Below are 57,671 nucleotides of genomic sequence, written 5' to 3'. Positions count from 1 at the left end.
TAATATCATAATAATAGATGAAGCTCAGGAAGTGCCGGGCTGGGAAAAATTTGTTAGAACATACTCTGAAAAGGCAAAATTTATAATTACCGGTTCATCATCTAAATTATTGAGTTCTGAATTCTCAACACTTCTATCCGGCAGGAATATAAATATAAATGTAACTCCATTATCTTTTATTGAATATCTGCGATTTAATAACATAATAATCAAAGATAGAAAGGATTTAGCTATCAATTTAGAAAATATATTAAAATATTTAGAATTATATATAAAATTTGGCGGGATGCCTGCCCCAACATTGCATAAAGATATACACCAGGAATTGATCAAAAGCTATTTTGATACAATCATATTAAAAGATATAATGGATAGATATAAAATAAGGGAAGGTGATAAGTTAAAGTTTTTAATTAAATATTATTTAACCAATATTTCGTCACTAATAACGTTTAATAATATATATAAATCAGTGAAAGACATATTACTATTGCCTGTGAAATCTATTCAGAGATACAGTGAATATATAGAAACATCCGGTCTGATATTTTTTACGAAGAAATTTTCGTACTCTCTAAAGGAACAGGAGAATAGTCCAAAGAAAGTTTATTCCATTGATAACTCGTTTTCATATTATTTTGGATATAATTTTATGGAAAATAAAGGCAGATTTATAGAGAACACTGTTGCACAGGAATTTATGAGATTGAAAAATATTATTCCCTTATTAGAAATATATTATTACAGAGAAAAAGGCTATGAAATAGACTTTATAATAAAAATAAAAAATACCATAACTCCTGTACAGGTCAGTTATCTGATAAATGAAAATAATATGAAAAGAGAAGTTAAGGGTCTAATAGATTTTTCAAAGAAATTCAATGCCAGATCCGGAATTATTGTAAATTCAAATATTGTTGAGGAAAAATCTTACGATGGAATTAAAGTCAAGTTTGTTAAATTACATGACTGGCTTATAAATTCAAAGGAATACTTAGAATATTATGAAGAAAATTAAAATATTCTCTCTTCTGTTCTTTTATCCATGTTAACTTTTCCTGGTTATAAAGTAATCCAGCCGGTTTCTGAATGAAAATATATGAAAAATAACAACAAGTTCTATAACTGCAATACCGAATATTTCATCCTCTGCAACTGATTGCCAAGGAATTATGGCATATAAAATCCAGGAAATCATTATGGATAATGTAATGGGAATTCCATATTTCATTTTATTAATTATAAGCGATATTCCTACAGTAATATAAGAAATACTTGCTAGAATAAAAAACCATATTGATACAAAATCATGGGGATATGTGCCTTCATGATATATCCCTATAAGGGCAAGAAATAATGCCGATATTATAAAAAATGAAATACCAGCATTCTCCACTTTCTGTTTGCTTTTTGAAAGAAACAGTGATGCAAGTACTGCTATAAAAATAGCCTCTATCATTAACCCAACATTATAGATGTACGGATATAGTGGTGCCGGATGCCCATTCAGAAGCATATTGCCTCCACCCAGATCACTCAAAGCATTTCCAGTAACGCTAAACCAGGGATTGAAAGCAGCCGAAATAATAATAACTATCCAGATGAAGACAAGTGTTATTCCACCGGTAATGTATATATATTTCATATCTGGCATAAATGAATCTAATCATAATGCATATTTATGTTTACCGATAGGAAAAAATCTTTATAAAAATTATTTATTGGGATGGCCTGGGTTTTATATTTCTATCCATCCTGTGGACGAATATATAAGTATTCAGCAGTGCGTAGAGCCACAGCAAAATCAGGACAATCCATATAAACAGGAATATATCGCCCAAAAAAGCAATCCTCGTAACCGCCTCGAGCTTTATGGTTGATGTGGCGAATAGGCCCAGGGGAAAACCGTAAGCCCATACTGATAAATAACCGAATGTTTCCTTCCTGAACATTATAATAAACATTACCAGGAAATTCCAGACTTCGAATCCCCAGAGCAGGATAGAAATGAACTCTACTGTACCTATGTTCAGGGTCATATGCCCTATAACTGGCCCGAATGATGTGATTGAAAGGAGATTGATTATTATCAGGCTGGACACACCCACAGGCAGCATTGCTGTGGGAAGTGTTGAACCGGATTTATTGGACACATGCCCGGATAGAGCAACAGAACCTATGAATATGTACAGGAAGAAGAATATGCCGAGACCCATTAAAACAAGAAAGTATATTGTTTGTGCAGTATTTCCATGGTAATATCCTATTAAAGGTGTTGCAAGAAATATGCTTGTGCCTATTGATAGCGGCGGTATTATTATTGCATAGTTGATTTCATCCTTAGTGATTTCCTTGGTATAAAGCCTGTAACCCAGAAGGATTCCCAGTATCAGTGCAAGGAAATAGCTAAAGAAATAGTTGTATAAAGATAGTGTAGCCATCAGGCTGCTGATTCCGTAAAGATCTATAAGTATATGATTGATAACAAAGGAAATTATCGGTATTAATGCAATAAAGCTTAATCTGGTAAGGCTGTTCCAGTGGCTCCATTTTCCGTCATGTATGGTAAGTCCACGGATAGACCATAAAATAAATATGACCACAAATATTATTATCCCGAGACCAAAGAATACCTCCCCTGTATATTTCAATGTGAGATTATCGAGATACCTGGATACCAGGAAAAATACCTGTGCCACTGCAAGCGTGGCTATGGCCATGCCAAACCATTCTGAACCGAAAGCGTATAGTAACTTATTTTTCATTTACCATCATCCTATATTGACCGTATAGTCAATTATTATATAAAGATTCTGACCAGATAGTCAAATAATTAATATATCAATTTACAATAATACATTATGAAAATAGATAAAAAGGAAAAAATCCTGAATGCCGCAATAAAGGTCTTTTCCCTAAAGGGCTATGACCTTGCTACTATGGATGAAATTGCACTGGAAGCAAACGTCAGCAAAGGGCTTATTTTCTTTTATTATGAAAACAAGGAGAATCTTATAATAGCATCAGCACTCAAATCAGTACCTATTGAGGTAATGAATTATATAGATGATACACCGTATCTTGATGGTAATGGCATCCTTCATGACCTTGGCATAAAATTTCTTGATTATTACAAATGCCCTGATGTACGGAATTTGTTTCTTTATACAATCAGCAACAAGAATAAGTATCCTGCCCTGAAGGATAAATTGAAGGATCTCTGTTTCACGAGCTTTGACAACATATTTAATCGTGTGGAAAATATGGCAGATATGAAACTTTCATTAGCCAAAAAAAGATCGTTCTTCGGTTCATTATTGTGCTATCTTATCTGGTGGGATGAGAATGACCAATCCATAGAAGAATACACAACGGATCTGGTTCGAGATTTTCTTTCCTATTAACGGAAACATTTACGTTCACATAAAAAAGTTTATGGATAGTTTAAGTATATTTTTTTATGTTTCCTCCAGATCCTAAAATGAAAGAAGGTTTCTATGATGAAGACATATACAAGCAGGCTTTAAAGTTATATCCATCTATTGTAGATTTGATAAAAAGCAAAGCAGCTGAAAATCAGGATCGTACATGGATCATATTCAATAACAAAGAGTATTCTTATAAAGAATCAGATAATATCAGTTCGAGAATTGCATCAGGACTTATTGGTATGGGTGCAAAACATGGAGATAGAATAGCAATATATGCATTAAATTCTCCTGAATGGATGTTTTCATATTTCGGCATACTTAAGGCAGGTTGCATTCCTGTTACTGTAAATACCGGGTTTATAAAAGATCCACTGGTATATAACATTAGTATGCCTGAATCGAGATTTCTGTTTATCGATAGGAGGTTAATAGACAATTATTCGACAGTTAAGGAAAGTTTGGAATCAGTAGAAAAAGTTATTTTAATTGGTGATAACAAAGATCTGAAAGTCGATTTTAAGGATATAGAAACTTTCGATAATTTAATTAGAAATCCCGGGAACTACCACGTTGTTGAATTGAAAGGCTATGATCCTGCAGCAATGATACTTACATCGGGAACAACGGGGCAATCAAAGGTTGTGGTTGAAAGCAATGCCCAGTTTATTGTGACTGCACTTGATATGATTGATGCCGGTGGAGTTTCATCAGATAGTGTTATTTATGTCTATTTGCCCTTATTCCATATTATGGCACTGGATCTTGCTGCCATATCATCTATGATGGCAAATGCAACTATGGTAATGGTTGAAAAATTTGATCCTACAAACTTCTGGAAGGACATTAAAAAGTACAATGTCACCCATTTTCATGCCGTGGGTCCCATATTTGAAATGCTGATTAAGCAAAAGGAATCAATGGAAGAGAAAGAACATGAAAATATCATTGCTATAGCATATTCTTCCAGAGAAATATGGGAGATGGCAGAGAAGAGATTTAATATTCATATTACCGGGGGTTACGGTGGAACAGAGGCCGGTATACCGGTAACATCTCCCTATAGCGATGTGGTCAAGGGAATTAATCCTCCTGGAAGCTGTGGGCTACCGACTCCACCATTTCAAGTTGAAATTCAGGATTCGTCAGGATTTCCTGTTAAAGCTGGAGACATAGGAGAAATAGTAATAAGGCCGCGCCTGCCATATGTAACATTCCTTGAATATTATAAAATGCCTATGGCTACAGTAAATTCATTCAAAGGTCTATGGTTTCATACCGGGGACTTGGGGAAATATGATAAAAAAGGAAATATATATTTTGTTGACAGAGCAAAAGATTCAATAAGAAGGATGGGAGAAAATATTTCATCTTTTGAAGTAGAACAGATATTATTGAGGATGGCTGAAATTAAGGATGTAGCGGTATATCCTGCAGTTCATGGTCACGATGAAGAAGTTATGGTTGCTGTAGTACCGAAGATTCCGGATTTAAATCCTGAAATAATTATAGATTTTTGTCTGGACAATATGCCCTCATTTTGGACTCCTAATTATATATTATTTATGGATGCGCTTCCCAAAACTCCAACTGGGAGGACTCAAAAATATTTGCTTAAAGAGAATGGAATTACCGAGAATACAGTTAATATGAAAAACTATATTTCTAAAAAATTGAAAGAAAATAAGCATAAAATATAGCTTCACAAGTGTATATGGCTCTACTATAATCCCATATTGATTAAATTTGTCTCCGTATAACTCAAACTCGGAAATACTGCTTCTCTGGCAAAGATATAAATAATATTCTGTGATATTTTTAAAAAATTAGTATGGAGATAATATTGTATGATAGATATGGATAATAAAGAAAATATAAAAAAATTCTATGAATTTGAAATGGAAAATAATCCTGTTTTTAGGCGTGTAATGGAAAGGCTAGCTAAATTATAATTTGATATTTTATGAATTTCCACAGTAAAGATATTATTTTAGCACATGAAATAATTGCCGAATCCAAAGGTATAAAAATACATTATAACAGCAACACATTGAATGGTATAGTCGAATCAATGAATCAAAGTTTCAATGGAAAATATTTGCATCCTGACATATATGAAAAAGCGGCAATCCTGTTCGAACACATAATTAGGTTTCATCCTTTTTTAGATGGGAATAAAAGAACTGCTATGTTCTCATTGAAATTATATTTAAGGTTACAAAACATTATTTTTATCTCTTTTCCGAGCGACGTAAGATTTCTGATATCCGTTGCACAGAATTGTAATTCTGCACCGGAAGATACTACACATTTAATTAGAAACATACAGAGATGGATAAGTTATCATTGTGCTTACATAAATAATGCTGAGGAAATTAACGGATTAATTGACAGAAACATCAAAATATTAGAAAATGTTAGGTATATCTCGATTCAAAGGAATAATCCAGATATCCTTTCACGTTCCATAAACTACTGGCTTGTGGAAGGGGTGTATCCAGATGACAACATTGATTACCATGACTTAATTAAAGAATCATATACATTAAGAAAATCGGTAAATAAAATTTAAAATGTTATTATAAATTTCCTAATAAATTTCAATGGAGCTGCTTTCTGTTGTAAATAAACAGACCCAGAACAAATAATAGAACAATATATATTATCATTGAAATAATGGCGTAATTTGCGTTTAAAAGATTATAATTTTGTGGAACAATTTGAATAAATGAAATATAGGAAAAATACGGGGTATGGCCGATAGTTTTCGTAACCATATTTGCATCTACATATAAGAGGCTGTTTACATTTATTGAATTGAGCTGGAAAATTCCATCAATAACAGGCATGACCAGGAAAAATAGAAACATAGAACCCATAAGAACAAATCTATCCGTTTTTATGAGGCTGCTCAGGAGAAACACAATGGACATGGCACTTAGAACTACTAATACGGATACGAAATAGGCCTTTAATAATGTAACAGGGATAGTTCCGAAGTAATAGTAGGATAACCCTGCTATGAATCCAAACAATGAAGCGGTTGCTATGGATGCCAGTGTTGTTGCAGCCAGATACCTTCCTGTAAATATACTACTTCTTTTAACTGGAAGCGAAAGAATGTATTTTGCGGTATTTGTTGTGAAGTCTTTTGAAATTGCGAAACTTCCCATAAAGGTAACAGTCCAGCAGATAATAAAATATGAAAAACCTCCTAATGTTGCAGAAAACGCTGTGCCCCTGGTCCAGATCGTCTTTACGTGGCCTATCTGCGATATTTTATAGGCTATGAAAGCGAGTATTGCAGCATCTACAACAATCATTTCAAGCATAATTCTTGATCTGGAGGCAAAGTGCATATAGTCCTTATAGAATATTTTTATATGTTGGAATTCCTCTTCCATTAAACATCACCACCCATATACTTGAAAAACGCATTTTCCAGTTCATTGGGACCTATCCTGTCTCCCCCCATCATTTTAATAATTTGAGAGGTCGTATCGTTGGCAATTACCTTACCATGGTTTAATAGAATAACCCTGTCACAGGTTTCACTGACCTCATACATAAGATGTGAACTCATTAAAATGAGTTTGGTTTTTTTAGTTTGTTAAGTATATTCCTGAAGATTTTCGACTCAATAGGGTCAAGTCCATCCGATGGCTCATCAAGGAGAATAATATCACTGTTTCCCATCAAGACTGCAGAAATCATAACCTTTCTTTTATTCCCCTTGGAAAGGTTTCTGATACGCATGTTTAGATTCTCAAGATGAAATATTTCCGTAAATTTACTAATTTGTTCTGCTATCTCTGACTTATTCAGTCCTTTTATTATTCCAACAAAATTAAGAAATTCCTTTATTGAATAATAATTATATGGTTCAGGGTCTTCTATGAGGGATGAAACATTTTTCATAGCTCTTACAGGATCAGTGTGAACATTTATTTTGTCAATAAATATCTCCCCACCTGAGGGAAAAATTAAATTAGTAAACAGCTTTAGTGTTGTAGTTTTCCCGGCACCATTAGGGCTTTAACTATTAGTAGGAATATTTATATATAGTTATGCATCATTATGCAATATATATGGGTAAGATATACACAATCAGGGAAGCATGCGATATATTGCAGATAGATGCAACAACATTAAGAAGATGGGATAGAGAGGGAAAAATACACTGCATAAGGCTTTCAAACAACTTCAGAAGGGTACCGGAGGAGGAAATAAACAGGATATTAGGAATAAAGAGCAACAGAACAGATGCAATATATGCAAGGGTATCATCCAATGGCCAGAAGAATGATTTATACAATCAGATAAATAGATTAAAATCATTGCATCCTGATGCATTGGTATACTCGGATGTACGGTCAGGACTTAAATTTAACAGGAAAGGATTCCTTGAACTATTGTATAAAATAGAGGACAATAAGATAAACAATATTTACATTACACACAGGGACAGGCTGGCAAGGTTTGGGTTTGATTTAATAGAGGATATATGCAGGATACATAATACAAGAATAATAGAGGTAGAGGGAGAAGAGATACAATCAGCCAATGAGGAATTAACCAATGATTTAATATCCATAATAACATCATTCTCAGCAAGATTATATGGTATCAGGTCACAGAAAATGAAGAATATTTTAGAGGCTGTGAAGGAATGAGCCATTTATGGAAGTCTGATGGTGATAAAAGAACAATAGCATTCGGCTATACACCTGATTCTGTTATGCTGAAATATCTATTCGATATGAGAGATCTAACAAATAAGGCCATAATAAATGCATATTCAATAGCCAAATCCAATAATAATGAACTGCCATCCCCTATTACCCTTAGAAAATCATTAAAGAAATATTATGATAACAATATTGATTATGCCAAACACCATATTAATCCAGTGTGCAGGACTGCCATAGCAATATTAAGGTCCTATAAAAAGAACAATAATGGAGAGTTGAAGATTATCAAGGCAGGGAAGCTTGCCATGAGGATAGACTCCGAGCTTGTAAAGATAGAGAATAATAAACTGAGACTAACAGTAAAGCCCCATGAGTATGAATACATTCACATTGTTGATAAGAATAAAAAATACAATGGATACTCTGAATATAAATTATCAGAGGTATTGCTTACAGAAAATAAGGTATGCATTACATTCATGGCAGGAAGCCTAAACAAGCCTGTAATAGAAGACAATATAATAGGATTTGACCTTAACTTCAAGTCGGTTGACTATACCATTATAAAGAACAATGAAATCGTGAAGGTTGATACAATAGATACATCTGGCATAGCAAGGGCACAGAGGGACTATGCAAGAAAGAGAAAAAAGATTCAGAAGCATGTCAAGAATCCTGCCAAAAGGAACAGGAAATTGAAGGATGCAAAACACAGGCAGCATAACACTGTAACCGATAAATTGCAGAAGCTTACCACTAAAATTGTAAAGAATAACAGTGAAAAGACCTTTGTGTTCGAGGATTTAACAGATATAAAAAAGGAGGGGAAGAAGAAACATAATAATAAGGATAGTAAAAGTGGCAATAAAGCCATCAATGGAGGGAATAAATCTCCAAAATCAAAAAGGTTCAGGACAGATATCAACAGATGGCCTTACAGATTATTCCAGAGGCTTATAGATTATAAATCAAATAATAGAACATTATACATAAATCCAGAGGGGACTTCTTCTGAATGTCCTGTATGTGGTGGTAAATTAAAGCACCCAATCTGGAAGATATCTCAATGCAATAACTGTGGTATAGCCTTTAACAGGGATAGATTGTCATCATTATCTATTTCAGTCAGGGGATTGTACCTTTGCGGCACCCCGTTTGCCGTGAGTGGCAGTGCCTCCTGGCATTCAATGAAGAATGATTACCTGTACCATCCAGATCAAGTAATTATTGAGAATGTACAGCGACTGCAAGAAAGAAATGCATAATAATGCATAGTATTTCAAGAACGGATAAGCTGGAGAAATATAACACTGTTTTTAATCTTTCTACTCATAGCAGCAGAATTTCTATCCTCATATATCCCGTATGACTATGGCTCGATTATTGAAATGATTGTCCAGTCTGCTATTTATCTAATTCTGGATTTTATCATTATAAGATCAATAAAATACTCACTGACAGAAATTCCCGGAATTGTTTATGCTGCTGTAATTTCTTTCCTGCTCATAATTATATTACCATTGATTGTTGACTTCACGAATATCTTATCACCGTTTAACAGTGCCTTATTTTATTACGGATCTCTTACATTAATTGTGTTTATCTGGTTGGTAGCTGGTATCAGTATCCTGTACAGTGCGCCCGACTATCTGGTGATCGGCAATGGAGAATAAAAATCAGCAGGGACTACGGGATCTTCTCAAGCAGATATCTGTGGAACTGAGCAATACACCACTAACATCATCTTCCAGGCTTATCATAGTTATGTCACTAGCAATAGGCAGGAGAATGAAACTTTCGGATTTGATGAAGGTAACCGGTTGTGGAAAAGGAAGCATTGAAAACCATATTTTAAAACTTGAGGAAGGCGGTTTTATTAAAACTGAAAAAGTATCATTCTTTAAATCTCCAAGGGTATACGCAGAATTGACAGATAAGGGCAGGAATTTCTACGAAAATTATCTTGAGTTGATAGGCAAATTCCTAAGGGATGCAGAAGGTGGCAAGGATAAAGAGAGGTAGTTTGAAATAGAATCTAAATGGTCAGTACATTAATATTTGAATCATTAATTTTACTAAAATCAGAATCCAGCGTGATAAACTTATTATTGTTCTGTAGCGCTATTCCGGCAATTAAAATATCATTTTCATTAATTAAGTTTCCAGAACTCCGTAACATTTTAAATATTTCCGCAGATCTTAATGCAGAATTCCGGTCAGGGTATAGTATAGTGATATTTTCAATAAATTCTTCCAGTAACCTGTTTTTTTATCTGAATACTTTAACAGTTCATATTCCGAAATATAAGTGATACCGATACCATAGTTGTTTGAATATTCATTCACTGTTTGTATAATATTTTCATTTACTTTCAAGTATTCTATTGCAACGCTCGTATCTATAATAATCACAGAAATCTGCCTTGGTTGTTTTTTCTATCTTCTGATACGCATTCTTCCATCCAGTCCAGTTCTTTTTTTTCATTCTTTAGTATTCCTGCAAATCGTTTTATGTCCTTATTATTGTTTTCAAGTAATCTCAATATTACATCAGAAAATGATTCATCTTTATTCTTAATATTCTTTAATTCAGAATACGCTCTGTTTGACAGAGAGACCATTTTTACCATAATATAGTATACATATACTATATATATGATTTTTGATATTTTATGGTATCATGGAGTTGAAAGAAGGTTGTGTCTGATACTATGTGTAAATAATTCCGGTATATATTGTAGTCATATAATTATAAAAGTCTTCAATGGAAAAATGTAAATTATACAGGTGTATATTACGTAAAACAACTTTCATATTGTATATATTCGTTTAAATAAAAAACCTTATATTCAAACTGAAGTTATAATTTTATGAATTCTTCAGAAAGTATTGAAAATAGGGATGACCTGCTCAAAATTTATTCCACAATGGTCAAGAGCAGGAAATATGAAGAAAAACTTCGTGAGGTATATCTTGCGGATAAGAAGCCACTTTTCAGCATTGCAGCTGGTAAAATTCCCGGGGAGATGCATCTTTCAGCAGGGCAGGAGCCATCTGCGGCCTGGATGTCGGCCCTACTCAGGGAGGATGATTTTGTTTACAGTACCCACAGGCCGCATCATACTGCAATAGCAAAGGGTGTTGACCTGAACAGAATGACCGCCGAGATTATGGGAAAAAAGGGAGGATTGAGCAAGGGGAAGGGAGGACACATGCATATTTTTGATAACAAGGTGCATTTTGCCTGTGCAGGAATTGTGGGTTCTTCATTTCCTCCTGCACTGGGTGCAGCCCTGGCCTTCAAACTGGAGGGTAAGGATAGTGTGGCTGTTGCCTTCGGTGGCGATGGATCACTTAACCAGGGTATGTTCATGGAATCACTTAACCTCGCATCTCTGTGGAAACTTCCCGTTATATTCATAATAGAGAATAATGACTGGGCGATATCAGTAGAAACTAAAGATTCTACACCGCTGGAAAACGATGCTATCCGTGCAAATGGTTTCGGGCTTCCCGGAGTTCACATTGAGAACAATGATCCTGTTAAAATGTATGAAGCTGCCGCAGAGGCTGTAGAACGTGCCAGAACAGGCAACGGCCCAACCTTGATAAGCATTGATACCTACAGATATTACGGACATTTTGAGGGTGACCCTGAAGTTTACAGGCCGAAGGATCAGGTTAAGGAACTTCTGGAGAAAGACCCCATAAAACTCATGGAGGCAGACCTTATAAAAAAAGGAATTTTATCAAAAGATGAGGATGAGAGAATTCAGAGTTCAGCAATGGAGGAAATATCACAGGCATTTGCATATGCAGATAATAGTGCCAAACCCGATGATAAGGATGCCTCAGAGGATGTGTATGCTCCTGTAAATTATTCTATTGAACCTGTAAGTAAGGGAAGAAAATTGCCAATGTACGTTGCCATATCCGAGGCTATATCCCAGGAAATGGAAAAGGACCAGGATGTTTTATACATGGGTGAGGATGTTGGAAAATATGGTGGAATATTCGGAGCCACAACCGGGCTTCTATCCAGATTCGGGCCTGAGAGAATCAGGGATACGCCTATAAGTGAATCTGCCTTTATCGGTTCAGCGGCAGGACTTGCAGCAGCAGGTAAGCGTCCCATAGTTGAACTCATGTTTTCGGATTTTGTTGGGGTTACACTGGACTCAATAATGAACCAAATAGCCAAGAACCACTATATGTCCGGAGGCACTGTGAATATGCCTGTTGTAATAACAATGGCAGTGGGTGGAGGATACGGAGATGCGGCACAGCACTCACAGACCCTCTACGCACTCTTCGGGCATCTTCCCGGATTAAAGGTTGTGGCCCCATCCAACAGCTATGATGCGAAGGGCCTCATGATCTCGGCAATTAAGGATAATAATCCGGTCATCTATATGTTTCACAAGGGCCTGCTGGGGCTTCCATGGATGCCCTATCCCCAGTCTACAGTGGTAGAGGTGCCTGAGGAGGAATACACCATTCCGATCGGCAAGGCTAAGGTTGTGCTGGAAGGAAAGGATATAACCATAGTATCAGTGGGTTCCACTGTCCATATGTCTGTGGAGGCAGCAGAGGCCCTGAAGGCAGAGGGAATCAGCGCTGAGGTAATAGATTTGAGAACTGTAAAGCCAATGGATACAGAAACTATTATGCAATCTGTCCTAAAAACAGGTGCCCTGCTCGCAGTTGATGAGGATTACGGATCATTCGGCACGGCCTCTGAGGTTATTTCAAAGGTAACCCAGGGAATTTTCAGCAAGTTGAAAACAGCACCTGTAAGCCTTACCTCACCGGATACGCCGGTTCCATACAGCCAGGTCATGGAAAGATACTCGCTTCCGGACAAGGAAAAGATTGTAAACACAGTAAGGGAGATGCTTAAAGGATGATGGTAAAGGTGCCAGAACTCTGGAAGGAGGAAGATCTTGGAAAAGCAATAGTAACGCAATGGTATGTAGCTCCAGGAGATAAAATCAAGGAGGATACACCGATATGCCAGATAATGGCTGCAAAGGTTACTATAGAGGTTAATTCCCGGGTAAAGGGAACAGTTGTTAAATTGCTTCAGGAGGTAAACAACGAAATATCTCCAGGAGATGATCTGCTGGAGGTTAGTGAGGACAAATAAATTTAATATTATATCTTTTTAAATATAAATGGAATATATTAGTGGACAAAATTATTAACCTTTAGCATTATATAACCCCATAATGCTGGAAAAAGGAATCTATGAAGAGCTGGTAAATTTATGGCTGAAGGCAGAAATTGAAAACAACAAAAAGGAAGAAATTTCAACTGATGAGATTGATTCTGAGGGTTCTTCCCACCTCCTTTCTATTTATGTGGCAGAGAAACTTCAAAATGCACTGGAAAACATGAAGGATAATAATATAAATCTATCGTCAAGGATAAAATTTGTCAATGAATTAATTGGGAAAATTAATCCATATTATGAATCGAATAAGGGTAATGAAATTATAGACCCTCCGGAAATGCTTTTATCGGTAGGGGATAACTCTAATCCTGGTAAAAATCTCAAAAATCCAGTTATCCGGCCCGCCACATCCATAGCCTATAGCTCATTATTTACCGGATCAATATCAGAACCCAGGCTATATTCCGAACTTAAGCTGGAGATATTAACATCAGATTCCATCGACATGCTCGTTTCATTTATAAAGTGGAGCGGGCTCAGGTTAATATTGAATGAGCTGAGATTATTTACAGATAATGGAGGAAAACTCAGGGTTATTACAACAACGTACATGGGGGCAACCGATATAAAATCAATCCAGGAATTAGGCAAATTGAAGAACACAGAAGTAAAAATCTCCTATGATACAAAAAATACGAGACTCCATGCAAAAACATATATCTTTCAAAGGAAAACAGGTTTTTCAACTGCCTATGTGGGTTCATCCAATCTCTCTAACGCCGCAATATCCGGAGGCCTGGAATGGAATGTCAAGGTTGCCGGAAAGGATATGCGAGATATGCTTGAAAAAATTCAGGAAACCTTCGAAACCTACTGGCATTCTGACAGCTTTACCGAATATACTGGACAACAATTAGACGATCTCAAAAAGGCTTTAGAAAGAGAAATAAACAAAAAGCAGGATCCAGAGTATATCTTTGATATCAAACCCTACGATTACCAGTCTAAAATACTGGATGAACTGGATGCGGACAGAAAACTGAGGGGAAATTATAGAAATCTGGTTGTATCTGCAACCGGTACCGGAAAAACGGTAATATCTGCATTTGATTATGCCAGATTCGCAAAATCGAATCCGGGTAAGAATAGATTATTATTTATTGCACACAGGGAAGAAATACTGAAGCAGAGCCTCCAGTGCTTCAGAAGTGTACTCAGGGACTACAATTTCGGTGAGCTTTATACAGGGAATTATAGGCCTTCATCTATGGATCATCTTTTTATGTCCATACAGACTTTTAACTCGATAAGGCCTGACCTGACACTGGACAAAAATTATTATAATTACATAGTCATAGATGAATTTCATCATGCACCTGCCAAATCATATAAACCACTTTTAGATCATTTTAAGCCAGAAATACTGCTCGGTTTAACTGCAACACCCGAAAGGATGGATGGCAGGGATGTACTGAAGTATTTCAATAATCACATTACCTCAGAGATCAGGTTGCCGGAGGCTATTGACAGAGGTATTTTGAGCCCGTTCCAGTATTTCGGGATAACTGACTCAGTTGACCTGGATACTATTACATGGAAAAATGGTTCATATGATCCGGTCGAACTTGAGAAATTATATGCAGGCAGTGGAAGGGTCTCAGAGGAGCGTGCAGTCCTGATCATGGATGCAATGCAGAGATATATATCCAGTTTGGATGATTTAAAAGGACTCGGTTTTTGTGTTTCTGTTGCACATGCCGAATACATGGCGGATTATTTTAATCGAAATGGAATAAATGCCATGGCCTTAACCGGTAAATCAGATAATGAGAAAAGAAATACAGCCCATAGAAAACTACGTTCAGGAGAAGTGAAAATAATCTTTGCTGTGGATATTTATAATGAAGGTGTTGATATTCCTGAAATAAATACCATACTGTTCCTCAGGCCAACAGAAAGCCTCACGGTATTTATCCAGCAGCTCGGGCGGGGGCTCAGACTGTCTGAGGGGAAGGAATGCCTGACAGTCCTGGATTTTGTTGGAAGATCAAATGCAAGGTATAATTTTACAGGAAAGTTTCTCGCACTCCTACGTAATCCGAAACGTTCAATAAAGGAAGAAATCACATCTGGATTTTTAGACCTTCCAAGGGGATGTTACATTGAGCTGGAAAGAAAGGCTCAGGATTACATTCTAGAAAATATTAAAAAATCATATTCATCCAGAAATGGACTGGTTAGCAGGATAGAAGAATTAAGTCATAACACAGATACAGAGCCCACCCTTCAAAATTTCCTTGAGTTCTACCATCTTAATCCAGGTGATGTCTATATCAGGGATAACTTTTCCAGACTGTGCGTATTGGCCGGAATAAGGGAAGATTTCCATGAATATATAGAAGAGATTCTAACGCATGCATTCAAAAGAATCTGCCAGATCAATTCATACTCATTTATTAAAACAGTACTGGATAAAATTCTTCTGATACAAAATGTCCCCAGAACCGGACTTACTGAGGAAGATCTCAGAATTGCGGATATGTTTTATTTTACCATTTGGAATAAACCCATAAGTGAGTCGGGATTTAGCGACTCTATTGATGCCCTGAATTCCCTGAGAAAATATCCAGTTCTATATGGAGAATTAACTGAACTCCTTGACTATCTATTATCAAAAATTGATTTTGTCGAGGTTACACCATCAATGGAATCCATACTTCCTCTGAGACTTTACAGTTCATATTCAAAAAATCAGGTGCTTGCAGCAATGGGGGTTGAGAACCCAGCATCTGTCCGGGAAGGTGTAAAATACATTTCGGAAAAACATATTGACATTCTCTTTGTAACTCTCAACAAATCCGAGAAATATTACACCTCTACAACAATGTATAATGATTACGCAATTGATCAGAACACATTCCACTGGGAAACACAGAGCACAGTTTCCCCGTCATCTCCAACTGCAAGACGATACTTCGAATCTCCTGATAATGGCAATACTGTTATATTGTTCGTGAGAGAATATAAAGAAAATCTTCTGGGCGCATCACCCTACATATTTCTGGGAAGTTTACGGCATAAAAGCCATAATGGCAGTAATCCTGTAAGCATAATATGGGAAATGGAAGAGCCAATACCAAGAAAGTATCTTGAAACTGTGAACAATATGCTTCCTGCTTGATTATATATAATATTATAATCTTAAATTGTATATGCTGTCCTATCAGGATAAAACTGAAATTTTATTATGAATCATCAACAGCATGACATATCGACCTTTTATATAATTCTAAAATAAAAATATAATTATTTGTTAATCTACTATTTTTGATTCCCTGTTTTTCGTAATAAGTGCGATAATTATTCCTGAAATTATTACAGGTATAATTAAGTATATGCCAATATCAAAGGGATATCCCGGAAAGGGGATGATGCTACCATATATGGCAAATATGTAAATCACACTGGCCACAAGTGGTATGAATATCATTAATAAAAGATCTGTGATTTTAGTTTTTAATTTTAATTTTCCCCACACGGGAAGTGAAATGTTTGAAATTATGTGCACTATATATAAAGAGATCCCGTTCATAGTAGTTAATATTGTGGCTGCTGTAAATGGACCAAATAAAATTCCTGCTATTATTGCAACTGCTAATGAAACTGGCATTTCAAAGGCAATAATTTTTTTTGGGGAACCATATTTTGTATGGGTTTCTGACCAGGAGTATGGAAATATCATCCTGTCCCTGGCCATGGCATAACCTACTCTGCTGAAGGCATTTCCCTGGGCTATTGATTCAGAAATAAAGCTGTTTAATGTAATCAAAATAAATAGTACCATCCCGATCAATCCCAGATATTTTTCGACTACTATAAATCCCGGATTGCTGGTCGTTGCAAAAGATGACATATTATTGATTCCCCATCCCACAACAAGAGCATAGGAACTAAAGGCGTAAACAACAAAGGATAAAACCACAGCTATTAATATTGCTTTCGGAATATTTTTCTTAGGCTCATGGGTTTCCTCCGATATTGTTATCATTGAACCGAGACCTACATATCCCAGAATTGCAAAGACTGTTGCCAGACCAATAGCACTGAATGAATGTCCGGTGGTTGTGAATGGAAGAATGGAGTTTCCCGGTCCAATTTTGATTATGATTATTAAGGACATTAGTATTAGGAACGTTATTTCAATGATTGAACCTATTGTAGTATAGTATAGGGATGGTTTTAATCCTCTGTACAGAAATACAAACATTACTGTGAATGGGATAAATATCAGGGGTAGCCACCCATATGTATACCCGGAAAGTACTGGAATCAGGGGCCATAATATTCCTGCGAAGAATAGCATCACGAAACCACTGACTGCCCCGAGAAGGTTAAAAAGGTATAACCATCCGGAGAAAACCCCCATGCGTTTACCCAGACCCGCCTCCACAAATGCATAATATCCTCCAGCATGGCTGATACGCTGTGAAAATCTATAATTCATATACATTGCACATGCAACACCCAGTACAGCAATCATATAAGTTAATGGAACAGAGGGGCCAACCACTGCTGCTTCCACAACAAAGAACGATGCTGCAGTGGCTGCGGGCCCGACAAATGCCATGCCCTGAAATACTGCAGACCATAAACCGCCACTCCTGGGCTTGAGCTCATTGTTAAATGTTTTATCTTCCATCAATATCCCCCCTTGAATAGTTCTCCTTAAACCTTAATTCCGCAGCCCGGGCCTTGGCACCGAACCCTTCATAGTCGCTCTGGATCTTTACCCTATGAGCCAACATGTCCCTTATATTGTTGTCTGTAACCTTTGAATATGTTAAAATTTTCAAGAAGTTTCCAACGCTAAGCCCCCCTGAATATTTTGCTGCTCCCAATGTGGGAAGTGTGTGGTTAGGTCCCAAAAGCTTATCACTGAACACTGCGGGTACACCATGATCTAAAAATACCGACCCATAATTAGTCAGATTCGCAAACGCAAATTCTGTGTTTGTTGCATTTAAATGTAATTCCAGGTGTTCAGCGGCATAATTGTTTGTATATTCCACAGCCTCTTTCAATGTGTTGCATAGGGCAATTACCCCGTGATTCAGCCATGATTTTTTCAAAATTTCTTTTGTTGATAGTTTATTTATGTATGAATCCATTTTTTTGTAAATACTGTGGGCCAGCTCTGTTGAAGTGGTGACCAGGCAGCAACGGGCTGAAGGGTCATGTTCAGCCTGAGACAATAGATCTGCCATAACTTCTTCCTCCTTAGCGGTTTCATCTGCCAGTACCAGTATTTCACTGGGGCCAGCCAAAAGATCTATCCCTACTTTCCCGAAAACTTCTTTCTTTGCCTCGTTGACATATGCATTCCCCGGACCCGCAATCTTGTTAACCGGTTTAATTGATTCAGTTCCATAAGCCATGGCAGCTATTGCCTGGGCACCACCAATAGTATAAACCTCAGTTGCCCCTGATTTTATTATACCATAAAGAGTCGCGGGATTTGGCCTGTTTTCACCTGGCGGTGTACAGGCAATTATCCGCTTGCAACCGGCAACCCTAGCTGGAATTATTGTCATGGGAGGGGTTGAAAGGAGAGGATATCTACCACCAGGGATATAAACTCCAACGTTTTCTATGGGTACTATCTTTTGACCGAGAATAGTTTTACCATTATCTGTTACAAATTCCATATTTTTATACATTGAAAACTGAAATTTAGCAAAATCCTCGATTCTCTTAATGTTTGTATCTATAATTTCCTTAATATTGCCCGGAACTTTTGATAGTATTTGTTCTATTGTAATATCATCCATTCTGAATTCGGAAATATCAACATTATCAAATTTCTTTTCAAACTGTTTTACGGCAATATCACCGCCTGATTTTACATTCTCAATTATATTATTAACTGTTTTAACTATATCTCCAGCCTGATACTCCTCCTCGATTTCAGATTTTAGTTCCTCTATCATTGGTTCACCTAAATAAATATATTAATAATATTATATAAACCTATAATTCTATTGCCCAGAGTACAGTAATTTAAGAAATTTATTTCTAATAGTTAACATATTTAAGAAATATATTTCAGATATCTTTATATTCAGCTATATATTATTAAAATATGAATAAAAACGAGCCCTTAGATGTATACGACCTGAGAATTTTAAGTCGTATAATCCAGAATCCGGAAATGAGCCTGAAAAATATAGGCAAATATGCATTAATGGCCTCTGCGCCTTCCATTAGTAAAAGAAAGAAAAGGTTATACGAATCAGGTATTATAAAGAATTTAGTACCTATTTTAGATTACGAATTATTGGGATTTAAATATCCCGTCATTATATTAGTCAAGGCAAAATTTGGCACAAATTATATAACTGAACTCGGAGAAAAATTATCAACACTACCGGGAGCAATATGGGTATATAATATCAGCGGAGACATTGATTTTATTGTATATGCTGTTTACAGGGATAGAACAGAATATCTAAAGGTGCTTGATATAATGACAGGGTACGATAAAATCGAGAGAACAGATACAAGGCAACTTCATAGAATTATAAAGGATACAAATTTTCAAACATTGGTTGATGCCATGGTTAAACATCAAATTGAGTACATGTAATTTATACACAGAATAAAGTTATTTTAAATATTCCCATATTCCGGTTTATTTTTGTTTACTGGTCTGATAAATATCTATACATATCTTAATATAATCATTAAGCTTCTTTTCAATATGGGTCCATTCATTAATATACACAGACATCCAGAAAGATCGGTTAAAGACATGGAAACAGCTTATTCGATAGTTGACCAATCCCTGTTAGCTTATGTAGCATTTACCCATGAGGGTACAGTGTTCAATATACCTATGGCATTTGTGAGAATTGAAAACTATTTATACTTTCACTCATCAAAGCAGGGAAGATTTTATAATGTTCTGAAATCAGGATGCAATGTGTGTGCAGAGATAACTATTATAGATGGAATAGTTCTTGCAAAGAGCGCTTTTAACACGTCCATGCGCTATAGATCTGTTGCTGTATTCAACTCGATGGAGGAAGTCAGCGTTCACAGTGAAAAATTGAGAATTTCAGAAGCGCTTGCTGAGAAAATGGTTCCGGGGAGATGGAAAGATTGCCGGCATCCTTCACCGGAGGAGATCAGTGCCACGGGATTTCTCAAACTCTCAATGGATGTAATATCAGTAAAAGTAAACACCAGTGGACCGAATGAGAAGGTTGGAGATAAAGATTTACCGTACTGGTCCGGTATAATAAAACTTCATACTGTAATGGATGCAGAGCCTGTGAGTTCCGGTACAGAGCTTCCAGATTATATTGTGAATCATATTAAAAGCAATCAATAATCTGAAAATGTAACTTCAGTAGTGTTATAACCAAAAATTTAATAGTTGACTAACAATATTATATTAATGCTTAAAGAGGGCTCGCTGCAACGTGAAAATATAAAACCACTGTTAAAATGGGCAGGTGGAAAAAGGCAGTTAAATGAGGCATTATATAAGAGAATTCCAGAGCATTTCGGAAAATATTTTGAACCATTTTTGGGCGGTGCGTCCTTCCTTGTTAATCTGTATAACCATGGACGTATAAATAATGCTATAGTTTCTGATTTAAATACAGAATTAATAAATTTTTACAGGGTAATAAAGGATTGTCCGGACGTATTTATTAATGCTATGAATAAGATTCAACTGAATAATGATGCTGGTACCTATTACTCAAATAGGGCACAATTCAATGAAATTTTAGGGAATATAGAATTTTCCCTGCAGAGGTCAATTTTATTTTTATATTTAAACAAGCACTGCTATAATGGACTCTGGAGAGTAAATTCTTCAGGGAAATTTAATGTGCCATATGGAAGATATAAAACTGTAAATATGCTTGACAAAGAAAACTTATATGGCTTCAGTTCAATGCTTCAAAATATAGAAATTGAAAATTTAGATTTTGAAAGCTGTGTTAAAGGTGCACATAAAAATGATTTTGTTTATTTCGACCCGCCTTATCAACCCTTAAACAAAACATCGTCGTTTACTGGCTATACTTACCAGGGTTTTAATTTTAACGAACAGTTACGCTTATTTAAGGTATTCCAGAGTCTTACGGCTTCCAGCGTAAAGGTTATGTTAAGTAATTCATATTCAGAGGAAATAAAAGAACTTTATAATGATTTCAATATAGAAGTAGTTGATGCGAAAAGATATATAAATTCTGTGGGAACTGGCAGAACTGGTGCAAAAGAATTAATAATTACCAATTATTAGGCTTTCATGCTGTATTTGTAAATGCCGGTTGCTTTGCCCTCTGGCTTTCTGAATATGAATAAATGTTCATAGGCAAGAAGCAGGAAATTCTTTTCTACAGATGCTTTTTTCCAGTACTGCCTGGTTTTTGTATTATGCTGGAACTTTATAACATCTTCTTTCAGAATGAAACCCTGTTCTAAAAAAATGTCCATAAGTCTGAAAGACAGGGGAATCTGGTGTTTATATTTCCTGGAATCCCCGAAAAGTATGGCACAGTATTTCCCGCCCTTTACAACCCGGAATATTTCAGCAGCTACAGTCCTCATCTGTTTGTAATATTCATTTATATCAGTAATTCTGGATAGGTCTCCCTCTATCTTATCATTTTTTGAATATGCTATAATATTTGCATATGGGGGATGTGTAACTACAAGGTCTATAGAGTCATCAGGAATTTTGTTAAGGTTTCTGGCATCGCCGGTATAAACTTCCTGTTCTGGAAAGGAATCCTCCCCAGAGTTAAAATTGAGCCGGTCCATTGTTATCATAGTCGAACCTTTATTTATATCAATTCCGATTCCATGTCTTTTGAGGAGTTTTGATTCTATCAGAGTTGTGCCAGAACCTATAAAAGGATCAAGAATTGTATCATTTTCCATAGAATATCTAAGTATTATATTTCGTGGAACCTGCGGTGCATAATTTCCACGGTATTTTGCATTCAAATAATGTGTAGCCCATTTTCCCCGTTCTGGAAAACTCCAGATATTTTCAATCTCCAGTTCAAAATTGTCGGGCTGGAGTTGTGTGATAATGTATTTTCCACCTATTGTAATATGTTGGTCCTCTATTATAATTTCTTTATTTAATTCCAAAAAATTATAATAATCACTCTGTGTGATTTTATGCATGGCCTGCAATTCCATCAGTATCCTCTCCTGCTAAGCCAGTTCCTGATCAGGGAGTTTATCTTGGTAGAGACCTTGATATCCTCCTTTTTGCAAATTTCTTTGAATTGTTTCAGCGTATCTATATCCAGTGTTATAGTTATTTTCTGAGTCCTTCGCATGATTTGTAAATAATAGTACATATAAATACCTATTTATCCATATTATATAACAAGTTTCAAAATCCCTTTTGAATGACAGAATATGGATTACAACGCAGCCTTCTCGCTTGTGAAAAAACTTGAATTCGATAAAGAATATACGGTGTATTCTACAAAAGATATAGATATAATAATATACAGGCCTTCCAAGTTATCCCGAAAATTTAGTAGTTATGACCTATCAAAAAATTTTCAGATATGGCTTAAGACTCAAACAGAGAAATTCAGACCAAATCATCTCAGAGTTTTAATTGATCTCAATTTGCGGGCAAGGAGCAGGCCGGATCTGAAAGAAGATATGCTGATGGCATTTGACTCCATATATTATGGCTCAGATCCATCTAATGCACTAAAGGAACTACAGAATGAAAATTTTAAATTCTATCTTAATGATATTATAACAATTGGAGTATTACATCAATTTTTGCTGGTTGAACAGGAGTATGCATACTATAAAGAGAGTAAATTTGATCCTTCAAATTTATTTTTACAGGGTTGGGTAAGGGAATTTATAGACTCTCCAAAAGAACTTGATAATATGTGTATGAGTGTTGCCCATGGACAACCCCCTGCTGCCCCATATGTTTCACTAGAAAACCGGAAAGACAAGCATTATGTAAGCAATTTGCATGATTTGTGGTATTTACATTAAATCTATTTATGAAGTGAATATCAATCATATTATAAATCCTGAAGATGGCTGAACAATATAGTATGTATAATATAGGTAGCAACTGTTTTATTTCCACCATTACAATAAGTTATATATTATCGCTACCGATACGGTATCGGTACCGATGAAATTCATATTTGGTAGAGAACTTGATACAGATGAAATTTACGATCGTAAAGATGAAATAAATTCAATAATCAAATCCTGCAATATAAGGCAGCCCCTTGCTATTATAGGTTATAGAAGGATGGGAAAATCATCTATACTGAATGCTGCCAAAACGATTCTGGAAAAACAGGACATGATTGTAATAAAATTCAATGTGGAGGGAATATCCAGTATAAAAGAATATTCTGACAGGTTGTTAATGTCTATGATGGATTCACTTTCAAAAAAATATAAAATCAAATACTATAAAGAGGAAATTAAAAGAAGAATAAACCTATTTTTAGGAAGTATAGAGCAGATCGGTCTCAAAGTTGATAATTTTGAAATATTATTTAAAAGGTATAGTGATTATCTTGATCATAGACTAAAAACATCTGAAATCATTGAAACTGTATTAGATATGCCTGAAAAATTAGCTGAGGATCTCAGGCTTAGAATAATAGTAATGATCGATGAATTTCAGTACATAAGGGTCTTGAAAGAACCATTTCCAGATATACTGAGAGTAATGAGATCCAAATTTAATCAGCATAAACTCGTGAATTATATAATTTCAGGATCGGAAATCGGTATTCTTGATGAAATGCTAAATGATAAAAATGAACCTTTTTACGCATTTTTTAGGACGATAGAAATCGGTGCTTTCAGTTATGTACAGTCAATAGATTTTCTGACAACAGGATTAAAATCAGAGGGTATAAATTGCGACAGAGAAATACTGGAAAATGTGTATCAAATAACCTCAGGTATACCGGCATGGCTCAACCTCGCCGGAATAGACCTTACCGATAAATGCAGTATTGACTCATTTTTGAAAGACCCCACCTATAGAAATATTATAAATAGAGAACTAGCTGGCCTGACAAAGAATGAAACTGCAATGATGAAAGAACTATCACAAAATACACGCCTATCTGAAATTTCGATTTCAAATAAATACCGGGTTGTGCAATCGCTGATAAACAAAGGTTTGATTAAAAAATATGAAAATAACTATGTTGTTGTTGATAGCCTGGTAAAGTATTACATAGAAAATAATTTATTATAAATTATAAATCATTCTTCTCACGCCTTTTTGCACGCTTAGTATTTTCTTCCTCTATTGTATCCATTTTTACATTATTATGCCTCATATAATACGTTATTACAATTGCAAGAATAACCAGTCCTGGCAGGAATATGTATGCAACAGAGAGCGGCCATGCAAGATCTATCAGGGAATAATATATTGCAATGCCGATAATAGCTGAAGCAGTGGTGGGTGCCAGAATGTGTGTTATGGGATTGAGCTGCTTGAGATAATGCATGAATACCTGAAGTGTTTCGTTTACAATTATATGGTAGGTTAGTGTGAACACTGAACCTATAATTGAATTTATTACGAGTAAATACAATAGTCCATGATTTTCTCCATAGTAATATACCAGTGGAATCAACCCAAATGTTATTCCAACAAGTGCAACAATGAATACTGCAATAACAGCCACATGGGGGCTTTTATACTTTTTGTGGATTCTGGTAAATACCTTAGGAAGTATGCCATCCCTGGCCAAAGAATATAGTTCCCTTGCGGCACTGTTTCCGAAAATAACCTAGGATATCAGTGCGGAAACCAGGAATATGCTGAAGGCTGCCATTGTAACGTAAATACCATAATAACTGTCCGTTACATACAATGCGTGTAAGATAATCCCCGATAAAGAAAATGAAGTATCCTATGATTTAGGAGAAAAAAACAAACGTTGATCCGGGTTTCTGGATGATTGTCAAAAATTATATGAATGTAAGTGAATGAAAGTATTCAGGTACTTATAATTTTTCAATTCCTTCGGGAGGGAAATTATTCTATTCTCTCTATAATTGCACCGTTGGCCATTCCACCGCCCTCGCATATGGCTATCAATCCATATTTATACTTTCTATTTTCCATTATATTGAGTATTGTTGATATTATTCTCGTCCCGGTTGCACCCAGGGGGTGGCCGAGGGCTACTGCACCTCCATTTATATTTACCCTATCATGATCTACCTTCAATTCCTTTTCCCATGCAAGAACAACGGATGCAAAGGCTTCATTGACCTCGAAAACATCAATATCCTCCATTGTCAAGCCTGTTCTCTTCAGCACTTTCTGTGTGACAGGGATTGGGCCGGTGAGCATTGTTACAGGATCAACACCAACTGCTGCAACATTCTTTATCACTGCCCTTGGCTTCAAATTATATCTTTCCACAGCGCTTTCTGATGCAAAAATTCCCGCACTTGCACCATCAGATATCTGGCTGGCATTTCCTGCCGTAACCATTTTCAAATTAGTAAATGCCGGAGGGAGTTCATTCATCTTCTCAAGATCAGGCTTTTCCCTAACACCCTGATCGTAATCAAGAACGGTATTACCGTTATATTTTACAGGTATCATTTCTTTCCTGAATAGATCTTTTGCCCGGGATGCCCTGAGATGGCTCTCATAACTCATTAAATCCATATCCTTCCTTGATATGCTGAATTTTTTTGCTATGAGTTCTGCCCCGTATGCCTGGCTGAACCACTCATCCCCTAAATTATACCTCCTCCTCAGGTTTTCTGTAATTGGGTTCTCTTTCTCTATGGTACTGAGCATTGGAACCCTGGTCATAGATTCAACACCACTGGCTATGGCAAGATCGTAATCTCCAGAGATTATTCCATTTCTTACAAATTCCACTGCCTGCAGGCTTGAACCACACTGCCTGTCAATAGAAACGCCTGGCACCGATTCTGGCAATCCGGCAGATAACCACGCATTTCTTGCTATATTTCCGCCCTGATTTCCTGTCTGGCTAACACATCCTGTAATAAATTCATCTACATTTTCAGGATTTATTGAATTGGAATCAAGAACTTCACTGACCAGGTTTCCAAGCAGATCAACAGGATGGATATCCTTCAGTGCACCGTTTCTTTTGCCTATTGGGGTTCTTTTTGCATCTATAATATAGACATTTGAATTATTGCCATTCATACTGGATTATATACCTGATTAGCTTTTATATTTTTCTTACAGGCATAAAATCATTGTACTAACGGCACTGAAAATAATTCAATAATAAGGTGGTGTGATTTATAAGGTTATTTTTGCCCTAAATTATGTTTTATGTACCGGTGGAAAAATATATTAGACTGGAAATGTTGAATTAATAATATTATGGATAATAAGATTGGAATTATTTTGCATGAGGAGACAAGAAACAACGAATTTTTGCGAAAATTGATTAAATCTCAAAGTAAGGTGCTCGTTTATTATTACAAAGATACTGAAGATCCAGTACCTGGTGGAATGGAACATGACACCACATTAAACCAGATAAACTACACAGAAAATATAAAAGATATAATTTCAATGAGAATAATTTTCCTGTTCATAAATTCAGGAAGTAATTTGCCCAAGAATATATCCATTGAATTGAATCATTCATTTAACGGCATTCTCTGTATTATCCCTGAAAATTTTAATAACTTCTATGCAGACTTAAGGGATATCAATTTATCCAGGTGTAATATTATGCATTCCCCGGAACTCACACTAGAACCATTTGTTGAACTTTTGCCGGGAAAAGATATTGATCATAATGGGATAAACGAAATTACTGATTTCCTCAGAGATTCAGGGCATAATCCAGTTTTACTTAAAAAAGGATCACAATTAGGTGTACTGGATAGATTCCAGATTCTATTCATAAATTCTGCCCTACAGTGTTTTAAAAATGGAATTGATAAAGCAAACATTGATGGTGTGCTAAAATTCAGGTTCGGTTTCAATCATGGAATCTTCCAGACTATGGATAAATATGGGCTTGACAGGATATATGATATGTATAAATCCTCTGAGTCAAAAATCCCTGATGTATTTGAAGATATGTACAGGGAAAATAGGTCTGGTAAATCAGCGCCTGCCAGGTCCAGAATCTCTAGGAATGAAGCAACTCTCATTCCACAGGATGATATATATAAGGTAAATCCCTATGATTTAATTTCCCCTGTTATTAATGGTGCATCTGATCTGCTTGAGTACATAGAACCTGAAGACCTGGACGGATTCTTTACCCTAGAATATGGCTCTGCAAAGGGCATATTCTCCATTGCAGATAGCATCGGAATAGATAATATAGTTGAAAACCTCCATAAAAACCACGAAAGATACTCACTCCCATTATACATAATCAATAGAAAGATCATGGAGATGGTTGACAAGAATCTTCTGGGCACTTCAACTGGTGAGGGGTTTTATAGGTACAGTAATGAGAAGATTGATTTCGGGCCTGTAAAATATTATTCGGTGGACCGGTATGCGTATATTCTCATGAACCGGCCAGAAGCACTCAACGCATTCAATGAAGAGATGTGGGAAGGATTAAGGCTTGCACTGGAGAAAGGAAATAGTGATGATAATATAATATCTATAGTAATTACAGGATCTGGCAGGGCCTTTTCAGCAGGTGATGATATAGCAATGATGAGCAGGTGGAACAACCCGGTAGATGCCTCATTATGGCTGGACCGTTATGCAAATCCCCTGATCGATGCCATAACCGGATCAGTTAAGCCGGTGATTTCCATAGTAGACGGTATTGCTTTTGGAGGCGGGTGCGAGCTAAATATGTTATTTGATATTGTAATTGCCAGTGACAGATCGATATTTTCAGTCCCTGAAGGGTTAATCGGGGCACTTCCGCCGGTAGCATCCTCCTATGGCATTTCCATTACCGGCAGAAAATTATTCAGGTATCTCTTAACCTCTGAATGGGTCAGTGCAGATAAGGCATGTGATCTGGGCATAGTGGATCAGGTGGTTCCTGGTGAACAGCTACCATTTATGATATACGAATTTACAGAGAAGATCAGAAAGAATGCACCCATGTCTATACGAAATACAAAGAAATTGATAAACGAATATAAGGCTAATTTCAGAACTTTAGAGAGGCTTGCGGGCAGTTATCTGGTCATAAATGCCGGAAGTGATGATTTTAAAAACGGGCAGAAGGCTTTTCTGAACAAGGAAAAAGTAAAATGGAGAGGGAAATAAAATGGATCTTACTGGAAAACTCAATGATGAAGAACAGCTTATAAAGAATAGCTTTGATGAGTACTGTGAAAAGAACTATGTTCCATACTATCAGCAGTATTTAGAGAAAAGAATTTTCCCCCGGAAGATTATGAAAGATCTGTCTGAGATGCTTCTACCCTCAACTATTTCACTGAATGAAAATGAAAAGGTTGATGATGTTATGCTCGGAATTCTTTCAGAGGAAATGGGAAAATACGAATTCCCCCTGCCTGCATTCCTGTCAATACACTTTTCCAAGTTGCTGCCATATATTAATAATGAAATTGTAAGGGAAGAATATATTAAAAGATATCTTGCAGGAGATTCTATTATATGCGGGGCGTATACAGAGCCAGGCCATGGTTCGGACGTATATCATATAACAACAGAGGCACATAGATCCGGAAATAGTTATATCCTGTCTGGAGAAAAAGCTTTTGTAAGCAATCCCGGGATTTCTGATGTTTTCATGGTTTCAGCCAAAACGGATGGTGGTATAAGCATTATTATGGTGGACCGTACCATGAAAGGCATAGAACCCTATGAGATTGAAAATATGGCATATATGTTCAAGGGAGAATTTGGTGGCATCAGGATGACCAATATTGAAGTTCCTGATGATTACCTTGTAGGAGAGGAAAATAAAGGATTTAAACTGTTAATGGATATTCTGAGCATACAGAGGGTCCATGTAGGTTTATATGCCATAGGAATAGCAGAAAGCGCTCTGGATGAGGCTATTGAATATGCAAAGATGAGGCGAGCATTCAATGAGCCAATCTCTAAATTTGAGGCTGTATCATTCAGGCTGGCAGAAGATAAGGCAAAGATAGAATCTATCAGAGCCATCGCTTATAAAGCACTTGCCATGGAAAATTATGGGATGGATAACAGTATAGAAAGTGCAGCCGTTAAAGGCTATGGCTGTGAGGTTGCGTTCAATGCAGTCAGTGATGCTCTTCAAACCCTAGGTGCAGCAGGATACTCAAAAACATCATCACTTGAAAGAAAATTCAGGATTTCCAGAGGATTCCTACTTGGGGATGGTACACCGGATATTCAGAAATTAATCATATCAAGGAAACTCTTTGGAAAGGAGTTCAGCCCCTAGATTTTAAAAACATTGTAAAAATTATTATTTTGAATAATTATACTGTTATAATCATGGAATGCATTCTTTATTATTTTGCCATCATTGAAATTATTGATTTCATTGTTCCAGATATAATCTGTCTTTATTGAATTATGGAATGATTCAATATCTCCATTCTCCTCAGGTGTTTCCCTTTCTATGTATTCATGGTTAATTCCCATTGTTTTCAAATAATTATTGAATTCCCTAGAGATATACTGTAGACCATTATCTGTTCTTAATGTAATATTATCTGGTATTATACCATTGAACTTCCGTATAATAGAATCATCCATGGCATTGATAGCATCCCTAGAAGTGCATGATGTATTATAATTATAGCCATACCATTCCCTGGAGAATACATCCTTTATGCACATTAAATATGCCATTCCATTGTTTGTAGGTATATATGTTATATCTGTTTCTATGAGCATTTCAGGCTTATCAGATCTTAACAGTTTACTTTCCTTTCTATTCTTATGGTTATGCACTGGCAAGGTTAGATCATTATTTTTCATTATCTTATACACAGTCTTCTTAGCTATATTTATGCCAGAATTCCTTAATAATGTATATCCTGTTATAGCCATAGGTTACTCTTTCCTTGCATAGATCTATTATTTTACTAATAATGCTGCTGTCAATCCTTGCTGAATGTCTATTATCTTCAATGCTTTCAAGCTTCTTCCTGTAATAGTATGTGATCCTGTTGATTACTCAATAATAACATGCTTTTTTTACTTCAATCCCTTTATTATCCATTCCAGGAACTGTTCCTTCCATTTATAGAACATTGATACAGCTATTCCATGGTTCCTGCATATCTCTGCTATGGTAATATCAGGATTCTGAAATGACTACATTATAATACTGTACTTCTCCTCACCGGTCTATATTCTTCCAGGCATTTAGATTGCCTCCCTTATATATTTATATAAATTATTCGTTATATATATCTCTTTAGATGTGTATAAATTTAAACGAGCCATAACCATAAAGTACAATTTTATTTTTCCCTAATAATATCAGAAGTGTTTCAGATTTTTTCTGTAACCAAAAAATCTTTAGAACATGGAATTATCAACCAGCATGGAAAGTTCATCAGGCAGCGGCCTCAAAAAAAATTCTGTAAGCTTTTATGGTCTCCTTGGTTTTACACTGGCAGGTGTTTTAGCCATAATAGGACCAATAGAAATAGCATCCTTTATTGGAGATACTGGCCCAGCGGCTATATGGCCGATTATACTTGGATATGTATTGTTTGTACTTGTATCATTTCCCATACTGGAGTATACAAGAATAGCACCCTTTGCCGGTGGCTATTATGGTCTCGCGGAGCTGGGTTTTGGGAAAACAGCTGGGAAGTTTACATCACTGGCTAATTATTCATTCTACAATTTCTGGCAAACAGCCAACGCATTTTTTATTTCCTGGCTGGCCATAGATACAATTTACATACTTTATGGAATATTGCTCCCCGAATGGACGTGGTTTTTATTATCTTTCCTTACAATAGCTGTTACATATGTTATGTCCGTACAGAGGGCAAAATACCTCAGCAGAATTGTTCTATATTCTATACTAATTACCCTGGTAGCCGTTATCGGGTTTATAGCATATGTAATTATAAAAACGCCATATAATTCAACCTATTATCTCAATCCTGTACATAGCTATGGAGGATTTGGTGGAATTGCCCTGGCAACAGCTGTACTTGGATTTTATCTGTTCACCGGTTATGGAGGAGCCCTATTCTATGCAGAGGAAAGCGAAAATTCAAGAAAGAATATGTGGAAGGCTGTTTATATAGGACTTACAATATCTGCATTTATAATTGCCCTGGGAGCATATTCTGAGGTAGCAGCTGTAAACAGGATCGACCTCCCGGTAGTGGGCACAGCATCAATTCCAGAGCTTGTAACATGGATACATTATATCCCGAGAATAGCACTTCTTGCCATTAATATGGTCATACTTGTTGTCGCCCTTATAGCTTTTGGCGGTGGTGCAGGATCACAGTCCCGTTTGATGTGGGCTATGACACGGGATGGATTCATTAAAAGCAAGCGCTTGAACAGGCTGAATAGCAGTAGATCCACCCCAACAAATGCAGCAGCCTTTGATTCATTGCTGGCGGGTATAACAGTCATGCTTGTAGGGCTGGTAATGGTATATTTCTATGGATACACGCCATCAACTGTAGCAGACTGCTTTTATGTTGGTGGCACTGCTTCCACAATACTGTGGTACTTCCATCATTTTATTCCTGAATTCGGATTGTTCACATTTCTTGGTAAGCATAAGGAGCTTAAATTTTCAAAGGCAAGGAGGTACGTATCAGGCCTGATAATTCCTGTAGCAGGCGGAGTGCTGTTTGTATACACATTTTACCTGGGCATAATAAGCGATCTGGTTGAGCCCTACCTGGCATTCGTAGTACTTGCTGTGTTAATTCTAATAGCTATAATTGTGTATACTATTTATAAAAAAATCAAAGGTGAACTGGGAAACAGTACTGTAGAATATATGATGGCTGAAACAGGAGATGTTGATGATAGTAAATAGGTGGTGAAGATATGGACAACTGGAATTATAAAGAAACAGAGATGTATAAAGAAATTATGGAGGAGCCTGAGTCTATAATAAAAACTGTGGACTCTATCCAGAAATCCCTGAACGTAGCAGGCGAGGCATTGAAGAAGGCAGATTTTGTCTTTCTGGTTGGCAATGGCACAAGCTATCATGCAGGGCGAATAATGGCCCAGCATCTTGTATTATGTGGAGAACCGGCCATGGCCGTCAGGGCATCTGAATTTTATTGTTATGCCTCCAAATGGGATAGAAATGTGCTGGCAATTATGATAAGCCAGTCTGGAGATAATGTTGATATAATAAGGGCTACTGATCTTGCTATTTCCAGCGGATTTAATACACTGGCTGTCACAAACACTATGGGGAGCTATATTGACAGGAAATGTGGGATTTCGCTTATAACGGCAGCAGGAGAGGAGAAATCCCTTGCAGCCACCAAGAGCCATATAGCGCAGATAGCCGCACTCTATGCTCTTTCTGAACGTGTCTTTAAAAATGAAAGTATTGATACAATAAAAAATAAGCTAACTTTAATTTCGAGCCATATAGAAAATATATTGTCTATCGGGGAGAATTTAAACAACCTCTATTCAAGGCTTTTATCAAAGGTTATATTTCTTGGGGACGGGTACCTGTATTCAGTGGCAAAGGAAGGTGCATTAAAATTTGAAGAAACGGCTGGAATTCCCACAGAGGCATATCCACTTGCTGAATATCTCCATGGTCCAATACATATACTTTCCAGTACCCATACAGTTATAATAATGGGGCAGCAGGATACAGGTACATATAAGAGGGTATATGATGAAATTTCTAAAATTACTAAAAATATCATATCCATAGGGCCCAATGAAAAATCTGATATAAAAATACCCGGTGAAAGTGGTCCATTAAGTTCGCTTCTTTACCTGCCTGTTATACAGCTTATGGCAAACTGGAAGACTGTTAGTTCCGGGATGGACCCTGACCATCCTGAGAGATTGAAAAAGATCGTAAAATGATGGTGCTATAATGGCAGATAAAAGATATATTCTGGCTGTTGATGGCGGCGCAACAAAAACTGCCTCCATAGCTTATGACCTGGTTTCTGAAAAAGTTGTGGGCAGTGGTATCTCAGGTCCTTCAAACCTTACCAGCGCAGGGGTGAAAATTGCATCAGATAATATAAAGAAGGCATGCATGGGATCACTGGAAATGGCGGAAGTCGGGTTTGAGGACATTTATGGTGGCATATTTGGCATTGCAGGAGTTGGTGATTCCATATCCTTAACTGAAACTGGTAGGAATATAGTAAGGAATATTACCGGCAGGGATGATTTCACTGTTCTAAACGACGGCGTAGGTGCATATTACCTCGCCAATCTTGGTGAAGATGGCATAGTATTCGCAGGGGGAACAGGCAGCGTTTTATTTTACCAGAAGAATAATGAGTTAAAAAGGAAGGGCGGATGGAACTGGTTCATTGGTGATGATGGTTCGGCATCATGGATGGCAAAGTCTGGGCTGAACATAGGGACAATGGAATACGATAAAATATATCCCGATGGAGTTCTCATGAGGTCTGCAGAGGAATATTTCAATATGGAATTTCACGAGTTAATACCGCATCTGGAACAGAACCAGAATAAAGCACTTATTGCAGGATTCTCAAGAAGAGTTTCAAGTATAGCCGAATCAGGGTACGCAAATGCCATTAATATATTGCATACCTCGGCAACATATGTATCAAATGCCATAAAATCAGCACAGATGGAAATAGGTTCTAAAAATATATCACTGGTAGGCGGAACCTACATGGCAGGTGATGTATATATATCAATGATTGAGAAGCAACTACTAACTAAACCGAAGGTTTTTTTTGGCTACCAGGTTGCTGTGGGGTCACTGCTTTATCTCATGAACCAAAATGGTATTAAGATCTCCTCTAATATTAGGGATAGGATCTTAAGGCAGTTTGAGGATACTGGGGTACGTGAAAAATATATTAAAATACTCGATTCATTCTAATTTATATATTACATTCAGGGTTTCCCGGAGTGCCTAAGTTCCTCCCCTGCAATGCCATGGGATTCCTAAGCATTATATGGCTTCACAATGCATATTCCATAAGAATAAAAAAAATTTTTATATATTTTTAATAATCCATTTAAAATTAATTTCCATGGATTTATCCAGTAAGATAACAAAACATAGAATACTTGTAATTGCTGTGTGGGCCATTGTCATAATTGCCTTATTTCCTGCATTTACAGGATATTCACACTTTATAAGCTATTCCACATCATCAAATGCGCCGTCCCATTCAGAGTCAGAAATAGCACAGGGGATTCTTGATAAAAAAATTCCTGACAATTCAAGCCTGATTATAGTGTTACAGGGAAACAATCCTGCTGCCCTGAATAGCTCAACATTTGCTACCACTGTCCTTTCATTCCAGGGCAATCTTTCAGGACTCCATTTAAGGAATTATTCTGCCTCAGATTCTGTCTACAGTGCATACGCTTCATTTATAGATAAAAGCATTAATTCCAGTAATAGACTGTATATTAACCAGACCCTGGATCATTATAATGGGAATGCCACAGAGGCATCAGAATACCTTAATTCTACCGGCTATAATATAACACCTGCCATGATATTATCTGTTCATTCTGGCTATAATCCGGGATTATATTATGTTACCCATTACGGCACATCAGGCGTGCCATCATTCATTTACTCTGAATATTCTGCCAAAAATATAACGCTGGTATACCTTTCATTCAGTGTAAGGGCTGGCAAGGATGTTAGCAGTGGAAAGACTGCGTCAGAAATTGCATTTCCAGCCGTGAACTCTCTGGCGAAGAAGGATTTTGGCAATGCCATTACAACAGGAAACGGTGCTATTGCATATGAAACCTCCCAGGAGACAGCAAAGGCAGGTTTTGCATTCGGGCTTATTTTCATATTCCTTGCAATAGCGGTATTATTTGCAGCCCTTTCATGGAAGTCGTCAATACTGGTTTTTATATTCTCGGGTATAGCACTTCTATTGGGTTATGTTTCAGAATATATTACCGGATTAATATTCCACCATGTAAGCTATATAGTTAATTATACCCTAACTGCCGTGATTCTGGGTATTTCAGCCGATTACCTTCTATTTATAATATCAAGATACCGTGACGAGCTCAGGCAGGGGCATGGCAGTGAGGAATCACTTCAAACTGCCATAAGAAAATCAGGCAAATCCATAGTTATAAGCGGCCTGACTGTAGCCTTCAGCCTTTTCACCTTTTACTTTATACCGGGATTCCACTCATGGGGTACAACCCTATTCTTTGCAGTGATATTTACGATTTTATTAGAAACAGTACTTCTACCTGCGGTTATATCCCTATTCGGCAAAAAATTATTCATGAAACTCGGAATGAAGCCCATAAATCCTGAGACACGTGCCAGATCGAGGTTTTACAGGATAGCAGATGTTTCCGTAAAAAGAAAATTTATGGTTATAGCCGTAGTTCTGATTCTGGGGTCCCTGGGCATATACTCATTCTTTGCTGTTCCAACAACATATAACTTCAACACCGGGCTGCCACAAAATCTTGAAGCCGTAAAGGGATTAAATGCAATAGATAACAGCTTTGGCGACAGCGAACTTTATCCAGTATATGTTATAACAGATATTCAGGGCATGAATAACGTGAACAGTACACTTCATAGGGATGCTGAATATTTAACATCACTGAATGGAGTTGGGGATGTCATAGGTCCTGACGCAAATGGAAAAACTGTAACGAACAGTACAGATATCAGCCAGTATTCCATTGGAAGCAAATATGCATACTATACTGTCTATACAGATTATTCACCGTACACCGATCATGCAATTAACCTCGTCAAAAAGATAAGAAGCAATTCAGAATTTATAGTCGGGGGAATAACATCCACAGTTATAGATGAGAAAAAACAGAATAATGCCATTTATGGAGAACTGGAATTATTAATAGCAACGGTAATAGCTGTCATAATAGGGATATCATTCAGGTCATGGAAGTATCCATTAATATCACTGACAGGTGTTTTCTTCAGTGTATCCTGGACAACAGCGCTGCTCTATTTCCTCTCGAAATATGTACTGCATGAGGCATTAATCTACCTGATTCCCATAATACTGTTTATAATATTATTCTCCCTGGGCAGCGATTATACAGTGTTTATCATATCCAGGATAAGGGAGGAATCAGCCACCAATGAACGGGATGCAGCAATAAAGAACGGAATTGCCTCCTCAGGAAAGGTTGTGTCAGCCCTGGGCATTATACTTGCAGTATCCCTTGGATCGCTTAGCCTTATACCTGTGGCCTTTCTGGAGCAGCTGGGAATAGCGTTCATAATCTCCCTGCTAATAGACACATTTATAATAAGAACTGTCTATTTTCCGGCGATGATTTCGGCTCTATTCCCTCATTCGAAGAAATCGTAATCGTATATAACCATAGTCTCAATATTTTTATCTATTTTCTTTATTTTTTGAATAATTGAATTTGCAGAATAGATGTCCTTTTCTATGCTTAGGGATATGCCTGAAACACGGTCATTTACAACAAAAAATGATTCGTCCAGCTCCTTCTCTATTGTTTCCGGCCTTGTGGTGAATATTCCTAAAATAACAATGTTGATTTTTGAAAGGTCCAGCTTGGGTATTATGGATATGAGTTTGTTCTCCCTGAGCCTGTCTATCCTTTTCTCCACAGTAGATGACTTAACATCAAGGATTCTTGATATGTCCGGGGATTTTTTCATGGGATCATTTCTCAATACGTTTATGATCTGCAGGTCAAGGGGGCTTACTAAAGAATTCCCGGTAAAGGCTTTCGGTCTGTATTCCATCACAGGGGTTCCCAGTGAATCCTCCATGTCCTTTTTTCTCTGATGCAGTTCATCCTCTGTTCCTGAGAAGCCATAAACTACAATTTTTTCAAGGCATTTTATAATTGATGATACCGATCCAGGGTAGGTTTTGTCATTCTGAAAGGCCAGGTACAGGGAATTTTTTCCATAAACGGCAGGATTAACATGGAGCATGTACCTTTTAATAATGCCATCCTCTTTAATTTTTTTTACCCGGTAATTCATATCCTGAGCGCTTATGTCCAGATCCGATGCTATGCTACTCAGGCTTTCACGTGGATTCTTTAGCAATCTAAAAATTATTCTGGAATCAGTATAATCCATGGGGAAATAATGTACAGGACTAAATATAATTTTTCATAAAGTTAGGAATATGGGATTATCTATTCAGATATAGGTTATTTCAACAACTTCTTTACATTCTGCTTATTCCTGCTATAACCCCAAAGGTATATATTAAGGATATTGTTAACCCCACAGTCCGGTATTCTATTAGCTATTGGTAGCCGATTCCTTAGTTCAGAATTGGAATAATATTAAGTAATGTCCAGAAGTGTGTATATTTAAGTCATTTTTTGTTCTTAAACTTTAATTTAATTAATGGGTCTTCAATATAATATTTGCTTTCTGATTTTCTAATAAACCCATATTTCTGAAGTTTAATTATATGGTTATTCAAAATTGTAGATGGTATATAGCCTGTTTTTGAGGTGACATAAGCCTTTATTGTAGACCAGCTGTTCAGCCCTGCAGCAATTGCTTCCATGATTGCGATATACCTGTCCTTAGAATTATTTATTAACTTATCTATCTCACTGTCAATTAATCTTCTGCTATATTCTATGACACTGTTTATTGAATCATAGTTATTCAACTTCCTAACGGTGCGGTTATGACCATAGTATGTTAGCCATCCTGCAATTCCATCCAGTACCTCTATGGCCGAATTTATATCATTATCATTTACTTTTAATTCAGCTTCCTGAAAACCTGCCTTTAAAAAATTATAGGACATATTATTAGTAAAATGCCCAATTTTAATTTCATTTATCATTCTTCCGAATAAAGGGCTTTCTGTATTTTCAATGTCAATAAAATCCTCTAAAATTCCAATTTCACTGCCGGTGATGATTATATGTATATTTTTTAAACTGTCATATGCCCACGATAATATATTATTATAACGTTTTCCACTGTATTTCAGATACTGAGCCTCATCTATAGCCAGGATAAAGATACTATTATTTTTCTGTGAAATTTCATTAATTATCTCAAGAATATTATTTAATTGATATTTTCTGGATGTGTCTATATCTATTTTAAAATGATTTATTTCAATGCCATTTATTTTGGATAGGATATCGGTAATAAAGAATTTTAATTTTTGAGAAATACCCATACTCTTCCTTAACTCATTTAATATTTTGAGTGATATTTCATTTTCCCTGATTGCACCGGATTCATCAAATAATTCCCTTATATCTATTATTATATAAGGCATATCAATAGAATTCAATACGCTTTTTAATAGGCTTGTTTTTCCGGTTCTTCTGATTCCATATATTACTGTTAATGGTTCGGTCACGCATCTTTTCAATAATAATGTTTCCTGTTCACGCCCGTAGAGATCTTTAATATTGTCTTTTGGTGTTATGTCAAATAGCATTAGTAATACCCCATATTACTAAGTAATACCCCGTATTATTTAAAGTTCATGCAAACATATGGGATTATAATATTAGCATTTTAATCGTATATCCTGTAAACTGGTGGAATTCTATTTTTATCATTATTTTATCTTTATATGTTATCTCAAGTATAACCATATTATTACCAGATCAAGAAACTGGCAATATATTTATAGATAGTGTAATATATTTACTGTAAATTTAAAATGACTCTTTGCAATATCATAATGAGGTAAACAAAATGACAAAGACAAAGAGTCAATTAATATGTGAGTAAGAGCTAATAAGGATAGTGAACTAACATTAGACAAGCCTGATATGAGGTCAGGTTCATTCACAACCACTGTGTTTGATAAGTATTCAACTGTTGAAAAGGCTTTAAACTCTGTAATAGCAGAATCATATATTAACGGGTATCAATCAGGTAAGTAAATAATATAATAAATAATCTAGGAGTAAATGTATCTCCTGAGTATGTATCATCCTTGAATAACCAATAATTGCTTTTTGTATCTCGTTACATTATCACTGTTGTTCCTCACGCTTATAACATTATTCATATGTATACATCTTCCTATAATCGTATATAAATTTTGATATTTGCATACAAAAGCATCAATACTCAATAGGGTATAGCAAATAGGCATCAAATAAGCCTATTATGAATTCTCCCATGTAGACTTTGCTCAAGTTTGTTAAAAATATTTTTTAGCCTGTAAAATTTAAATATTTTTACAAACTACTTATTTGTGAGAGATGGTACTATCTGGAGAACAAAATTTCTAAAATTTGCTGGTGTCGTATTACTGTATGCCCTTGTTATGGCTACAATTTATTATATGTTTAAACATTACACTTCTGAATCAGACGCAAACACTGTATTAGGAGTCATGGTATTAGCGGCATTGCTCCCTAACATTGTACATTTTTCAGAAAGATACATAAAAAATAAAACTGCAAAAAAATTAACAAAATAAATCAAATATCGTGGGCTCATTTTGAAATCATATATATTACGATTAAATCTTATTGTATGTTTTGCCAACTTATCGGTCTTATAGCGTGATGTTGTAGTACTTTATGAAAATTTAGGCGTATAAATTCAGGTTACGGGCAGTTTAAAGTAAAAACAACTCTAAAGAGATAAATATAAACACGGATTTATAATAGATGCAAAAGCCATTTTAAATCATGATAATGCATTTTATAGAGTTTTAAATTCTATTTAAAATATGGCCAAAGAACTAAATTTCTTGCACCTTAATCAGGTGACTATAAGTTTGTAATGTGTAATATTAAATATTTATGATGTTGTTGGTGAGTACCTTTCTTACCGTTTCCATATCAATTAGATGTGCATTTCTAAGGGTTTTCATTGCCAAAAATTTTGGTATATGGGTAAATAATTATATACCAATATACCATTTATATTTATATGAAGGTCAAAACAAGTATATCTATAGATAGCGAAATCTGGATGGAGCTCAAGAATCTGGCATTACAGCGTGGTAAGGATATAAGCTCTATCCTAAGGGATGCTATAGAAAATGAACTGTATTTAAATTTAGATAAATCCTTAATGAAATACTCAAAGTATGGCAAATCAGACCTGGATTTTGACCCGATTAAACCAAATGGTAAAGTTTCCGGCCTGGTAAGGAGCATGAGGAATGACAGAGAAAGTCGCATATCTTGATAGCAGTGCAATAATAAAGAGATATGTGCTAGAAGCCGGTTCAGAGTTTATTCGTGAACAATACAATGAGGCCTATCTCGGAAACGTTCTGCTTTCATTTAATATTTGGAATATTGGAGAGGTTATTGGAGTATTTGACAGGGCGCGCAGACAAAAAAGAATTACAGGTGAGCAGTCAGATGAAGTTATGGGCAGATTCTCGAATGAAACTGCGAGGCTCAAGAAGATTAGTAGGATAAGGATAATCACACTGTCAGAAAGTTTATTGGAAAGTAGCTGGGATATTGTAATAAAACACCACATCTATGTTGCTGATGCCTTGCAGATTGTAAGTGCCATTGAAGTTGGATGTAATGAGTTTTATACTGGTGATGAAAAGCTTCATAAGTTGGCACTTACCTCTGGCTTAAATTCTACTTATTTGGGATAAACATTATTACTCCAAAAATGAACAACCGAATTTTGATTCCAGTGTATTTACTGGCATTCCATTAAAACAATAAACATATTCATACTGGTCCATTTTTTGAATTTTCTTCTAGGGCTTATTTTCAGATTCTAACCAGAGAATATTGTCATAATACCCCCACCTGATCAATACCCCTTGAAATATATAAACCGATATTCTTAAACGTACTTCAAGTTCTGGAAGTACAACAGCAATTCCCATGCTTGATGCTTTGTTCAACCTATAAATATCACAGAGATATTTCTTTCCTATCTTGACTGCAACTATATTAAGTTATTTCATTTCAACTATGTTCATTTCTGAAAAAATCTTATTTGTAGGCTTGTTGAGCAGGTATATCCTCATAGAGTGTTTGGAATCGGTTTTCTCGATATAAGGTATTTATATCTATATTTCATTTATTAAAAAAGGAACTAAAGGAATACAAGATACATTATAATGACGAGGTAAGGAATTATCTTGAAGTACTGATTAAAAAGAAACAGGTCAAGTAAAAGTTAAATGATATAAATAGTAATAGAAAGAAAATGGAATCTAAATATGGGATCCTAGAGTATTCATACAAATTGATAATGGATGACCATGATAAACAGTAAGGAGGCAGTTCTGGATACCTCAGCCATAATGTCACTTATATTAAAATATAGCGCTACCGATCTTATTGAAAACAGGCTATACAAATTCGATCGTTTTCATATACATGATCTGACTTACTATGAGTCTTTCAATACTATCTGGAGAAGAATAAAAAAGGATACTATAAGTGTTGATGACGGGAACACCATAATGGATGAAACTTATTCTCTATTAAGTTTATTGAAAGTACATAGCTTTAATGAAATCCTCAAAGGTGCTTGTTCATTATCTGTGAATATGGACATTACAGTATATGATGCATCCTATGTTTTTTAGCAATGGCCTTATCAATTCCGTTAGTTGCATTAGATAAAAAAATTACTCAATAAAATTAAGGGAAATAAGTTAAATATTTTATAAGTTATTTTTTAGTCTGATGACTTAAATTCTTCTTTGCTAACTTCCAGAAGTGGTCACTATTACATTACATACTATTTATATTTCAATGGCCTGTAAAACTTCTCCACTTAGTTTATTTAAAAAATAAATGTTATGCTGTCATTTTAAAATTCGTGCCATTCGTGACTTCTGAAAATATTTCAATTTAGTTAAATTTATTGGATATATGCAACTTGATGTTTTTATTTTATGGCTCCAATTTAAACTGAATAGATTTCTTTTCAGGAAATATCTGTTGAAAGGGATTGTCCTCTCTGGGTTACAAGGATATTGTGCTTAGAGAAGCCGTATGATAATCATGACTGCTATAGCTAATAATATTGCCATAATGCATCACCTGCATGGAAACTAGATTTATTATCTGCCACGTAGTCAACATTCCAGAGAATATCATGGTTACCTAAAGTGTTTGACTTAATTTCCTTTATTGCTATCTTTATTCTTTTTCTCAAGTTCAAGCAAGAATTTCTTTTTGTCTATCCCCGGGCCATATCCTCCGAGACTTCCATTCTTGCCAACAACCCTGTGGCATGGTATAATTAGAGGTACCGGATTCGCCCCGCAGGCATTGGCCACTGCCCGGTATGCAGTAGGCATGCCTATCTCCTCAGCCAGTTCACTGTAAGATTTGGTTTCTCCATAGGGTATTGCGTTGATGGCTGTCCAGACCTTTACCTGAAATTCAGTACCACATATATCAACCGGCATATCGAGCAATCCACCATCCAGATAGTGATTTATGGAATCAATTTCCGGCTGCATGCCAGCTGATTCTGTCAATGTAGCATGCGGGAATTGTTTCTGGAGTGAGCCATATAACAATTCTTCGTCAGCACCAATAATGATGCTGCAGACTCCTCTATCGGTTTTCGCCAGAAGTATTTTATCTATTTTAGAGGCAAATATCCTGTATTTTATTTCAACACCCTTTCCATCGCCTCCATATTTTACTGTTCTTATTCCTGATTGTATTTGTGATGTCTCTGTCAGTGATTTGTAACTGTCACAACGATGCGTGATTATGGTATCTTTATGGAATTTCTCCCCAGCAGCGCCACTCATATCTGAATAATATAAGAGGGATTTATAATCGTTTTGCACAAAGTCTATTTGAGGAAATCAGGAGCATTGGCTGAGGGCGTTTGACCGAACTTCTGGCGATTCCTGGGAAAAGTTCCTGTAAAGCACCGATATATCCCACAACCTGGAGGTAATAATTATTTTCAATTTGCATATTACTTTCAAAAAATTAAGTAATATCCTTATACTATTATATAATTAATAAAATGTTTTTATAATTATATTATAATATTTTATTTAATAGTTATATTTAAATAATAATTATTAATTAAATAAAATAAATATTAATTTAATATAATATATAATATATATTTATTTTAGGCAATCATATAATTAGCAGTCCTTACTGTACAATATAGGAATATGGATAGATCCAGCAAAAATGGGTTTGTCATGCCACGAAAGGGCATCCAGCAGCCTGCATTCTACTGTATTTTCATAAAATCACTACAGTATAAAAAGTATTTAAGCAAAAACGCCGTATAACGTTTGTTATACTGCATTATTTTGAGAGTATATTAGGAATACGGGAATTATTGTGGTATAAGCGAGGTAATTATGAATATGAGCGATGAATAGATTATGATCCAAAGTACATAAATGAATATTATATATGAGGAATTTATAAACGATTTAAGGAATTAAGTTTACTTGGAACGTAATATAAGTCACATAAATATAACTTTAACATATGCATATTTTATTTGCATAATGCATATTATAACAGTCTTTCAGAAATAATATTAATATAATTATAATTAAAATAAAGTATAGATTAATTATTTTTATAATATTTATTTATAGATATTTATTTATATAAATATATTTATATGGATAATTATAATATATAATTTGTATTTATATATTAATTAAATGATAATATCTAATTTTTTAAAAGTTAATTTAGACAAATTAAAGCGAGGTACCCATGTAAACTATCACAGAAAAAATATATGGCAATGGTAGAAGAGGTCGAATTGGATACAAGTTCATTTATTAGTATGGTTTATTGCATACTGGCATACGCTATTCAGGGAACATATACCGCATACAGGAACAGTGCCACAAATCAGAGCACCAAAGTCAAGGATAGAATAACCAAACACTACTGGATCATATAATTTAGCTATTTCTTCATATTTCTTATGTATTATTTTACTTCTTCTTAATGAATCGGAAAACGGAATGCCATTTATTCTTGATATTATCCTTACAGTGTTAGCATCAATTAATGGATCAATGTGCCTGAATGCGAATACACGTATAGCGGATGTACTGTAATCCCCTAATCCTGTTATCGCTAGAAGTTTTTTTCGCTCTTCCGGTATAATACCATCATAAATATCAACAATTTGACCTGCAAATTTACGCAATATTCGTGCTCTGGAATGGAGACCCAGCGAGGATAACATGACATCGTCATCCCGTATATTTACCATCTTTTGCACTGAAGGATATCTTTCTATTATCTGATTATATACCATACCTACCTGAACTGCCTTTGTCCTTCTTAAAAGAATTTCTGAAACTGCAACAAGGTAAGGATCGTAGGTAAATCTCCATGGGAAACTGCGATAATTATTTACTCCCAATTTTATAATCTCTCCTCCTACCCTATGCTGTAACTGTCCTGGCTTCTCTGAGCACATCTTTAATCACCCCTGCAAGTGTATATGAAAAAACAGGGCTAATTGAATCTACCACCATCTGGTATCTTTTACCCATTGGTATATATTTAGGAAATTCAAAATTATCAAATCCCATTATTCTCAGTGCCTCAAGAACAGATATTACACGTGCATTAGGGTTTTCAGGTGGATAGTTTGGATGAAGTGTATACGTTTTCATAACATTTCCGAAAGAGGGAGACGGTTCATCCCATTTCAACCACCTCCATCCATATTTTCCTGTTCTATATTTATCAGAATACTTTGAAATTGTTCTAAGATGTGGCCAGACATGGTCCGGAGTTGCGCCCTCATTTAGATGCCTATATGGCCATATAGCGTCGCGTACAGTTTTTGTGATTTTAATTTGTTTTGCGAGGTATTCGAATATATTATTTTTCTCCCCTTTTACACCAGTTACAAAGAACCGCTGTCGGGCAGTCGCAGCCCCATAATCTGAATATCTAATGATACCAGTTTTAACGGTGTATCCCATTTTTACAGCATTATTAATTGATTCCCCTATAACAGGATCATTCATTATTGCAGGTACATTCTCCATAATAAACACCCTAGGCATCTTATCAGTCACTATGCTGAAATATTTCTGTACAAGATCATAATCTCTATGATGCATTTTACGTGCTTTTAGATTTACTGTTGACCAAGGTCTGCAAGGCGGACCACCAGCAATAACATCATAATTAGATTTAATAGTTATCTCCCGTAAATCTGCAGCAGAACCAGTTCCACCTGTTAATTTATTATAAGAATCAACTGCAAAAGGTTCTATATCGATACCTGTAACACTAAAGCCTCTGCGTGCGAATCCGATAGACATCCCACCCATACCAGAAAACATGTCCAGCATTTTTAATCTGTTATTTTTCTCCAAGTTTACTCAGCCCCCATACCCTCTGGATAATTTATGGTATATGCATCCGTGTCATTATTAACTTTTTCAAGCGTTGCTCTTTTGATCAATAAACGTGCGTTATCCGTTGCCCCATTAATTAAGTTAAAAAATTTCCTAGAAAGATCAATGTACTCACCGTGCAGTATATTTCTTGAAAGTCTGTGCATTATACTTACATCATTATAGCATTCAACAGCAGCGTTATTGCTGAATGATTCATCTCCAAGTTTATCTTTTAGATATCCAAATATACGTATCATATCATTTAGGGTTTTTGGGCTATCGGCTATGTATAAGCTCACTGTATCATCCCTAGTCTCTATCGGAACCCACCATCTTTTTAAATATGATTCATTTTCTGCACTTAATTCAAGATTTTTAAGATCTGATGCAATATTCTCTGCTGAGATGATTCTGGATAGTTTTGATAGCCCGTGTATCCACATTCGTGATTTATTGAAAATATCTATTATACTAACACTTCTGCCGCCCACACGAACTGTTTCAATATCACCACTATTAAGAATGAATTGCAGAAGCTCAAGATGTATGGATCTATATAGTCCACTTCTGTCAAAGAGTATATATGTTCCCGGAAGTTTATAGATATTTTTCTCTGATAACCTTATAGATTCAATGCTTCTACCTCTGATAACATATATCTCCACACCTGCTGGTATGATAGTATACCTTCCGTCTATTCCATAGATATATACGGCTTCATCGCCCGACTTAATTGTATTTCTAATTTTATCTTCTATTGGGTGAATCTCAGTATAATAGTCGATATCATCGCTACCATATTTACTGTACTCTTTAAACTCATTATAATTAATACTATCGATAACAGCTCTGATGAGTCGTGGCATATCGCCAGTATACTCAACAAATGGTCTGTAAAATTTCTGGCACTTAGAGTTTTTAATATAATAACGTGCATATTCAAGCAATTCGCTCGTTCCACAGACAAGTATTTTTTCAGTGTTCAGTGTGCTGAAATTAAAATTACCGTAGATCCCGGGAATCATAATGCCCTTAGTTCTTAGGCCCGCAACATCAGCAGGCAGGAGGGTATGAAGAGTAATTCCTTCCGATTTTAAGTAACTATCGAGAAATTTCCCCGCCATAATTGCCCAGTTTTCATTCATCTTCCTTTCCTTTATAATATTAATAAATTCATTGCGCCATGGGTTTATATTTAGGCCCGATCCAAATTTATCCTCAATTATTTTTCTAAAGATATCTCCCGCATCTCTTGAAAGAGAATATACATCATCTATAAGTTTAGAGATATTATCATTACGTACAGTAATATTAGATATATCTCTTAGAGTAAGAATTGATTTGAGTTCTATACGCCTGAGCCTCTCTACCATTTCGTTATCTATATGCAATGATCCTGGTATTATAATATTACGTGTACTATATTCAATATATTCAATATTAAATTTTCTTGAGCGGTATAGATTCCCAGCATGACATATTAGGCTGTAAGCATTCATGAATTCAGTGGACTTTAATGGGTGAAATTTAATGCCATTGTTAATGAGCTTCTTTACAGTATTCATGTCATAGTCTGTAAATGCCACTACAGGTATGCAATAATCCTTAAGTAAAAATTCAAGAATATCTGTGTTACTGCCGGCATCAATAATAACAATAGCCGGATCCCGCTCCCTAATATAATTTAAAACGGATTCTTGTGATATGTATTTAATTACAGTAACTAATTCCCTGACAGTTGAGGATGAACTAGAGTAGAACTCACTGTAATCCATAACGTTATAACAATTTATAGTTCCAAATCGTGAGCCATTGGGGATTTTTCTGAGATTTAGCCTCTCACGTGTAACGCCATAATTGTCCGCTATATCTTTCCAGAAAGATTTTACCGGGATTTTACCCTTAATAATTCCATCTATGTTATATTCCCACGCGTTACGTATAATTGGAAAAATATCTTTCTTACTTATTCCCTGGGATTGTTTGTTTACACGATCGCCTGTTACCCTATACAGACCTGATAATATTTCATGTACACTAGTCTCCTCTAAAACGTTTTCAGTTGGTTTATCAGACATAGTTATCAGAAGAACATTCCTATCAAGAATGTGAGAGATTGTATCTGCGGCAACAGCTAGAAATAAAGGCCTATTAGGAAATGGCCAGTTGACAGCATGAATACCGCTGATACCTGCAGTTATCCATTCTATATACGCATTTTCTGCAGGGTTTAAATTAATTTTCCATGGTAGTTCTTTATTAAATATATGGCAGTCTTCCCATCCACCACATATGTATCTTTTGTTTTGAGCATCAATTTTGACCTTTGCCGGGTTATATATAGGGGCACCACACTGGGGACATGCAGGATACTTAAAAAAATACTTATATATCATTTATCTCACATTAAAACTGCATTTCTGTCAAGATACTTATTACCATATTCACATGACGTTTCGGGTAAAAGTATGCAGCTGTAGCATGCCGAACCATTGTATTTATCCGCTGTCATTTTAGTGTTGAGACAGAAAGGATCGTTTGAGCATATACTGACATTATGAATTGCATCATCAAGAATTTTTTCCATTTTATCGTGATTTACAAGATCCACGAGTCCACCCATACTACCATCGCTACCTACACCTGTTGTATATATAAGGATACCACCGCTATTCCCAAATGCATAAATCCTTTCTCTAATTGATGGGAGGGAATATCCTGTATATTCTGATATTGCTCTTAATATACTATGTGACAGCGTATGCAAATATGTAAATGTATAATCCAGCGGATATTTGTCAAACACTGTGCTATTAAATTCAGAATGTGTATACTCACTATGTATTTTGATATTATTAAACCTTATGAAAATTGCGTCGCCTGACAGGATTGTTGCAGGAAAGTAATGCTCTCCCCGGTATTCTGTGCATGATGGGACAGATACATGATTTACTTTTTTCCCTCCAGTATTCCTGATATATGACGTCTGAATAGCAATTGCAGATATATTCTGTATTGGTCTATAATACACATTTCCATTATAGTTATGGTTCTTGGCTGCGGTAAACTCCCCCATACGGAATTCTTCATCAATAAGACTACCTGTAGATTCTGAGAGATATCTGAATTCATTCCTGAAAATACCAATAATGTCATCACTGCTGTTGCCAAAGTAATACTTATCTGGATTGGAGATTATCTCCTGGTGTTTTTTAGGATCTACCTCATCCAGTTTAAGGAGGATAGATTCTAACAGTTTTATATCATTGTATCTCTTCCATGCATTTCCAGCTGCCTCAATTAGTTTTTCTTCGGTGTTTTGCGGTACTTTACCTGTACTGTTAATATTGAGTAATGTAATTATCTCTGGAAGTCTTAATGAGCTTGAATCACGCTGTGCGATGGACATATTCATGCCACACACTGTTCCTTTGTTGTCAGGTATAGGGCATTTGATCATATTCTTATTATACACCCCATAAATATTTCCCATATTGGTCTTCCTCCCACATTTACTGCATTCAATATGTATAGACTTGAGTGAGTACCCACCAGCATCCCAGTAATAATAATTCGGGTAGCACATATTGCCACCATGAACTGAAAAATTCCAGTTTACATCATCCAGATGCCCCATGGGGCAAGCAGAAACAAATCTTACCGGAGTATATTTATAGCTTCCGCATTCTGGGCATCCTATTATTTTGGTTATGTTTTTAGTCTTTTTTAGATATTGATACAGTATGCTGCTTTTTTTTCTATGATTATTTACATTACTGCAGATTCCCCACGTAGGGAAAGGCATAACTTCATATATAGGTGTCTGGTCATTTTTTCCTACATATTCATTCGACGGTAATGATATAAACTTTATATACTCGGCGTTATAATTAAATTTTCTGGCAATTAGATTTCTAGCATACCCATTACTTTCATCAATTGTATTGTTTGATACAGTCTGGGGAAGGTAGTATGATGACTGAATTCCGTATAAACCCGCACGCTGGATGAGGTAGGAACCATGATCACCCTCAAGTATGGATTCTGGACCAAATGATAGAACAAATTGGGTTTGCCTAATTGTATACTCGGCTGTTTTATTGTGTCCAAATACCGCGATATCATCCACTTCCCTGAGAGAATTTGGAACATTTTTAAATACTATATTGGCTAGAGGATGCATCACAGTATCACGCGATGAACCAAGAATAATAACGTCATCTGGAGGTGGCATCTTATATGGATTACTTCTGTATATCACTTTACTTTTTTGATTTGATACAATTTGATGCCATTTATCTCTATCTCTATGTATTTCAGAAATTATATCTCCACTTTTTATATCCATAGATCTTAATCTATCTTCGGTTTTCCTTATAAAATCATCGAATATTGAACCCTTATATATTAATATTTTACTAGGATCATCACGTAGTTCTGGTTCGACCGCCCTGACAAATCCAGTGATTGTAGCACCCATGCCGGTCTCCATGGATCCAGTGGAAAAGGGTGAAACAGGGGAACGCTCAACATAAATGTTAATTCTGCTGTGGTACTGCATGAACATTTCATAATGACTGATGTCGCGTGGTTTTAGGGGATTATATAACACAAACACCACACCATCCGCCGATCTGCCGATCCTGCCGGTTGCCTGTATATAATCCGATGTTGATTTTGGCTGTCCACTCATTATCATCTCTGTGAGTCTTGAGATATCCACACCGGTTCCGAACATAGACGTTGTAAATAATGCCCCTGTATTCTCCTCTGGTGTAATATTCCAGCTTTCAAGACGATCAAGTTTTACCGGTATCTCTGCAGATTTTGCCTTGCCTGAGAGTTCCTCATAATTTGCTGTATCAAGTTTAACTGGCGGGGTAAATTTTTCAAGCAATTCCCTGACATCCTCCCTGAAAAGTGATGTGGCTATGGAAAGCTCCTTTATTGAATTAAAATAGAATACAGGCGTATAAAAATTTTTAAGATCGGAGGTGTCCCTGAAATTTTCCCTGAACGCAATAATTTGGGCCATTAGCCGTATTAGTGGGGTCTGCACCCCCAAATCTGGTGCTCCCATAATGCCGGCATATATCCTAGTTCTATGATTTTCACCATAATCTTTGGTAAAAAAGAAATTTTCATCCTGTTGAATCCCACTTGGCGGAAAAACCGAGGCCCTACGGGCGAAAAGCAGTGAAACCTGATCCTCCACGCTACTAACAGTTGCACTGGCACCTATGTATTTAACCTTTAAATCTCCCCTATTTTCTATAATGGCATCAACCATATTCTCATAGAGCCCAAAAAGGCTTCCAAGGGGACCGTTAAGAAGATGCATCTCGTCCTGAATAATCAGATCCGGCGGTTTTGTTTTTTTATTAATATCTCCAAGTATATTGGAGGCCAGAGGGTTAAAAGGGATATTTGCAAATTTATCAACTGTAGCCACTATTATTGATGGTTTTCTGCTGTATATTTGATCATCAACAGTATAAACAGGTATTCTGGTATTAAATATGCGGCATTCTGGATTCATGCATGTAATATAGATATCTTTATGGTCATGACTTATTCTATATCCGGGAATATTTAGATATGTTCCAGCTTCATGAAAGTCTTCATATAATGTAGAATTTATAATATCTTCCCTTTCCATTTTATTAGGAAATACTATTCTATAAACACCCATCCGTGCGCCATACACACTTTCCTCTTTTAGTAGTTGTATGTCTACATCAGCTGTTGTTGTAACACCACCACAAGGTCCCGCAGCGAATATAGGAGTGCCTGCCCTTATCCCACCCGTGGGAATCGCAAGCCAGCTACCACATGCAGGGCATTTATATAGCTGCACCGGATCCCCTTCTGACTTCTCAGATTCGCCTTTTACTGAATTTTGAATTACTTTAACTGCATCAGATATTTTATTGGGTGTCATCCCACCTCCAACCCACATACCCGCAGAAATTGGACAATTAATATTATCATTAAATTCTTCAAAATTATTTCTTACATATTCGGCAGCCACAATTAGATCTACTGTTCTGCGGAACTGCTGTGATGTGAGGAGTCTCAGGGTATATCTTGTTATAATGGACGTGCCGGGATTATCATCTTTACCTGAACTTTTATACCTTCTCCAAATTATGTCAAAAAGGGCAACAGCCAGATAAGCCTCTGTTTTACCAGAACCGGTATGGACCCATAGTATGTCCATTTTATCCCTGTCTACAGACGCAGGATCTGTAATTGATTCAATTTCCATTAGCAGGAATGCAATCTGAAAAGCCCTCCAGTTAAAACTGCTATTGCTATCTCTGCGATGCCACTGAGAATTTGTCGCCATAACTCTGTTGACAAACCTGAATGCCCTCGAAGCATCTTTATTACCTCTGAGGATCTGCAAACCACGTTCCATTCTATTACATGTCTCTAAAAGATTTTCAATATTTGTTTTCACCTGAATTTCATCTTTAGGAACGGCGGGTGTTATGGAAGTGATCCATGATCTATACTCGTTTATAAGAATATCAAGATTTTCCATGCTGGAATTTTTTTCCGCCATGTTCTCTGCATTAAATTCTGTTTCGAGTTTTCTTGTTTCAGGAATATAGGATTTATATACAGGCATGAAATCCGTTCTTATATCCGGGATGTAGAAATCTTTGTAATTATCACTATAATCTGGCCAACTGTTAAGCTTGATGTTTACGCTATCATTTTCATTTTCTACATCGAGAGCCTTCCATATAGCAGCACAATTTTTTCCCCTTGCAAGCTCTTTAGTATCCCTATACAGAAATTTTATGTTTGAATCAGTTACATTTCCACAAGCTTCTGTGTCTATTAGACCCCCAGTTACATTAATTCTTATAGAAGGCTGGAACAGTGAATATCTATATATATCATCATATTTAATTTTCTGATTTGCTTTGTTATAAACCATAACATTAAAATATCCATTATACTCATCTACTTTTAATATTACTGTGCTGAAATCTGTATATTCGAGTATAAACTCACAGGTACCTTTTATACCAAGTTTATTATGACGCACGGACTGTCTTTTATAGACATCTTTATTATTCAATTTTACCTGATGATATTTTCCATAACTTACAAGAACGTTAAATGTGCCATTGATCATTTTGAACGAAATGCCAAATGAATTAAGCTGTGGTTTCGTATCCTGCTTTATTTCGTCCCCTTCCTCTACACCTCCGGTATCTAAAACATATTCGCCTTCTAGATTACTGTCATGGTTAGCATAATATGGTTTAATGATCCCAACAACATACCTGTTTACCGGATTATCAAATATACATTCATCATATGTTCCAGCAGGTCCAAGTAGTTGCTGCCTTACATTCCTTATTAGCTCAATAGAAGCAGGATTCATATAACACCCCCGTCATAATTATACTTGAAAAAGTCCGATAAAAAGATATTGCAAACATGATGAGTTAAATATGTGTATCGTGTATAAAAATTTTTGTTTATACGCAGATTCTTCGCATGTGTAAATAGCAGACGATGTAATACAGACCTTTAACACGAAAACATCATGTTATTCTATCTCTTTGCTACATGAATTGCCATGACTGTAGTGCTATAAGCAACACATAACTGAATATTTTACCCGGTTCAGAAGGAGAAATACACTTCAGCTGCATGGCTGAAGCTATCAATACACATCAAATGCCTCTAATTCATTGCATCTCCCTTATTACTCATCCATTTCCGTTCATATTTATATTCAATTTACCTCTGCCCATGGAGATAATAAAGTCCATGAAAGTAATCGATCCATAACCATGACCCATTATATTCATACACATCATTCCATGGAGAACATAGCAGGAAGAAATCATGAAAAACCTTATTTAGCCTCAGCTATATGACGATATAGCTGTGAGAATCGGAGGCGGTTGTTATGCAGCTTGACCCTTGAGGCCGTTAGAAAGAATAGCCGCCATTCGCCTCGATTTCTTACCTTATTAATATCTAATAAGGTGGATAGGTGTTTGTCGAGTCTACGATTCTGAATCTCACAGAATCAAAGGTGATTAAATGGTAATTGGCTTGGATGTACATAAACGTTCCGTATATGCTACGGCTATGGAGGATAATGGAAATATTATTGTCTAGAGGAATATGGAGACAGTCAATGGTTTTTATTTAATTACAGGGATCATGATATTGTAATAGAATCATCAACATCAGGCAAGTATCTCTTTAAAGAATTATTAAAATTAAACTATAAGATACATTTGATAAATCCTGCGAAGGTTCCTAAAATAGCAAACAATTATAAGAAGACTGACAGGGAGGATTCATTCCAGCTTGCAGATGTATTTAGGAAGGGAGGAATGAAGGAGATATACATTCCATCAGGAGAAACAGTGATTCATCCATTAATGCCTCTGACACTATTTTTGATATATCCTTCCACTGTTCCTTATTCATTGTCTTTCTTAAATTCTTAAGGAAATGGAAATGGCAGTACTGCCATAATGATCCTTGAAATGACTCTTTAACTGCATTCATTATCCCCTTATGGCCATCTGATATTACCAGCTGTACTCCTATTAATCCTCTTTCCCCTAACTTGAAGAAGAAATTATTCCAGTCCATCCCATCCTCTGAATTATAAACATCCATGGAAAGAATCTGCCTTATTCCAATGCTGTTTACACCTATTGATGTGTATAATGCCATTGATGTGTATTTACTATTTTCCCTGACTTTAAAGTATGTTGCATCTATGTACAGGTATTTTATTTTATCATCTATCCATGTTTCTAAGAATTCCTTAACTTTTATATCAAGATCCTTATTCAGTGATGATACATACTCAGGCGATACATTTATACCTAGATTACTTATTATATTATTAACAGACCTGGTTGATATCCCATTAATATATGACTCAACTATTACAGAGTTTAAAGCCTTTTCAACAGTGGAGTATTTGTCAAATACCTTAGTTGTAAAAGATCCTGACCTTATATCAGGCTTGTCTAATATTAGTTCTCCATCTAATGTCTTTAATTTTCTCTTCTTGTAACCATTCCTGTATCCTGTTCTTTTATTGTTCCTTTCATATTTATCAGCATTTAATTGTTCAATGGCCTCCTGATCCATTACATTGTTTAAAAACCATGTAATCAATTCTTTCTTTCCCTCTTTTCTATCATTTATGAAAAGCTTTATTAGTTCTTCTATACTTATTAATTGACTCTTTGCATTTGTCATTTTGTTTACCTCATTATGATATTGCAAAGAGTCATTTTAAATTTACAGCAAAAGAATTACATTATAACGAGACAACATGTTATAATTATAAATTCGTAATATTTATAAGTTAATAACTTATATATTTTCTGAGGTGTGACATGTCAAACAGAGGTAGTCATAAAGATGGCGACCTTGAAAAGTCAAAAGAAGAACATGACTAGGACAACCATGCTGACCAGTTGAACCCCAACAATGATGAGTATGAAGGGGGAAGATTAAGAAGGATATGGAGAAATTCTAAATAATTACTAAATTAGTAGAAGTAAATTGACCACATCTATTTTGAATAAGATGTATGAGTATATTCGTTATTTGGGAGCGATAAATCCCAAGTTTTGCAATCAAAAATAAGTTGTAAATATTAAAAACTTAATGAAATGTTTAATTATTTCAATGATCCTGATTTTGGATTTCCGTGAAATCGTGCTTAAAATTCTGGACTAGGTCTGATTCCCAATTATTATTAAGATTCAGTTTGAGCATATATACCCAGAGTTTTTTATTACCATTTTCAGTAAATCTGTATGATTTACTGAGTTTGCTTTCTGCTCCTGGAAATACTAGTATTGTGTTCTTGGAATGATATATCTGGGAATATGCGTACATCTGATAAAGATCACTGGGTGCTATTGAATGAACTTTATCATTTTTCTTCTTGAGTTCACAGATTTTTGGTTCATCCAGTTTCTTGTATTTTGTATCAAATATACATGTAGAATCCTTAAGAAATAATATTAAATCTGGCTTTGTGTACCTTATAGCATTATTATCATATATGAAATTATAATCTCCTTCCTGAACCCTTATGTGTAGAATTTCATTGCCAAATATTTCCCTCTTATTCCTGCATATGAATTCTGTAAAAAACCTTTCAAATATCTTATTCATGTCAAATATCATGGCCATAGTATTATAGCTTTCTCCAGACAGCATCAACTTATTTTGCAGTATTAAACTTGCGTATATGTAAGGAATTCTGAATCTTTCATTTAACCTGTTGAAACTAATCTTGCATTGATGCCATGGTGATATATCCTCATCATGAAGAATGCTATCTATCCATGCCAGAAGGTTTGCATTTGCCCTGTCATGTGTAAACTGCATAAAATACCTGTTTGCATGTGCAAAGAACCGATTAAGATCGTTGTCCATAGAAAACCTGAAATCTATAACCGAAAATTTTGACTGATCCATTCTACTTATCTGCTTGGCGATATTAAGCTTTCCCTTTAAAAATTTACTTTCCTCAGAAAGTCTAATGTATTTTCTATATGCTCCCTGTAGTATCTGTTCTCCAAGTGTTATGGCATACATTCGTATTATTAGATCTAGTATATCGAGTTCTGTATTATCCTTAATTTCTACTTTAGGGATACTCGCCCCGGGTGGCGAGAAAACATAAAGAAGAATCCTGATAAGATTATTACTGCTATTCTTTTCATCCAAATCTAGGTTCCTGATCTTTGGAAGCACCTGAATTCGATAATTCTTTGTTGGGATAAATCCTGTATAATGCTTGAATTTTACATATGTCTTAGTAATTTCCATAAATTTAGATAGCTCCTCATTACGGGATGTAAGCTCATTGAGTTCATGGATTATGTCGTTGTCCATGCAGGGTTCGTATTCATAGAGGGTTTTTAAATTACTGCTTCCCATATTCACTAGAATCGCCTGATTTTATAAGGTTGCTTAAATAATCAAGATAATTTTCTATATTATTTAGATTCAGTTTTTGCCCGTTAAAATCATCTGGTATTAGCTCCTTTAATTCATTATTCTGGCTGTAAAAAATTTCATTGAGAAGTGGAAAAATTTTGTACTTAAATATATAAACCAGTTCTTTTCTTTCGTCATTGGTGTTTTCAAGGCTTTTAAAGAAGGCATGGCCTATTTCTGAATCCACATCTTTTTCTTTTTCTATCCTCTGATTTAAAGCGCTGAAAGCATTGGTTACTTTTGATTTTAGGCCCTCATCTTTAATCCACCCTTCTAGCACCTTACTGTTAGGCGGCACATTAAAGAAAATGAATCTCCTCCGTAGAGCTACGTCCAAAAGTGCTATGCTCCTGTCTGAATCGTTCATCGTGCCAATAATAAATACATTGTCAGGTACAGAAAATTTATCCTTGAAGTTAGGTACAGTAATGGAAATACCTGGTGAAGCTTCATTGATATATCGCTTGTCCTCCTCTATTAGGGTAATAAGCTCGCCGAATATTCTTGAAATATCTCCCCTGTTGATTTCATCGATGAGAATGACATATGGTCTATCCATATGTTCTCTTGCCTGTTGGCACAGTTCCATAAATATACCATCTTTTATATGATATTTTATTGCATTGCCATCGGTATCGGCCGTTATGCCACCAATGAACTCTTCATATCCATATGACTGATGGAAAGTTACCATACGAAAATTGCTATCTTCAATTGGAAATAATTCATGGTTTTTAGGGTCAATATTTTCATTCAGCAAAGTCTCTATTTCGGATAAATTTATTATTTGACCTTTGGCAAGGTAGTTTGCTAGTTTTCTTGCAAGGTATGTCTTACCGGTTCCCACCGGACCAT

At 35.8% G+C, this 57,671-nt stretch carries 50 protein-coding genes and 2 pseudogenes (2 of these 52 only partly in view); 26 read left to right on the top strand and 26 right to left on the bottom strand.

Annotation, left to right across the window (positions count from 1 at the left end; genetic code table 11):
* Positions 1-1,018: the 3' portion of an ATP-binding protein gene (locus tag RE471_RS06280; RefSeq protein WP_309213961.1), read on the top strand. It extends 323 nt beyond the left edge of the window; 1,018 of the gene's 1,341 nt are visible here — the last part of the coding sequence; its start codon lies beyond the left edge, outside the window; it ends in the stop codon at positions 1,016-1,018.
* Between the two features lie 30 nt (positions 1,019-1,048).
* Here RE471_RS06280 and RE471_RS06275 read toward each other — a convergent pair whose 3' ends face one another.
* Together RE471_RS06275 and RE471_RS06270 are read right to left on the bottom strand one after the other, a co-directional pair.
* Positions 1,049-1,654 carry a DUF998 domain-containing protein gene (locus tag RE471_RS06275; RefSeq protein WP_309213960.1) on the bottom strand — a complete coding sequence of 202 codons (606 nt, stop codon included), beginning with the start codon at positions 1,652-1,654 and terminating at the stop codon, positions 1,049-1,051.
* A 64-nt stretch (positions 1,655-1,718) separates the two neighbouring features.
* Positions 1,719-2,765: a C4-dicarboxylate ABC transporter gene (locus RE471_RS06270; protein ID WP_309213959.1), complete on the bottom strand. Its 1,047-nt coding sequence runs from the start codon at positions 2,763-2,765 to the stop codon at positions 1,719-1,721.
* Between the two features lie 96 nt (positions 2,766-2,861).
* Here RE471_RS06270 and RE471_RS06265 point away from each other — a divergent pair, with 96 nt between their 5' ends.
* The 3 genes from RE471_RS06265 to RE471_RS06255 all read left to right on the top strand — a co-directional run bounded on the left by RE471_RS06265 (position 2,862) and on the right by RE471_RS06255 (position 6,000).
* Positions 2,862-3,404: a helix-turn-helix domain-containing protein gene (locus RE471_RS06265; protein WP_309213958.1), complete on the top strand. Its 543-nt coding sequence runs from the start codon at positions 2,862-2,864 to the stop codon at positions 3,402-3,404.
* Between the two features lie 77 nt (positions 3,405-3,481).
* The gene (locus tag RE471_RS06260) at positions 3,482-5,128 is read left to right on the top strand and encodes an AMP-binding protein (RefSeq protein ID WP_309213957.1); all 1,647 of its coding nucleotides are present in this window, start codon (positions 3,482-3,484) and stop codon (positions 5,126-5,128) included.
* Between the two features lie 263 nt (positions 5,129-5,391).
* Positions 5,392-6,000 carry a type II toxin-antitoxin system death-on-curing family toxin gene (locus RE471_RS06255; RefSeq protein WP_309213956.1) on the top strand — a complete coding sequence of 203 codons (609 nt, stop codon included), beginning with the start codon at positions 5,392-5,394 and terminating at the stop codon, positions 5,998-6,000.
* A 28-nt stretch (positions 6,001-6,028) separates the two neighbouring features.
* On the opposite strand, the gene RE471_RS06250 is transcribed toward RE471_RS06255, so the two are convergent.
* From RE471_RS06250 to RE471_RS06240, 3 genes and pseudogenes are all read right to left on the bottom strand, one after another.
* Positions 6,029-6,832, bottom strand: coding sequence for an ABC transporter permease subunit (locus RE471_RS06250; RefSeq protein WP_309213955.1), 804 nt, complete (start codon positions 6,830-6,832; stop codon positions 6,029-6,031).
* A complete protein-coding gene (locus tag RE471_RS06245) occupies positions 6,832-6,996 on the bottom strand; it encodes a hypothetical protein (protein WP_309213954.1) in 165 nt (54 codons plus the stop codon). Before RE471_RS06245 ends, RE471_RS06250 begins: the two co-directional genes overlap by 1 nt.
* 14 nt (positions 6,997-7,010) lie before the next feature.
* A pseudogene (locus RE471_RS06240) lies at positions 7,011-7,448 on the bottom strand (ATP-binding cassette domain-containing protein); the annotation flags it as partial.
* Between the two features lie 68 nt (positions 7,449-7,516).
* Between RE471_RS06240 and RE471_RS06235 the strand changes: the two are divergent.
* The 3 genes from RE471_RS06235 to RE471_RS06225 all read left to right on the top strand — a co-directional run bounded on the left by RE471_RS06235 (position 7,517) and on the right by RE471_RS06225 (position 10,141).
* A complete protein-coding gene (locus RE471_RS06235; protein ID WP_309213953.1) occupies positions 7,517-8,101 on the top strand; it encodes an IS607 family transposase in 585 nt (194 codons plus the stop codon).
* Positions 8,098-9,384, top strand: coding sequence for a transposase (locus RE471_RS06230; RefSeq protein ID WP_309213952.1), 1,287 nt, complete (start codon positions 8,098-8,100; stop codon positions 9,382-9,384). The genes RE471_RS06235 and RE471_RS06230 overlap by 4 nt, the downstream gene beginning before the upstream one ends.
* A 397-nt stretch (positions 9,385-9,781) precedes the next feature.
* Positions 9,782-10,141: a transcriptional regulator gene (locus RE471_RS06225; RefSeq protein ID WP_309213951.1), complete on the top strand. Its 360-nt coding sequence runs from the start codon at positions 9,782-9,784 to the stop codon at positions 10,139-10,141.
* A 13-nt stretch (positions 10,142-10,154) separates the two neighbouring features.
* Here the strand turns inward: RE471_RS06225 and RE471_RS09960 are convergent, their stop codons facing one another.
* From RE471_RS09960 to RE471_RS06215, 3 genes are read right to left on the bottom strand one after another with little or no spacing between them, the layout of a single operon-like run.
* Positions 10,155-10,349 carry a PIN domain-containing protein gene (locus RE471_RS09960; RefSeq protein ID WP_375379271.1) on the bottom strand — a complete coding sequence of 65 codons (195 nt, stop codon included), beginning with the start codon at positions 10,347-10,349 and terminating at the stop codon, positions 10,155-10,157.
* Positions 10,319-10,531: a hypothetical protein gene (locus tag RE471_RS06220; protein ID WP_309213950.1), complete on the bottom strand. Its 213-nt coding sequence runs from the start codon at positions 10,529-10,531 to the stop codon at positions 10,319-10,321. The genes RE471_RS09960 and RE471_RS06220 overlap by 31 nt, the downstream gene beginning before the upstream one ends.
* Positions 10,528-10,749 (bottom strand): antitoxin VapB family protein, encoded by a 222-nt coding sequence (locus RE471_RS06215; RefSeq protein ID WP_309213948.1) that lies wholly within the window; start codon positions 10,747-10,749, stop codon positions 10,528-10,530. Before RE471_RS06215 ends, RE471_RS06220 begins: the two co-directional genes overlap by 4 nt.
* A 240-nt stretch (positions 10,750-10,989) precedes the next feature.
* On the opposite strand from RE471_RS06215, the gene RE471_RS06210 reads away from it, so the two are divergent.
* From RE471_RS06210 to RE471_RS06200, 3 genes are all read left to right on the top strand, one after another.
* Positions 10,990-13,026, top strand: a complete 2,037-nt coding sequence (locus RE471_RS06210) for a dehydrogenase E1 component subunit alpha/beta (protein WP_309213947.1) — start codon at positions 10,990-10,992, stop codon at positions 13,024-13,026.
* Positions 13,023-13,265, top strand: coding sequence for a biotin/lipoyl-containing protein (locus tag RE471_RS06205; RefSeq protein WP_309213946.1), 243 nt, complete (start codon positions 13,023-13,025; stop codon positions 13,263-13,265). The genes RE471_RS06210 and RE471_RS06205 overlap by 4 nt, the downstream gene beginning before the upstream one ends.
* Before the next feature lie 82 nt (positions 13,266-13,347).
* Positions 13,348-16,473, top strand: a complete 3,126-nt coding sequence (locus RE471_RS06200) for a DUF3427 domain-containing protein (protein ID WP_309213945.1) — start codon at positions 13,348-13,350, stop codon at positions 16,471-16,473.
* A 132-nt stretch (positions 16,474-16,605) separates the two neighbouring features.
* Here RE471_RS06200 and RE471_RS06195 read toward each other — a convergent pair whose 3' ends face one another.
* Together RE471_RS06195 and hisD are read right to left on the bottom strand one after the other, a co-directional pair.
* Positions 16,606-17,991, bottom strand: coding sequence for an APC family permease (locus tag RE471_RS06195; RefSeq protein WP_309213944.1), 1,386 nt, complete (start codon positions 17,989-17,991; stop codon positions 16,606-16,608).
* Entirely contained in the window at positions 17,981-19,279 is a 1,299-nt protein-coding gene (hisD, locus tag RE471_RS06190; protein WP_309213943.1) for a histidinol dehydrogenase, read from the bottom strand. Before hisD ends, RE471_RS06195 begins: the two co-directional genes overlap by 11 nt.
* 152 nt (positions 19,280-19,431) lie before the next feature.
* Between hisD and RE471_RS06185 the strand changes: the two genes are divergently transcribed.
* The 3 genes from RE471_RS06185 to RE471_RS06175 all read left to right on the top strand — a co-directional run bounded on the left by RE471_RS06185 (position 19,432) and on the right by RE471_RS06175 (position 21,606).
* Positions 19,432-19,935 (top strand): Lrp/AsnC family transcriptional regulator, encoded by a 504-nt coding sequence (locus RE471_RS06185; RefSeq protein ID WP_309213942.1) that lies wholly within the window; start codon positions 19,432-19,434, stop codon positions 19,933-19,935.
* A 114-nt stretch (positions 19,936-20,049) separates the two neighbouring features.
* A complete protein-coding gene (locus tag RE471_RS06180) occupies positions 20,050-20,682 on the top strand; it encodes a pyridoxamine 5'-phosphate oxidase family protein (RefSeq protein ID WP_309213941.1) in 633 nt (210 codons plus the stop codon).
* A gap of 66 nt (positions 20,683-20,748) precedes the next feature.
* A complete protein-coding gene (locus tag RE471_RS06175; RefSeq protein ID WP_309213940.1) occupies positions 20,749-21,606 on the top strand; it encodes a DNA adenine methylase in 858 nt (285 codons plus the stop codon).
* Here RE471_RS06175 and RE471_RS06170 read toward each other — a convergent pair.
* Positions 21,603-22,514 (bottom strand): DNA methyltransferase, encoded by a 912-nt coding sequence (locus tag RE471_RS06170; protein ID WP_309213939.1) that lies wholly within the window; start codon positions 22,512-22,514, stop codon positions 21,603-21,605. The two genes, RE471_RS06175 and RE471_RS06170, sit on opposite strands and share 4 nt — an antisense overlap.
* Positions 22,514-22,657, bottom strand: coding sequence for a hypothetical protein (locus tag RE471_RS06165; protein WP_309213938.1), 144 nt, complete (start codon positions 22,655-22,657; stop codon positions 22,514-22,516). The genes RE471_RS06170 and RE471_RS06165 overlap by 1 nt, the downstream gene beginning before the upstream one ends.
* A gap of 82 nt (positions 22,658-22,739) precedes the next feature.
* Between RE471_RS06165 and RE471_RS06160 the strand changes: the two genes are divergently transcribed.
* Both RE471_RS06160 and RE471_RS06155 read left to right on the top strand, forming a co-directional pair.
* Positions 22,740-23,348 (top strand): hypothetical protein, encoded by a 609-nt coding sequence (locus RE471_RS06160; RefSeq protein WP_309213937.1) that lies wholly within the window; start codon positions 22,740-22,742, stop codon positions 23,346-23,348.
* A 145-nt stretch (positions 23,349-23,493) separates the two neighbouring features.
* Complete coding sequence (locus tag RE471_RS06155; protein ID WP_309213936.1) at positions 23,494-24,585, top strand: ATP-binding protein; 1,092 nt, start codon at positions 23,494-23,496, stop codon at positions 24,583-24,585.
* A 1-nt stretch (position 24,586) separates the two neighbouring features.
* Here RE471_RS06155 and RE471_RS06150 read toward each other — a convergent pair whose 3' ends face one another.
* Both RE471_RS06150 and RE471_RS06145 read right to left on the bottom strand, forming a co-directional pair.
* A complete protein-coding gene (locus RE471_RS06150; protein WP_309215744.1) occupies positions 24,587-25,126 on the bottom strand; it encodes a hypothetical protein in 540 nt (179 codons plus the stop codon).
* Between the two features lie 251 nt (positions 25,127-25,377).
* The gene (locus RE471_RS06145) at positions 25,378-26,538 is read right to left on the bottom strand and encodes a thiolase family protein (protein WP_309213935.1); all 1,161 of its coding nucleotides are present in this window, start codon (positions 26,536-26,538) and stop codon (positions 25,378-25,380) included.
* A gap of 183 nt (positions 26,539-26,721) precedes the next feature.
* Here RE471_RS06145 and RE471_RS06140 point away from each other — a divergent pair, with 183 nt between their 5' ends.
* Positions 26,722-28,599, top strand: coding sequence for an enoyl-CoA hydratase-related protein (locus RE471_RS06140; protein ID WP_309213934.1), 1,878 nt, complete (start codon positions 26,722-26,724; stop codon positions 28,597-28,599).
* A 1-nt stretch (position 28,600) separates the two neighbouring features.
* The gene (locus RE471_RS06135; RefSeq protein ID WP_309213933.1) at positions 28,601-29,731 is read left to right on the top strand and encodes an acyl-CoA dehydrogenase; all 1,131 of its coding nucleotides are present in this window, start codon (positions 28,601-28,603) and stop codon (positions 29,729-29,731) included.
* Here RE471_RS06135 and RE471_RS06130 read toward each other — a convergent pair.
* Together RE471_RS06130 and RE471_RS09955 are read right to left on the bottom strand one after the other, a co-directional pair.
* Positions 29,728-30,345, bottom strand: coding sequence for a DDE-type integrase/transposase/recombinase (locus tag RE471_RS06130; protein WP_309213932.1), 618 nt, complete (start codon positions 30,343-30,345; stop codon positions 29,728-29,730). The genes RE471_RS06135 and RE471_RS06130 overlap by 4 nt on opposite strands.
* Before the next feature lie 147 nt (positions 30,346-30,492).
* A complete protein-coding gene (locus tag RE471_RS09955) occupies positions 30,493-30,594 on the bottom strand; it encodes a transposase (RefSeq protein WP_375379270.1) in 102 nt (33 codons plus the stop codon).
* 250 nt (positions 30,595-30,844) lie between these two features.
* On the opposite strand from RE471_RS09955, the gene RE471_RS06125 reads away from it, so the two are divergent.
* The 4 genes from RE471_RS06125 to RE471_RS06110 all read left to right on the top strand — a co-directional run bounded on the left by RE471_RS06125 (position 30,845) and on the right by RE471_RS06110 (position 36,815).
* Complete coding sequence (locus RE471_RS06125) at positions 30,845-32,320, top strand: APC family permease (RefSeq protein ID WP_309213931.1); 1,476 nt, start codon at positions 30,845-30,847, stop codon at positions 32,318-32,320.
* Between the two features lie 11 nt (positions 32,321-32,331).
* A complete protein-coding gene (locus RE471_RS06120) occupies positions 32,332-33,348 on the top strand; it encodes an SIS domain-containing protein (RefSeq protein ID WP_309213930.1) in 1,017 nt (338 codons plus the stop codon).
* A gap of 10 nt (positions 33,349-33,358) precedes the next feature.
* On the top strand, positions 33,359-34,354 hold the full coding sequence (locus tag RE471_RS06115; protein WP_309213929.1) for a BadF/BadG/BcrA/BcrD ATPase family protein: 996 nt from the start codon (positions 33,359-33,361) through the stop codon (positions 34,352-34,354).
* A gap of 154 nt (positions 34,355-34,508) precedes the next feature.
* Positions 34,509-36,815 carry an MMPL family transporter gene (locus tag RE471_RS06110; protein WP_309213928.1) on the top strand — a complete coding sequence of 769 codons (2,307 nt, stop codon included), beginning with the start codon at positions 34,509-34,511 and terminating at the stop codon, positions 36,813-36,815.
* On the opposite strand, the gene RE471_RS06105 is transcribed toward RE471_RS06110, so the two are convergent.
* Together RE471_RS06105 and RE471_RS06100 are read right to left on the bottom strand one after the other, a co-directional pair.
* On the bottom strand, positions 36,797-37,567 hold the full coding sequence (locus RE471_RS06105) for a winged helix-turn-helix transcriptional regulator (protein ID WP_309213927.1): 771 nt from the start codon (positions 37,565-37,567) through the stop codon (positions 36,797-36,799). The two genes, RE471_RS06110 and RE471_RS06105, sit on opposite strands and share 19 nt — an antisense overlap.
* A gap of 244 nt (positions 37,568-37,811) precedes the next feature.
* Complete coding sequence (locus RE471_RS06100) at positions 37,812-38,909, bottom strand: ATP-binding protein (protein WP_309213926.1); 1,098 nt, start codon at positions 38,907-38,909, stop codon at positions 37,812-37,814.
* A gap of 325 nt (positions 38,910-39,234) precedes the next feature.
* On the opposite strand from RE471_RS06100, the pseudogene RE471_RS09950 reads away from it, so the two are divergent.
* The 5 genes and pseudogenes from RE471_RS09950 to RE471_RS06080 all read left to right on the top strand — a co-directional run.
* Positions 39,235-39,363, top strand: a pseudogene (locus RE471_RS09950) (transposase); the annotation flags it as partial.
* Between the two features lie 317 nt (positions 39,364-39,680).
* A complete protein-coding gene (locus RE471_RS06095; RefSeq protein ID WP_309213925.1) occupies positions 39,681-39,908 on the top strand; it encodes a hypothetical protein in 228 nt (75 codons plus the stop codon).
* 458 nt (positions 39,909-40,366) lie between these two features.
* Entirely contained in the window at positions 40,367-40,627 is a 261-nt protein-coding gene (locus RE471_RS06090; RefSeq protein WP_309213924.1) for a ribbon-helix-helix protein, CopG family, read from the top strand.
* A complete protein-coding gene (locus RE471_RS06085) occupies positions 40,602-41,057 on the top strand; it encodes a type II toxin-antitoxin system VapC family toxin (RefSeq protein ID WP_309213923.1) in 456 nt (151 codons plus the stop codon). The genes RE471_RS06090 and RE471_RS06085 overlap by 26 nt, the downstream gene beginning before the upstream one ends.
* 621 nt (positions 41,058-41,678) lie before the next feature.
* Positions 41,679-42,008, top strand: coding sequence for a type II toxin-antitoxin system VapC family toxin (locus tag RE471_RS06080; protein WP_309213922.1), 330 nt, complete (start codon positions 41,679-41,681; stop codon positions 42,006-42,008).
* 537 nt (positions 42,009-42,545) lie between these two features.
* Here RE471_RS06080 and RE471_RS06075 read toward each other — a convergent pair.
* The 8 genes from RE471_RS06075 to RE471_RS06040 all read right to left on the bottom strand — a co-directional run.
* Positions 42,546-43,193, bottom strand: a complete 648-nt coding sequence (locus RE471_RS06075; protein WP_309213921.1) for a methylated-DNA--[protein]-cysteine S-methyltransferase — start codon at positions 43,191-43,193, stop codon at positions 42,546-42,548.
* Positions 43,194-44,200: 1,007 nt separating this feature from the next.
* Positions 44,201-44,860 carry a hypothetical protein gene (locus tag RE471_RS06070; RefSeq protein WP_309213920.1) on the bottom strand — a complete coding sequence of 220 codons (660 nt, stop codon included), beginning with the start codon at positions 44,858-44,860 and terminating at the stop codon, positions 44,201-44,203.
* On the bottom strand, positions 44,826-45,773 hold the full coding sequence (locus RE471_RS06065; protein ID WP_309213919.1) for a DNA cytosine methyltransferase: 948 nt from the start codon (positions 45,771-45,773) through the stop codon (positions 44,826-44,828). The genes RE471_RS06070 and RE471_RS06065 overlap by 35 nt, the downstream gene beginning before the upstream one ends.
* A gap of 2 nt (positions 45,774-45,775) precedes the next feature.
* Positions 45,776-48,193 (bottom strand): hypothetical protein, encoded by a 2,418-nt coding sequence (locus RE471_RS06060; RefSeq protein ID WP_309213917.1) that lies wholly within the window; start codon positions 48,191-48,193, stop codon positions 45,776-45,778.
* Positions 48,194-48,198: 5 nt separating this feature from the next.
* Complete coding sequence (drmB, locus tag RE471_RS06055) at positions 48,199-53,199, bottom strand: DrmB family protein (protein ID WP_309213916.1); 5,001 nt, start codon at positions 53,197-53,199, stop codon at positions 48,199-48,201.
* Positions 53,200-54,155: 956 nt separating this feature from the next.
* Positions 54,156-55,055 (bottom strand): IS256 family transposase, encoded by a 900-nt coding sequence (locus RE471_RS06050; protein ID WP_309213915.1) that lies wholly within the window; start codon positions 55,053-55,055, stop codon positions 54,156-54,158.
* A 432-nt stretch (positions 55,056-55,487) separates the two neighbouring features.
* Entirely contained in the window at positions 55,488-56,756 is a 1,269-nt protein-coding gene (locus RE471_RS06045) for a hypothetical protein (protein ID WP_309213914.1), read from the bottom strand.
* On the bottom strand, positions 56,743-57,671 hold the 3' portion of the coding sequence (locus RE471_RS06040) for an AAA family ATPase (RefSeq protein WP_309213913.1). Its footprint extends 736 nt past the window's final position; the window shows 929 of its 1,665 coding nt (coding positions 737-1,665); the start codon falls outside the window, past its right edge — the gene reads right to left on this strand; its stop codon occupies positions 56,743-56,745. Before RE471_RS06040 ends, RE471_RS06045 begins: the two co-directional genes overlap by 14 nt.

The sequence above is a fragment of the Ferroplasma sp. genome (assembly GCF_031200575.1).
Lineage (GTDB): Archaea > Thermoplasmatota > Thermoplasmata > Thermoplasmatales > Thermoplasmataceae > Ferroplasma.
Note: the sequence above shows the minus strand (reverse complement) of the source record. Positions and strands in the feature narration are given on the sequence as shown.

Coding starts and splice junctions, on each gene's coding strand:
- RE471_RS06125 (WP_309213931.1), top strand. CDS start 30,845: ATGGAAAGTTCATCAGGCAGCGGCCTCAAAAAAAATTCTGTAAGCTTT.
- RE471_RS06215 (WP_309213948.1), bottom strand. CDS start 10,749: ATGGTAAAAATGGTCTCTCTGTCAAACAGAGCGTATTCTGAATTAAAG.
- RE471_RS06140 (WP_309213934.1), top strand. CDS start 26,722: ATGGATAATAAGATTGGAATTATTTTGCATGAGGAGACAAGAAACAAC.
- RE471_RS06120 (WP_309213930.1), top strand. CDS start 32,332: ATGGACAACTGGAATTATAAAGAAACAGAGATGTATAAAGAAATTATG.
- RE471_RS06105 (WP_309213927.1), bottom strand. CDS start 37,567: ATGGATTATACTGATTCCAGAATAATTTTTAGATTGCTAAAGAATCCA.
- hisD (WP_309213943.1), bottom strand. CDS start 19,279: ATGATAGAGGAACTAAAATCTGAAATCGAGGAGGAGTATCAGGCTGGA.
- RE471_RS06260 (WP_309213957.1), top strand. CDS start 3,482: ATGAAAGAAGGTTTCTATGATGAAGACATATACAAGCAGGCTTTAAAG.
- RE471_RS06060 (WP_309213917.1), bottom strand. CDS start 48,193: ATGATATATAAGTATTTTTTTAAGTATCCTGCATGTCCCCAGTGTGGT.
- RE471_RS06195 (WP_309213944.1), bottom strand. CDS start 17,991: ATGGAAGATAAAACATTTAACAATGAGCTCAAGCCCAGGAGTGGCGGT.
- RE471_RS06170 (WP_309213939.1), bottom strand. CDS start 22,514: ATGGAATTGCAGGCCATGCATAAAATCACACAGAGTGATTATTATAAT.
- RE471_RS06185 (WP_309213942.1), top strand. CDS start 19,432: ATGAATAAAAACGAGCCCTTAGATGTATACGACCTGAGAATTTTAAGT.
- RE471_RS06205 (WP_309213946.1), top strand. CDS start 13,023: ATGATGGTAAAGGTGCCAGAACTCTGGAAGGAGGAAGATCTTGGAAAA.
- drmB (WP_309213916.1), bottom strand. CDS start 53,199: ATGAATCCTGCTTCTATTGAGCTAATAAGGAATGTAAGGCAGCAACTA.
- RE471_RS06050 (WP_309213915.1), bottom strand. CDS start 55,055: ATGACAAATGCAAAGAGTCAATTAATAAGTATAGAAGAACTAATAAAG.
- RE471_RS06155 (WP_309213936.1), top strand. CDS start 23,494: ATGAAATTCATATTTGGTAGAGAACTTGATACAGATGAAATTTACGAT.
- RE471_RS06075 (WP_309213921.1), bottom strand. CDS start 43,193: ATGAGTGGCGCTGCTGGGGAGAAATTCCATAAAGATACCATAATCACG.
- RE471_RS06085 (WP_309213923.1), top strand. CDS start 40,602: ATGACAGAGAAAGTCGCATATCTTGATAGCAGTGCAATAATAAAGAGA.
- RE471_RS06130 (WP_309213932.1), bottom strand. CDS start 30,345: ATGGCTATAACAGGATATACATTATTAAGGAATTCTGGCATAAATATA.
- RE471_RS06275 (WP_309213960.1), bottom strand. CDS start 1,654: ATGCCAGATATGAAATATATATACATTACCGGTGGAATAACACTTGTC.
- RE471_RS06090 (WP_309213924.1), top strand. CDS start 40,367: ATGAAGGTCAAAACAAGTATATCTATAGATAGCGAAATCTGGATGGAG.
- RE471_RS06110 (WP_309213928.1), top strand. CDS start 34,509: ATGGATTTATCCAGTAAGATAACAAAACATAGAATACTTGTAATTGCT.
- RE471_RS06250 (WP_309213955.1), bottom strand. CDS start 6,832: ATGGAAGAGGAATTCCAACATATAAAAATATTCTATAAGGACTATATG.
- RE471_RS06115 (WP_309213929.1), top strand. CDS start 33,359: ATGGCAGATAAAAGATATATTCTGGCTGTTGATGGCGGCGCAACAAAA.
- RE471_RS06175 (WP_309213940.1), top strand. CDS start 20,749: ATGCTTAAAGAGGGCTCGCTGCAACGTGAAAATATAAAACCACTGTTA.
- RE471_RS06270 (WP_309213959.1), bottom strand. CDS start 2,765: ATGAAAAATAAGTTACTATACGCTTTCGGTTCAGAATGGTTTGGCATG.
- RE471_RS06265 (WP_309213958.1), top strand. CDS start 2,862: ATGAAAATAGATAAAAAGGAAAAAATCCTGAATGCCGCAATAAAGGTC.
- RE471_RS06145 (WP_309213935.1), bottom strand. CDS start 26,538: ATGAATGGCAATAATTCAAATGTCTATATTATAGATGCAAAAAGAACC.
- RE471_RS06225 (WP_309213951.1), top strand. CDS start 9,782: ATGGAGAATAAAAATCAGCAGGGACTACGGGATCTTCTCAAGCAGATA.
- RE471_RS06180 (WP_309213941.1), top strand. CDS start 20,050: ATGGGTCCATTCATTAATATACACAGACATCCAGAAAGATCGGTTAAA.
- RE471_RS06165 (WP_309213938.1), bottom strand. CDS start 22,657: ATGCGAAGGACTCAGAAAATAACTATAACACTGGATATAGATACGCTG.
- RE471_RS06235 (WP_309213953.1), top strand. CDS start 7,517: ATGGGTAAGATATACACAATCAGGGAAGCATGCGATATATTGCAGATA.
- RE471_RS06160 (WP_309213937.1), top strand. CDS start 22,740: ATGGATTACAACGCAGCCTTCTCGCTTGTGAAAAAACTTGAATTCGAT.
- RE471_RS06070 (WP_309213920.1), bottom strand. CDS start 44,860: ATGTGCTCAGAGAAGCCAGGACAGTTACAGCATAGGGTAGGAGGAGAG.
- RE471_RS06135 (WP_309213933.1), top strand. CDS start 28,601: ATGGATCTTACTGGAAAACTCAATGATGAAGAACAGCTTATAAAGAAT.
- RE471_RS06230 (WP_309213952.1), top strand. CDS start 8,098: ATGAGCCATTTATGGAAGTCTGATGGTGATAAAAGAACAATAGCATTC.
- RE471_RS06255 (WP_309213956.1), top strand. CDS start 5,392: ATGAATTTCCACAGTAAAGATATTATTTTAGCACATGAAATAATTGCC.
- RE471_RS06045 (WP_309213914.1), bottom strand. CDS start 56,756: ATGGGAAGCAGTAATTTAAAAACCCTCTATGAATACGAACCCTGCATG.
- RE471_RS06200 (WP_309213945.1), top strand. CDS start 13,348: ATGCTGGAAAAAGGAATCTATGAAGAGCTGGTAAATTTATGGCTGAAG.
- RE471_RS06245 (WP_309213954.1), bottom strand. CDS start 6,996: ATGTATGAGGTCAGTGAAACCTGTGACAGGGTTATTCTATTAAACCAT.
- RE471_RS06100 (WP_309213926.1), bottom strand. CDS start 38,909: ATGCTATTTGACATAACACCAAAAGACAATATTAAAGATCTCTACGGG.
- RE471_RS06210 (WP_309213947.1), top strand. CDS start 10,990: ATGAATTCTTCAGAAAGTATTGAAAATAGGGATGACCTGCTCAAAATT.
- RE471_RS06080 (WP_309213922.1), top strand. CDS start 41,679: ATGATAAACAGTAAGGAGGCAGTTCTGGATACCTCAGCCATAATGTCA.